Genomic DNA, 56,524 nt, shown 5'->3' with positions numbered 1-56,524 from the left:
TATGTACCCAGGCTCAGACGCAGTCGCGGCGTGCGAGTTCCACCGAGTTTTCCCGGCGCCTCAGCCGGGGCGGGCGGCGGCGAGGAGTTCCGGCGTATTCAGGTTGGCCAGGCGCGCATCGTCGAGCGGGCAGTCCAGCGGCGTCGGTGCGAGGCCGTCGAGCCAACGCTGCGGGCTGCGCTGGCCGGCCTGCCAGGCGCGTTCCAGATCGTCGCGCAACGCGGTCGGCAGCAGGCAGAACAACGGCTGCCAGTACTGCCCCTGGCGCACCACCGCCGGTTTGCTACCGGCGCGTTCGAGCAAGGCGTCGAGCAGCGGGCGATCCACCAGCGGCGCGTCGCAGGGCAGGATCAGCAGTTGCGTATGACGGGCCACCGCCAGGCCCGCGCGAATGCCGGCCAGCGGTCCCTGGAAGTCGCTGTCCTGGTCGCTCACCAGGCGGTCGGCATAGGGCGCGTAGCGCTCGGCGTTGCGGTTGCAGGAAACGATCAGGTCGTCGCTCAAGGGGCGTACCAGCTCGTGCAGCCAGGCGATCAGCGGCCGCCCGCGCCACTCCAGCAGGCCCTTGTCGCGCCCGCCCATGCGTTGGCCGCGGCCGCCGGCAAGCAGCAGTACGGAGCAGGGCGGTGGGGCGTTGGATGCGGGCATGCTGGCGTCTCCGGTGGCGGGTGGTGTGATATAACTCCGGCCATTCTCTCGCAATTGGAAGCCTGCCATGAACCATAAGGCCGAGGCGCTGTTCGTGCCGCTGCAGATCGCCGTGCTCACCGTCAGCGACACCCGCACCCTGGAAACCGATACCTCCGGACAACTGTTCGTCGATCGCCTGCAGGAGGCCGGTCACCATTTGGCCGCGCGCGTCCTGCTCAAGGACGACCTCTACAAGATCCGCGCCCAGGTCGCCGGCTGGATCGCCGACGACGGCGTACAGGTGGTGCTGATCACCGGCGGTACCGGTTTCACCGGGCGCGACAGCACGCCGGAAGCGGTTGCCTGTCTGCTGGACAAGCAGGTGGACGGTTTCGGCGAATTGTTCCGGCAGATCTCGGTGGCCGATATCGGCACCTCCACCATTCAGTCGCGTGCCCTGGCCGGTCTGGCCAACGGCACCCTGGTGTGCTGCCTGCCGGGTTCGACCAACGCCTGCCGCACCGCCTGGGACGGCATCCTCGGCGAGCAGCTCGATGCCCGCCATCGTCCCTGCAATTTCGTCCCCCACCTGAAGCAGGTGGCCGCCTGCGAGAGCCGCGGATGAGCGGTTGCGAGCAACCCGGCCTGCTACCCATGGAGGCGGCGCTGGCGCGCCTGCTGGCGCTGGCCGAGGCCGCGCCCATCGCGCAGCAGGAATCGGTCGCGCTGGCCGATGCCGATGGCCGGGTGCTGGCCGAGCCGCTGCTTGCCGCCCTCGACCTGCCGCCCTGGGACAACAGCGCCATGGACGGTTACGCCCTGCGCCTGGCCGATTGGCAGGGCGAGGCGCTGCCGGTCAGCCAGCGCATCCAGGCCGGCACGGCGCCCTTGCCGCTGCAGCCGGGTAGCTGCGCGCGCATCTTTACCGGTGCGCCGCTGCCGGCCGGCGCCGACAGCGTGGAAATGCAGGAAAACGTGGAGCTGGATGACGCCGGCCGAGTGCGCTTTCGCCAGCCGCTCAGGCTTGGCCAGAACGTCCGCGCCCGCGGCCAGGAAACCCGTGTCGGCGATTGCGTGCTGCCGGCCGGTACGCGCCTGGGGCCGATCGAACTGGGCCTGGCCGCCTCTCTCGGCGCGGCCGAACTGCGCGTGCGGCGGCGGCCGCGGGTCGCCGTGCTGTCGACCGGCGACGAGCTGGTCGAGCCCGGCCAGGCGCTCGGCCCGGGGCAGATCTACAACAGCAACCGGCGCCTGCTCAGCGCCTGGCTGCAGCGCCTGGGCTGCGCCGTGGTCGACGCCGGCATCCTGCCGGACGACCTGGTGCTAACCCGCGAGGCCCTCGGCAGGCTCGGCGACGTCGACCTGATCCTGTCCACCGGCGGGGTCTCGGTGGGCGAGGCGGATTATCTCGGCCTGGCCCTGCGCGAGGCCGGCGAGCTGGCGCTGTGGAAGCTGGCGATCAAGCCGGGCAAGCCTTTGACCTTCGGCCATTACCAGGGCGTGCCGGTGATCGGCCTGCCGGGCAACCCGGCCTCGACCCTGGTCACCTTCGGCCTGTTGGCGCGCCCCTACCTGCTGCGTCGTCTCGGCGTGCCGCGCGTCGAGCCGCTGGGTTTCGCCGTGCCGGCCGGGTTCGTCTGGCGCAAGCCGGGCATGCGCCGCGAGTACCTGCGTGCGCGCCTGGAACACGGCCGCGCAGTGCCCTACGCCAACCAGAGCTCCGGCGTGCTGCGCAGCGCCGCCTGGGCCGAAGGGCTGGCCGAGGTGCTCGAGGGGGCAACGCTGGAGGAGGGCGACAGCCTGCGGTTTATCCCCCTCAGCGAGATCCTCGGTTAAGGCCATGGACGAGGCGCTGCGGCGAGTCGCGCGGGCCATCGAGCAGGCCGAGCGCATCCTGGTCATTACCGGCGCGGGGCTGTCGGCCGACTCCGGCCTGCCCACCTACCGCGGCCTCGGCGGCCTGTACAACGGCCATACCGCCGAAGGCCTGCCGATCGAGGCGGCGCTGTCCGGGCCAATGCTGCGCCGCGACCCGGCATTGTGCTGGAAGTACCTGGCCGAGCTGGGCAAGGCCTGTCTCGGCGCGGCGCCGAATGCCGGTCACCTGGCCATCGCCGAGCTGCAGCGGCGCAAGCCCGCTTGCTGGGTGCTGACGCAGAACATCGACGGTTATCACCGCGCCGCCGGCAGTCCCGGCGAGCGCCTGATCGAGATTCACGGCGAGCTGGCGCCGCTCTATTGCCAGTCCTGCGGTGGTGAGGACGGCGAACTGGCCGAGCACCTGCAGCGGCCGCTGCCGCCGCGCTGTCGGCAGTGCGGCGGGGTGTTGCGCCCACCCGTGGTGCTGTTCGAGGAAATGCTCCCGGAGGCGGCCATCGACAGCCTCTACGCCGAGCTGCGCAAGGGTTTTGACCTGGTGCTCAGCGTCGGCACCAGCGCCAGCTTCCCCTACATAGTCGAGCCGGTGCTGCGTACCCGCCAGGCCGGAGGCCTGAGCGTGGAGATCAACCCCACGCTGACCGACCTCAGCGCCGTGGTGGATGTACGGCTGGCTGGGCGGGCCTTAGATGTGTTGCCGAAACTACTGGGTCACATTTCGAGCGATAGAATTTGCAAATAGACGGCATAGAGGGCATAGTCGCGCACTTGTAAATTGAACCGACACGGTCGTGCCCATGCGCAAACGCTTCGCACCCCTCGTGCCTTTTGCACTCATCGCCTTTCTCGCCGCCTGCGCCGGCCACGCGCCGCAGCCGCAGCTCGACGAGCCCGCGGTCAAGCCCGTCGCTCAGCAGGTCGAACCTGCCGAGGACGAGATGGCCGCGCTGATCGACGACAAACCCTACGAAATGCCGCAGCTGGCCGACAGCCTGCTCGATCTCGGGCGTTCGCTGGTCGGCACCCGCTATCGCTACGGTGGCACTTCGGTGCAGTCCGGTTTCGACTGCAGCGGCTTCGTTGGCTATCTGTTCCGCAAGGAAGTCGGCCTGGAACTGCCGCGCTCGACCCGCGAGTTGATCAAGCTGGATGCGCCCAAGGTGGCCCGCGCCGACCTGGAGCCGGGCGATCTGATCCTGTTCAACGACCGCGGCCGCGGCCGCGTCAGCCACGCCGGCATCTACCTCGGCGACGATCAGTTCATCCATTCCAGCAGCCGCCGCAGCGGCGGCGTGCGCATCGACAGCCTGGACGACAGCTACTGGAATCGCAGCTACCTGCAGGCCAAGCGCGTCCTCGCCCTGGCCCCGGTGGACGACGAGCAGGCCGCCCAGCGTCATCCCTGAGAGCAAGCTCTGAGCGCCCTTCGGCGCGGCCCCAGGGTTGCGCCGTTCGCCCCGAGCCGGCAGAGTAGGGCGCATCCAGGCTCAGGATCGCCTCGCTCATGCCCGTCACGACCCGTGTTGCCCTGCTCGTTCTCGCCCTGCTGCTGAGTGCCTGTAGCAGTCGCGCCCCCACCCCACAGCCCAGCTATCCACCAGCCACCGGCCAGTTCCAGGGCGGCGCCGACGACGTGCTGTTCCGCGCCCTCGGCCTGGTCGGCACGCCCTATCGCTACGGTGGCAATACCCCGGACGGCGGTTTCGACTGCAGCGGCCTGATCGGCTACGTCTACCGCGACGCCGCCGGCATCAGCCTGCCACGTTCGACCCGCGAGCTGAGCGCCATGCGCAGCCCCAATGTGCGCCGCGACGCCCTGCAGAGCGGTGACCTGGTGTTCTTCGCCACCAACGGCGGGCGCGGCGTCAGTCATGCCGGCATCTATGTCGGCGAGGGACGTTTCGTCCACGCGCCGTCTTCGGGCGGTACGGTGCGCCTGGACAGTCTGGACAACAGCTACTGGCAGCGCGCCTATCTGGACGCCAAGCGCGTGCTCGCCCCCGAACTGGCGCGCAATCCGTGACCCAGCGCAGCCTGCAACTCGACGACGCGCTCTACCAGTACCTGCTGGACGTCTCCCTGCGCGAGTCGCCGCTGCTCGCCCGCCTGCGTGCGGAAACCGCGCAGCTGAGCCAGGCACGTTGGCAGATCGCCCCGGAGCAGGGCCAGTTCATGGCCCTGCTGGTGCGCCTGCTCGGCGCCCGGCGGATCGTCGAGGTCGGCACCTTCACCGGCTACAGCGCCATTTGCCTGGCCGATGCCATGGGGTCGCAGGGCCAGCTGATCTGCTGCGACCTGCCCGGCGACTACAACGCCACCGCCCGCCGCTACTTCGCCGAGGCCGGGCTGACCGAGCGTATCCAGTGGCGTCTGGGCCCGGCGCTGGACAGCCTGGCGGCGCTGGAGGGCGAAGGGCAGGGCGACTTCGACCTGATCTTCGTCGACGCCGACAAGGCCAACTACCCGGCCTACCTGGAACAGGCGCTACGCCTGTTGCGCCAGGGCGGCCTGCTGCTGTTCGACAACACCCTGTGGAGCGGCCGGGTGTTACAGGCGCAGCCGGACAGTGCCGACACCCGCGCCATTCAGGCGCTGAACCGGGCGCTCAGGGACGATGCGCGCGTCGAGCTGTCGCTGCTGCCATTGGGTGACGGCCTGACCCTGTGCCGCAAGCGCTGAGCCGCCGTGGCGTTGACGCCCAACCCTCCCAGCCTCTACCCTGCGCGCCTTGCTTCAGGTGCCCGACGCCACGCGCGTACGAGGTGAAACAGGGAAGCCGGTTCAAATTCCGGCGCTGCCCCCGCAACGGTAGGTGAGTCAAACGCCGCTCTATTGCCACTGTGCTTCGTGCATGGGAAGGCGCGGCGCTAGCCCGCGAGGCTCGCTCACAAGCCCGGAGACCGGCCTGCTGCAGTCCACGGCATCGCGGAGGGCGTTGTCTGGCGTGCGGGCTCGCCTTCCCGGTGGCCCGCGCGCGCCGTTCTCCGCCTGCCTTGTCCAGCCCAGTGTGTTCGGGAGCGCAACGATGCCGCCATGCCAGCTTGCCAGTCGTGCACGGCGGCCTGCGCCCGGATGCCCGCAGACCAGGAAACCTCGATGAGCGAATCGACCGAACGCGACAGCGAATCGATCCCGCGCGACAGCGCATTGACCGAACGCGACGCCCGGCACCAGGCGCGCATGGCGCGCAAGAAGGCGCTGATCGACGCGAAGATCGCCCAGGCCCAGGACCAGTACGGCCTGCTGCTGGTGCACAGCGGCAATGGCAAGGGCAAGAGCAGCAGCGCCTTCGGCATGGTCGCCCGCGCCCTCGGCCACGGCATCAGGGTTGGCGTGGTGCAATTTATCAAGGGCGCCGCCAGCACCGGCGAGGAAACCTTCTTTCGCCGTTTCCCCGAGGAAGTCAGCTACCACGTGATGGGCGAGGGCTTCACCTGGGAGACCCAGGATCGCCAGCGCGATATCGCCAAGGCGGGCGAGGCCTGGGCCGTTGCGCAGCGCCTGCTGAACGACGAGGGCGTCGGCCTGGTGGTGCTGGACGAGCTGAATATCGCCCTCAAGCACGGTTATCTGCAGCTCGATGCGGTGCTCGCCGATATCCAGGCACGGCCGCTCCTGCAGCACGTGGTGGTGACCGGGCGCGGCGCCTTGCCGGGGATGATCGAGGCGGCCGATACGGTGACCGAGATGAGCCTGGTCAAGCATGCCTTCAAGGCCGGGGTGAAGGCGCAGAAGGGGGTCGAGTTTTGACTTCGCGCCAGTGCCCGGCGCTGCTGATCGCCGCGCCCGCCTCAGGGCAGGGCAAGACCACCGTCACCGCCGCCCTGGCGCGCCTGCACAGCCGCCAGGGACGGCGGGTACGGGTGTTCAAGTGCGGCCCGGACTTTCTCGACCCGATGATCCTCGCCCGCGCCAGCGGCGCGCCGGTGTACCAGCTCGACCTGGCGATGGTCGGCGAGGCCGAAAGCCGCCGCCTGCTCTGGCAGGCGGCGGGCGAGGCCGAGCTGATCCTGATCGAAGGGGTGATGGGCCTGTTCGACGGCCAGCCCTCGGCGGCCGACCTGGCGCGGCAGTTCGGCGTGCCGGTGCTGGGGGTGATCGACGGTTCGGCCATGGCCCAGACCTTCGGCGCCCTGGCCCATGGGCTGGCGACCTTCCAGGCCGACCTGCCGTTCGCCGGGGTGCTCGGCAACCGGGTGGCCAGCGCGCGCCATGGCGAGATTCTGCGCGCTGCGTTGCCGAGCACCATTCGTTGGTACGGCGCCTTGCCGCGCAATGCTGCGGTGGAGCTGCCCAGCCGTCACCTGGGGCTGGTGCAGGCGCAGGAACTGGCCGACCTCGACACGCGCCTGGACGCCGCCGCCGATGCCCTGGCCGCCAGCGCCGAGGTGGCCTTGCCGGCGCCAGTGCGCTTCGCCGCGCCACCACCGCGGGCGGTCGAGCCGCTGCTGGCCGGCGTGCGCATCGGCGTGGCGCGCGACGGCGCCTTCGCCTTTCTCTATCAGGCCAACCTCGATCTGCTGTGCGAGCTGGGCGCCGAAATTGAATTCTTCTCGCCGCTGGCGGGCGACGGCCTGCCGCAGGTGGACAGCCTCTACCTGCCCGGCGGCTATCCCGAATTGCATCTCGCTGAACTGGAAGGCAACCAGGCCATGGCCGCGGCGATTCGTGCCCATCACCGGGCCGGCAAGCCGATCCTCGCCGAATGCGGCGGCATGCTCTACCTGCTCGACGAACTGGCCGACAAGCAGGGCGCCAGCGGTCGCATGCTCGGCCTGCTGGCCGGCCGCGCCGCGCTGCAACCACGGCTGACCGCCCTGGCTTTGCAGGAAGTGGAGTTGCCGGAGGGCGAGCTGCGCGGCCACAGCTACCACCATTCGCGCCTGGACAGCCCGCTGGCGCCGCTGGCCCTGGGTCGTTGCCCGAACGGCAAGGCGGTGGCCGAGGCGGTCTATCGCCTGGGCCGGTTGACGGCCTCCTATATCCACTTCTACCTGCCGTCCAACCCCCTGGCGGCCGCGGCGCTGTTGCGCCCATGAGCGAGCAGGCCTTCAGCGCCGTCGAGCGCGCCGCGGTCTACCGCGCCATCGCCGAACGCCGCGACATGCGCCACTTCAGTGGCGGCGAGGTGCCGGCCGAGGTGCTGGCACGCCTGCTGGAGGCGGCGCACCGCGCACCCAGCGTCGGCCTGATGCAGCCCTGGCGCTTTCTGCGCATCAGCGACCCGCAATTGCGCGAAGCCGTCCACGCGCTGGTGGAGGCCGAACGGCTGCGCACCGCCGAGGCGCTGGGCGAGCGCTCCGACGAATTCATGCGGCTCAAGGTCGAGGGCATTCGCGAGTGTGCCGAGCTGCTGGCGGTAGCGCTGATGGACGGGCGCGAGACTCATGTCTTCGGCCGCCGCACCCTGCCGGAAATGGATATGGCGTCGGTGGCCTGCGCCATTCAGAATCTCTGGCTGGCCGCCCGCGCCGAGGGCCTGGGCCTGGGTTGGGTGTCGCTGTTCGAGCCCGAGGCGCTGGCTGCGCTGCTGGGCATGCCGGCCGGCAGCAAACCGGTGGCGCTGCTGTGCCTGGGGCCGGTCGCGGCCTTCTATGACCAGCCGATGCTGGTGGAGGAGGGCTGGGCCAGGCCGCGGCCGCTCGCCGAGCTGCTGTTCGAGAATCGATGGGGAGAACGCGTTGACTGACCTATCCACTGGCAACGGGCTATGGCGATGAGCCTGGCGCTCAGCACCCTGGCCGGGGTGGCGCTGGACGCCGCGCTCGGCGAGCCGAAGCAGGGCCACCCGCTGGTGGCCTTCGGCCGCCTGGCGAATCGTCTGGAGCAGCGCTTCAACCCCGCCGGCGGCGGCTGGCGCAGCCATGGGGTGAGCGCCTGGTGTCTGGCGGTGCTGCCGCTGACCCTGCTGACCTGGCTGCTGGCGCAGGTCTCGGCCTTCGGCTGGGCGGTGGAGATCGCCGCGCTGTACTGCGCCCTCGGCCTGCGCAGCCTCGTCGAGCACGCGCGGCCGGTGGCGCAGGCGCTGCGCCTGGGCGATCTGGCGCTGGCGCGCGAGCGCGTCGGCTGGATGGTCAGCCGCAACACCGCCGCGCTGGACGCCGGCGGCGTGGCCCGCGCCGGCACCGAGTCGGTGCTGGAAAACGGCTCGGATGCGGTGTTCGCCGCGCTGTTCTGGTTCGTCGTCGCCGGCGCGCCGGGTGTGGTGCTGTACCGCCTGAGCAATACCCTGGATGCCATGTGGGGTTACCGCAACGAGCGCTTCGAACGCTTCGGCTGGGCCGCGGCGAAGATCGACGATGTACTCAATTACGTCCCTGCGCGCCTGGTGGCGCTGAGCTACGCGTTGCTTGGCCACAGCGCCCTGGCGCTGCGCTGCTGGCGTCGCCAGGCGCCGCAGTGGGACAGCCCCAACGCCGGCCCGGTGATGGCCGCCGGCGCCGGTAGCCTGGGGGTGAGCCTGGGCGGCGCGGCCGAATATCACGGCCAGCTGCATGTGCGCCCGCAACTGGGCGAGGGGCCGCCGCCGCGGGCGCGCGATATCGAGCGCGCGCTGAATCTGGTGTGGGGCGGCGTGCTGCTGTGGCTGGCGCTGCTGGGACTCTGGGAGGTGCTGGGTGCTTGAGCATGGAGGCCGCCTGCGTGCGGCGGCGCGGCAATACGGCATCGCCCTGGAGGACTGGCTGGACCTGTCCACCGGCATCGCCCCCTACGGCTGGCCGTTGCCGGCTATTGCGGCCGAGGCCTGGACTCGCCTGCCGGAGCCGGACGATGGCCTGGAAGCCGTCGCCCGCGACTACTACGGCGCGGCCAGCCTGCTGCCGGTGGCCGGTTCGCAGGCGGCGATCCAGGCCTTGCCGCGCCTGCGCAAGGGCTGCACGGTGGGCATCCTCTCGCCGACCTACGCCGAGCATGCCGCCGCCTGGCGCCGCGAGGGGCACCGGGTGATGCAGCTCAGCGAGGGCGCCATCGACCGCGCCCTGCCGCGCCTCGACGTGCTGCTGCTGGTCAACCCGAACAATCCCACCGGCCGGCGTATCGAGACGCCGCGCCTGCTCGCCTGGCACGCGCAACTGGCCGAGCGCGGCGGCTGGCTGCTGGTGGACGAGGCTTTCATGGACTGCACGCCCGAGCACAGCCTGGCCGCTCACGGCGCGCGGCCGGGGCTGATCCTGCTGCGTTCGTTCGGCAAGTTCTTCGGCCTGGCCGGCCTGCGCCTGGGCTTCGTCCTCGCCGAGCAGGGCCTGCTCGACGAGCTGGCCGAACTGCTCGGGCCCTGGGCGGTGAGCGGTCCGGCGCGGCAGCTGGCGCGCCAGCTGCTGGCCGACGGCGCCGGCCAGGCGCGGCAACGCCAGCGCCTGCAGGTCGACGGCGAGCGCCTGGCGGCGCTGCTGCGCGATGGCGGCCTGCCGCCCACCGGCGGCTGCGCGCTGTTCCAGCTCTGCTGCCCGCCGCGGGCCGGCGACTGGCACGCGGCGCTGGCGCGGCGCGGCATCCTGGTGCGGCTGTTGCCCTTTATGGACAGCCTGCGCTTCGGTCTGCCGCCGCACGAGGCGGGCTGGCAGCGCCTGCAGCAGGCCCTGCGCGAGTGCGCCGAGGAGCTGGGGCAATGATCGGCACCACCCTGATGGTGCAGGGCACCACCTCCGACGCCGGCAAGAGCACCCTGGTGACCGCCCTGTGCCGTTGGGCACGGCGTCAGGGCGTGGCGGTGGCGCCGTTCAAACCGCAGAACATGGCGCTGAACTCTGCGGTCACCGCCGACGGCGGCGAGATCGGCCGCGCCCAGGCGGTGCAGGCCCAGGCCGCGGGCCTGGCGCCGCACACCGATATGAACCCGGTGCTGCTCAAGCCCAACAGCGACACCGGCGCGCAGGTGATCATCCACGGCCGTGCGGTGGGCAATATGCAGGCGCTGGCCTATCACGGCTACAAGCAGGTGGCCATGGCCGCGGTGCTCGAGTCCCACCAGCGTCTACGCCAGCAGTACCCGCTGGTGCTGGTAGAGGGTGCCGGCTCGCCGGCGGAGATCAACCTGCGCGCCGGCGATATCGCCAACATGGGCTTCGCCGAGGCGGTGGACTGCCCGGTGATCCTTATCGCCGATATCGACAAGGGCGGGGTGTTCGCCCACCTGGTCGGCACCCTGGAACTGCTCAGCCCATCCGAGCAGGCGCGCATCAAGGGTTTCGTGATCAACCGTTTTCGCGGTGACATCGCCCTGCTGCAACCGGGGCTGGACTGGCTGGAGCAGCGCACCGGCAGGCCGGTGCTCGGCGTGCTGCCCTACCTGATGGATTTCCACCTGGAGGCCGAGGACGCCGTCGATACTCGCCAGCAGGCCAAGACCACGGACGCGTTGCGGGTGGTGGTGCCGGTGCTGCCGCGCATCAGCAACCACACCGATTTCGACCCGCTGCGCCTGCACCCGCAGGTGCAACTAAGTTTCGTCGGGCCCGGCCAGACCATCCCGCCGGCCGACCTGATCGTCCTGCCCGGCTCCAAGAGCGTGCGCGCCGACCTGGCGCGCCTGCGCGAGCAGGGTTGGGATGCCGCCATCGCCCGTCATCTGCGCTATGGCGGCAAGCTGCTGGGCATCTGCGGCGGCCTGCAGATGCTCGGCCGGCACATCCACGATCCGCACGGCCTGGAAGGTGCCGCCGGCAGCAGCGAGGGCCTCGGCCTGCTGGATTTCGAGACGCGGCTGGAGCCGCACAAGCAGTTGCGCAACGTGCGTGGCCGCCTGTGCCTGGAGCAGGCCGAGGTCAGCGGCTACGAGATTCATGCCGGGGTCAGCACTGGCGCCGGCCTCAATGGTGCGGTGAGCCTGGACGACGGCCGCCGTGACGGTAGCCTGAGTGGCGACGGCCAGGTGCTCGGCACCTACCTGCACGGCCTGTTCGAGCTTCCTCAGGCCTGCGCCGCGCTGCTGCGCTGGGCCGGGCTGCGCGAGGTGCAGGCGGTGGACTACCAGGCCCTGCGCGAGCGCGATATCGAGCGCCTGGCCGATCTGGTGGAAGAACACCTGGATACCGACAAACTCAAGGCGCTCTGTGGGCTGGCGTAGGGTGGACGACGCTTTTTTCGTCCACTGCTGTGATCGCTGGGCATCTGCCAATGGTGGATCGGTAGAGCGTGATCCACCCTACGGTTTTGATTTGCCAACGGTGCGCACGGCCTAGGCGGCCCCACGACACCCAACGGAGTGCAAATGCTTGAACTGATCCTCGGTGGCGCCCGTTCCGGCAAGAGCCGGCTGGCGGAGAAGCTGGCGGCCGAGTCCGGCCTGGAAGTGGTGTATATCGCCACCAGCCAGGCGCTGGACGGCGAGATGAGCGCGCGCGTCGCCCAGCACCGCGCGCGCCGCCCGGCGCATTGGGCGCTGGTGGAGGAACCCGTGGCGCTGGCCCGCGTGCTGCGCGAGCAGGCGCGCGAGGGGCGCTGTCTGCTGGTGGACTGCCTGACCCTGTGGCTGACCAACCTGCTGCTATTGGACGACGAGGCGCGCCTGGCCGCCGAGCGCGACGCGCTGCTCGATACGCTGGCCGAGCTGCCGGGGCGCATCCTGCTGGTCAGCAACGAAACCGGCCTGGGCGTGGTGCCCATGGGCGAGCTGACCCGCCGTTACGTCGACGAGGCCGGCTGGCTGCACCAGGCCCTGGCCGAACGCAGCCGGCGCGTGCTGTTCTGCGTCGCCGGGCTACCCATGGTGCTCAAAGGAGATGCGTTATGAGCCTGCACTGGTGGCAGGGCCCCTGCCAGCCGCTCGATCATGTGGCGCGGGCCAAGGCCGAGGCGCGCCAGCAACAGCTGACCAAGCCGGCCGGCTCGCTCGGCCGGCTGGAGGCGCTGGCGATCCAGCTGGCGGCGCTGCAGGGCAGCGAGCGGCCGAAGCTGGACAGGCTGTGGATCGCCATTTTCGCCGGCGATCACGGCGTGGTGGCCGAGGGCGTGTCGGCCTACCCGCAGGCGGTGACCGGGCAGATGCTGAGCAACTTCGTTCACGGCGGCGCGGCCATCGGCGTGCTGGCCGGCGAACTGGACGCCGCGCTGGAGGTGATCGACCTGGGCACCGCCGTGCCGCTCGAGCCGCTGCCCGGCGTGCGCCACCTGTATGTGGGCGCCGGCACGCAGAACTTCGTCCAGGCGCCGGCGATGACCCTGGCCCAGGCGCTGATCTGCCTGCAGGCCGGCTGCGACAGCCTGCTGCGCGCCCGCGCGGTGGGCTGCGAGCTGTTTATCGGCGGTGAAATGGGCATCGGCAACACCAGCGCCGCCGCCGCGCTGGCCTGCTGGGCGCTCGATTGCCCGCCGGCCGAGCTGGCCGGCCCCGGTACCGGGCTGGACGCCGCCGGGGTGGCGCACAAGGTGCGGGTGATCGAAGCGGCGCTGGCCCTGCACCGGCCGCACATCGCCGAGCCGCTGCAGGCACTGGTGCACCTGGGCGGCTTCGAGATCGCCGCGCTGGTCGGCGCGTACCTGGCGGCGGCGCAGCAGGGCGTGGCGGTGCTAGTGGACGGCTTTATCTGCAGCGTCGCCGCGTTGCTGGCGGTGCGCCTGAACCCCGGCTGCCGCGACTGGCTGCTGTTCGCCCACCGCGGCGCCGAGCCCGGGCATGCCCGGGTGCTGCAGGCGCTGGACGCCGAGCCGCTGCTGGAGCTGGGCCTGCGTCTGGGCGAGGGTAGCGGTGCGGCGCTGGCTGTGCCGCTGCTGCGCCTGGCCTGTGCGCTGCACGGGCAGATGGCGACTTTCGCCGAGGCAGCGGTGGCGGATCGCCCGGCATGAGCCTGCACCTGGAACTGCTGCGCCACGGCGAAACCGAGCAGGGCGGCGGCCTGCGCGGCAGCCTCGACGACGCCCTGACCGCGACCGGCTGGGCGCAACTGCGCGCCGCGGTGGCCGGCGCCGGGCCCTGGGACGCGCTGGTCAGCTCGCCGCTGCAGCGCTGCGCGCGCTTCGCCGAGGAACTGGCGGCGCAGCACGCGCTGCCGCTGGCCTTCGACGCCGACCTGCAGGAGCTGCACTTCGGCGCCTGGGAGGGGCGCAGCACCGCCGAACTGATGCAGACCGATGCCGAGGCGCTCGGCCGCTTCTGGGCCGACCCCTTTGCCTTTACCCCGCCGGACGGCGAGCCGCTGCTGCGCTTCGAGGCGCGCATTCTCGCCGCGCTGCAGCGGCTGTACCAGGCGCACCGCGGCCGGCACCTGCTGCTGATTACCCACGGCGGGGTGATGCGTCTGCTGCTGGCGCGCGCCCGCGGCCTGCCGCGCCACGAGCTGCTGCAGGTCAATGTCGGTTACGCCCAGCGCGTGCGTCTGCAGCTGGACGGGCAGGGCACCCTGAGGGAGCTGGCATGAGCCCGGCGCTGATCGCCCTGCAGTTTCTCACCCGCCTGCCGGTCAGCCTGCCGGGTATGCCGACGCCCGAGCAGCTCGGCCGTTCTCTGCTCTGGTATCCGGCCGTGGGCTTGTTGCTCGGCCTGCTGCTGTGGGGGGCGCACTGGCTGCTGGGCGCGGCCCCGGTGTTGCTGCAGGCGGCGATCATCCTGGCGCTGTGGGTGGCCTTGAGCGGCGGCCTGCACCTGGACGGCCTGGCCGACAGCGCCGACGCCTGGGTCGGCGGCTTCGGCGACCGCGAGCGGACCCTGGCGATCATGAAGGACCCGCGCAGCGGACCGATGGCGGTGACGGTGCTGGTACTGCTGTTACTGCTCAAGTTCGCCGCCCTGGTCGGCCTGTTGCAGGCCGGGCAGGGGGGCTTGCTGGTGCTGCTGCCCTGGCTGGCGCGTGGTCTGTTGCCGCTGCTGCTGTGGACCACGCCTTACGTACGCGCCGGCGGCCTGGGCCAGGTGCTGGCCGAGCAGCTGCCACGGCGCCAGTTGCCCTGGCTGCTGACCGGCCACGGCCTGGCCATCTGCCTGCTGTTCGGTTGGAGCGGCGTGCTGGCGCTGGGGGTCGCCGCGCTGCTGTTGTTCTGGCTGCGGCGGCTGATGTGCCAGCGCCTGGGCGGCACCACCGGCGATACCGCCGGCGCCCTGGTCGAGCTGGCCGAATGCGCCGTCGCCCTGGCGCTGGCCTTGCTGGTCTGAGGGCAGATCCTGCAGCCTCGCCTAGGCTTCAGGCATAACCACAAACATTGCCTGCCTTTATGCCTCTTCTGCGCTGGATGCTCGTGCTGCTGTGCCTGCTGCTGCTCGGCGTGCGCGGCGAAACCCTGACCTGGGGCGTGCTGCCGCTGCCCGGGGTGTTCAACGTGCGCGACGGCGAGTTGGTCGACGGCGTGCTCTACGAGGCCATGCAACTGCTCGACGCACAGCTGGCGGAGCTGCACATTCGCTACGAGGTGCTGCCGTTCGCTCGCCTGGAGCAGCGCCTGCTGGCTGGCGAGCCGCTGTGCACCAGCGGCCAGTTGCAGAGCGCCGAGCGCGACCGTCTGGGCCACTTCGTCGCTTTTCTACAGTCGCCGCCGATCCATGTGCTGGTGCGGCGCCAGACCTATGCCCAGTTGGCCCTGGACGACGGCCGGGTCAGCCTCGCCTGGCTGCTGGCCAATCCCTACCTGCGTGGCGCGCTGACCCGCGGCCGGGTCTACCCGTCGGCCATTCGCGAACCCCTGCAGCGGGCGTTGGACGCTCGCCGCCTGCTCGAACTGGCGGCCGGCACGGGCGATAACCTGCTGCTGATGGTCAGCCACCGGCGCATCGACTACGCCTTCGAGTACCCCATGGTCTACACCGAGGTGGCGCGCAGCTTCAGCCTCGGCGACAGCCTGGTCAGCGTGCCCTTGCTGGAGGGCGATGCGCTGGTGCCGGTGGGGTTCTACTGCCCGCGCACGGCCTGGGGCGCGCGCATGGCCGCGCGCCTGGAGCGCGCCGTGGTCGAACTGCTGGCGCAGCCGCAAGGCCTGCTGCAGGTGCAGCGGCGCTGGCTGCCGGACGAGGTCTACGCGCGCTTCGCCGCGGATCTTCGCCGCTACTACCGGCAGCGCGCCGTCGGGCGCTAGCGGCAGCGCCCGGCGCACTGTTATGCCGACAAAGCGGGCAACTGTGCCTGTGTCTCGGTGCAAAGCGGGTATATACCTGCACCCCATGTTGCCGACCACCTGCCTCTGCACCCAATTGCGCCGCGCCAGCCGCGGGGTGACCCGACGTTACGACGATGCGCTCGCCGCGGTCGGGTTCGGCGCCGCCCAGTTTTCCCTGCTGCGTCATGTGCAGCGGCTGGGGCAGCCGAGCATTTCCGCGCTGGCCGAGGCCATGGGCCTGGATCGCAGCACCCTGGGGCGCAACCTGCGGGTGTTGCAGGAGCAGGGCTTGCTGCAGCTCGGCGAAGGCCGCGATCAGCGCAGCCGCCAGGTGTTGATCAGCGCCGCCGGTGTGCAGCGTCTGCAGCAGGCGCTGCCGCTTTGGCAACAGGTGCAGGACGAACTCAACGCACGCCTCGGCGAGGAGCGCCGCGCCGAACTGATGCAACTGCTGGAACAACTGGCCTGATCTTGTATCGGCGCTTACTTATCGCCTTCACGGCCACAACCGGCCGTCCCCGGGAGACACCGTAATGACCACCGCATGGCGCTCGACCACCTGGCTGCTGCTGGGCGCGTCACTGATCCTGGCCCTGTCGCTGGGCATCCGCCACGGCTTCGGCCTGTTCCTGCCGCCGATGAGCGCCGAATTCGGCTGGGGGCGCGAGGTGTACGCCTTCGCCATCGCCCTGCAGAACCTGATCTGGGGCCTGGCGCAGCCGTTCACCGGGGCCCTGGCCGACCGCTTCGGCGCGCGCCGCACCATAGTCGTCGGCGGCCTGCTGTATGCCGTCGGCCTGCTGCTGATGGGCCTGGCCGACTCGCCGCTGTCGCTGTCGCTGAGCGCCGGCCTGCTGATCGGCATCGGCCTGTCCGGTACCTCGTTCTCGGTGATCCTCGGCGTGGTCGGCCGCGCCGTTCCGGTGGAAAAACGCAGCATGGCCATGGGCATCGCCGCGGCGGCCGGCTCCTTCGGCCAGTTCGCCATGCTGCCCGGCACCCTGGGCCTGATCGGCTGGCTCGGCTGGTCGGCGGCGCTGCTCGCCCTCGGCCTGCTGGTGGCGCTGATCCTGCCGCTGGCGGCGATGATCAAGGAGCAGCCGATGCCGCTACCGAGCGGGCCCCAGCAGACCCTGGTCGAGGCGCTACGCGAGGCGGCCGGCCACTCCGGCTTCTGGTTGCTAGCGCTGGGCTTCTTCGTCTGCGGCTTCCAGGTGGTGTTCGTCGCCGTGCACCTGCCGGCCTACTTGGTCGACCATCACCTGCCGGCGCTGACCGGCACCACGGTGCTGGCCCTGGTGGGGCTGTTCAACATCTTCGGCACCTATATCGCCGGCTGGCTCGGCGGGCGCATGTCCAAGCCGCGCCTGCTCAGCGCGCTGTACCTGGCGCGCGGGGTGGTGATCACCCTGTTCCTGGTGGCGCCGCTGACGCAGTGGAGCGCCTACCTGTTCGGCATCGCCATGGGCCTGCTGTGGCTGTCGACGGTGCCGCTGACCAACGGCACCGTGGCGACCCTGTTCGGCGTGCGCAACCTGTCCATGCTCGGTGGCATCGTCTTCCTGTTCCACCAGCTCGGCTCCTTCCTCGGCGGTTGGCTGGGCGGCTACCTGTACGACCACACCGGCAGCTACGACCTGGTCTGGCAGATCGCCGTCCTCCTCAGCCTGCTGGCCGCGGTGCTCAACTGGCCGGTGCGCGAGGTGCCGGTGGCGCGCCTGCAGGAGGCCGGCGCGTGAGCACGCGGCCGCTGCTGCTCGGCGCCGCGCTGCTGGCGGCGGGGCTGCTGCTGGCGCTGGCCTGGTGGGGCTGGCGGCAGGGCGGCCTGGGGTTGCTGCAGTTGGGCGTCGGTATCTGCTAGCGCCGGGCAGCGCTGCGCACGGCGCACCTGCGTTGCTCTGGAAGGGCGGGGCGAGTAGCGTGGGTGCATCGTTCAGAATCTCCAGGATCATCCTTATGTCGCTGCGCCGCTTCGCCTGTACCCTCCTGCTGTCCGGCCTGGCCGTGCCGGCGCTGGCCGCCGACTGTCCGGCCCTGCTGCAGGGCGAGCTGCCGCGCCTGCGGGCCAAGGACAGCATCGACCTGTGCCAGTTCGCCGGCAAACCGCTGCTGGTGGTCAACACCGCCAGCTTCTGCGGCTTCACCCCGCAGTTCAAAGGCCTCGAGGCGCTTTACCAGCGTTACAAGGGCCAGGGTCTGGAGGTGCTCGGCGTGCCCTCCGACGACTTCCGCCAGGAAGCCGACGACAGCGAGGAGACCGCCACCGTGTGCTACGTCAACTATGGCGTGACCTTCACCATGAGCGAGGCCCAGGTGGTCACCGGCGCCGAGGCCATTCCGCTGTTCAAGGGCCTGGCCGAGCAGAGCAAGGCGCCGCGCTGGAACTTCTCCAAGTACGTGGTCGACCGCCAGGGCAAGGTGCTCGCCAGCTTCTCCAGCCTGACCAAGCCGGACGATCCGCGGCTGATTGAGGCGCTCGAGCGGGCCATCGCCTCGCAGCCCTGAGCCCGCGGCAGGTGCGTCGCCTGCCGTCTTAGCAAACGAGACCCGCTGCACAGCCCTTCACCCATCTGGGCGATGGGCTGTGCCCGGCTGCCTGCCTAGACTGGCGCGGCGCCGGACGCAGTTCCCCGGCGTGCCCACAAGAACAATAACGGAGGCACCCATGCGTCGCGTCTATACCACCGTCCTTGCCACTCTGGCCCTGCTCGGCGCCGTCCAGGCCCAGGCCAACTACACCAAGACCAAGCACCCGATCGTGCTGGTGCACGGCATCACCGGCTTCGACACCATCGGCGGGCTGGTCAACTACTTCCACACCATCCCCTGGAACCTCGAACGCGACGGCGCCAGGGTGCATATCGCCAGCGTCGCCGCGTTCAACGACAGCGAACAGCGCGGCGCCGAGTTGGCCCGGCAGATCGTACCCTGGGCCGCCGCAGGTGGCGGCAAGGTCAACCTGATCGGCCACAGCCAGGGCTCGCCCACCTCGCGGGTGGCGGCCTCGCTGCGCCCCGATCTGGTGGCCTCGGTGACCTCGATCAACGGCGTCAACAAGGGCTCCAAGGTGGCCGACGTGGTGCGCGGGGTGATTCCGCCGGGCGGCGCCATCGAAGGCGGCGCCAACGCTATCGCCAATGCGCTCGGCGCGCTGATCAACTTGCTGTCCGGCGCCAGCAACCCGCAGAGCGGCCTCGATGCCCTGGCCACCCTGACCACCCCCGGCACCACCGCGCTCAACGGCCGCCATCCCTGGGGCGTGAACAACAGCAGCTACTGCGCCAAGTCCACGGAAGTGCATAACGTGCGCGGGCACAGCATCCGCTACTACTCCTGGACCGGCAACGCCGCCTACACCAACGTCTTCGATGCCGCCGATCCCTTCCTGGCCTTCACCGGCCTGGTCTTCGGCGGCGAGAAGAACGACGGTCTGGTCGGCGTCTGCGCCACCTACCTGGGCCAGGTGCTGGGCGACGGCTACAACATGAACCACGTCGATGCGGTCAACCACCTGTTCGGCATCCGCGGCTGGACCGAGCCGGTGGCGCTGTATCGCCAGCACGCCAACCGCCTGAAGAACAAAGGCATCTGACCCCCACCCGCGGCGGGCCCGCCGGTCCGCCGCAGCGAGTTGCCCATGTCCCGATCCCTGAGCCTTTGCCTGGCCGCGGCGCTGCTCGCCGGTGGCCTCACCCTGTATTGGCGCTGGCCGGCTGCCGAGGTCGTGCCGGCAGCCTCCGTCGCTCCCGTCGGCGCCAGCGTCGAGCAGCCGGTGCCAGCGCCGGTGCCGCGTGCGGCCGCGCCGACGCCCACCGCCACGCCACTGGCGCCAAGCGCGGCGCCGCTGCCGAGCCTGGCCGGCACCGAGGTCGATGGTCGTCTGCAGACCGATGCCGCCGGCAACCTGCTGCTGGAGTTGGCGCTGCGCGATTACTTCGATTATTTCCTCAGCGCCGTCGATCACTCCGGCCTCGACGCCTCGATCGCGGCGCTGCTGGCCGATGCCGGCGCGCGTCTGCAGGAGCCGGCGCTGGGCCAGCTGACCAGCCTGCTCGGCGACTATCTCGACTACAAGCGCGCCAGCCTGGCGCTGCTGCAGCAGCCGCTGGACGCCCGCCAGCAGGTCGAGCCGCAGGCCCAGCTGCAGGTGCTGCAGCAGGCCTTCGAGCGTCTGGATGCGCTGCGCCGCACGCATTTCTCGGCCGCCGCGCAGGAGGCGCTGTTCGGCGCCGAACAGGCCTACGCCCGCTACACCCTCGACAGCCTGGCGCTGCAGCAGCGCGACGACCTCGACGAGGCGCAGCGCGCGCAGTTGCACGAACAGCTGCGCCAGCAGTTGCCGGAGGCGCTGCGCGCCAGCGAACAGCGTCAGCAGCAGGCCCAGGAGCAGCTGGCGCGCAGCGAACAGCTGTGGCGCGAGGGCGCGGACGAGCAGCAGGTGCGCGAGTTCCTGGCGATGACCTATGATCCGCCCACCGTGCAGCGCCTGCTGGCCGAGCAGCGCCGCGAGCGCGACTGGCAGCAGCGCTACCAGGCCTATCGCGTCGAGCTGGCCGGGTTGCAGGGCCAGGGGCTGAGCGCGGCGGATGGCGCGCAGGCGCAGCAACGGCTGCGCGAACGGCTGTTCGCCAGCGAAGATCGACACCGGGTGGAGACCTATGACGCCATCGCCGCCAAGCAGCCGCAGACGCCGATCCAGCCCTGAGCGGCTTCGCCCATGAGCCTCGAGCAGCAGGAGCGCCTGCTGCTGGCCCAGCAGCGCCGCGGTCACGCGCGGCTGCGCTTTATGCCGGCCCTGGAGCAGGCGTTCGCCGAGCATCGGGTGCAACGCATTCGCCGCCGCTTGCCGCTGATCGTCAGCACCGCGGTGCTGTTCCAGCTGGTCTATGCGCTGCTGGATTTTCTCGCCATGCCGCTGGCCGTGAGCCTGTCGGCCTTGCCGCTGCGCCTGCTGGCGCTGAGTTCGCTGTTGCTGGCCTTCGTTTACTGTCGGCGACCCAGCGCGCCGCCGCGCAGGCTGTCCACGGCCTATGCCGGCGCCTACCTGTGCAACGGCATCTGTGTCGCGGTGATCGTCCACCTGTGCTGGCAGCAGGGCGTGGCGATGCCCTACGACGGTCTGTTTCTCGTCCTGCTGTTCGGCTACGCGCTGCTCGGCCTGTCGTTGCGGGCGATTAGTCTGTGCAGCTGGGCCTTCTGCCTGCTGTTCGTCGGGCTCGGCCTGGGCCTCGGCGAGGCGGGCAATGAGCTGGCCTATCAGGGCCTGTTCCTGTTCTGCGCCAACCTGATCGGCACGGTCGGCGCCTATATGCAGGAGCACGGCCAGCGCGGCGCCTGGCTCAACCTGCGCCTGCTCGACCTGGCGCGCCAGCGCGCCGAGGCCGACGACGCGCGCAAGCTGCGCCTGCTGGCGGCGGCCAGCCACGACCTGCGCCAGCCGCTGAACGCCATGGGCCTGTACGCCCAGCATCTGGTGGAGCAGGGCGGCGATGCTCAGACCCGGCGCATCAGTGCGCGCCTGGCCGCCTCGGTGGAACAGCTCGGTCGCCTGCTGCAGTCGCTGCTGGACTACAGCAGGCTGACCCTGCCGGGCGGCGTGCAGGCCAGCCCGCATGCCTTCGCCCTGCGCCCGCTGCTCGAACGCCTGCTTGGCGAGCTGGCCCCGGAGGCGCAGCAGCAGGGCGTGGCGCTGCGCCTGGCGTGCGCCGACTGTGGCGTGCGTAGCGACCCCCTGCTGCTGGAGCGGCTGCTGCGCAACCTGCTGAGCAACGCCCTGCAGCACGCCGGGGCGCGGCAACTGCGCCTGAGTGCGCGCGTGCAAGGCGGCGCGCTGCTGCTGGAGGTGAGCGACGACGGCCGCGGCCTGAGCGAGGCGGAGCAGGCGCTGGTGTTCGAGGAGTTTCGTCAGCTGGACAATCCCGGGCGCAATGTCGAGCGCGGTCTGGGCCTCGGCTTGGCCATAGTGCGGCAGCTGGCCGCGGTGCTCGAGCATCCGCTGCAGCTGCATTCGCAACCCGGCGCCGGGGCGCATTTCCTCCTGCGTCTGCCGCTGGCCGAGGTGCCGGCGTCGGCGCTAGCGGCAGGCGACGGTGTGCGGCTGCTGCGCGGACGCATCCTGCTGCTGGAGGACGACGCCACCGGGCGCGAGGCGCTGGCCGGGCTGCTGCGCCGCTGGGGCTTGGAGGTACAGGCCTGTGCCGACCTGGCCGGCGCCCTGGCTTCCTTGCGCCGCGAGCCGCCGCAGCTGCTGATCAGCGATTACCGCCTGGCCGAGTCGGGCGACGGGCTGCAGGCCATCGAGTGCCTGCGCGAGGCCGCCGGACAGATGCTGCCGGCGCTGCTGATCAGCGCCGATCTGAGCCCCGAGCTGCAAGAGCGCTGTCTGCCGGCGCACGTCATGCCGCTGGGCAAGCCGCTGCTGCCGGCGCGCCTGCGCCAGGTGCTGGGCAGCCTGCTGCCGCGCAGCGTGGAGCAGGAAACGGCCTGACGCCGCTTACAACCAGCCGCGCTGGCGTGCGGCGCTGACGCAGGCGGTGCGGGTGTGCACGGCGAACACCTCGAACAGCGCCTTGAGATGGGTTTTCACCGTGTCCTCGGCCAGGCCCAGCTGGCGGCTGATGGCCTTGTTCGGCAGGCCTTCGGCCAGCAGCTGGAGGATTTCCAGTTGGCGCGGGGTCAGCGGCGAGGCGCTGGCCGGGGCCGGCAGGGTTTCGCCGAGCAGCACGCGGGTGACTGCCTGGCGCAGGGCGTTGCCGTCGGCGCTCTTGGGGATGAAGCCGAGCGCACCGGCGGCCAGCGCGGCCTGGGCGTCCAGGCTCGAGTCGCTGGCGCTGAGGATCGCCACCGGAGTGGCGTCGCCGCGCGCCAGCCAGCGCTGCAGCAGCTCCAGGCCGGGTTCGTCGGGCAGGCGCAGGTCGAGCAGGATCAGGTCGTAGGCATGCTGGCGCAGGCGCTGTTCGGCTTCCGCGGCGCTGTGCGCGGTGTGCACCTGCAGGTCGCGGGCGAGTGGCGCCAGGGCCAGGGCCAGGCCATCGAGGAAGATCCGGTGGTCGTCCACCAGCAGCAGGCGCAGGCGGTCGGGCAGGGTGGTGCAGAGGGCAGTCATGATGTTCTCACGCGGCTTTTCTTGTTGTTCTGCCGCGCGAGTGTAGCCAATCTCCGGCGCCGATTAGTAGCGGTAGGTCACCTGGGCGCCAAGACCGTGGGCGCTGTTCCTGTAGGTGGCGCGGTAGGAGCCCTTGAGCGGCTCGTCGAGGTCGATCTTGGCGTCTTCTTCCATCAGGTAGGAGTAGGCCAGGTCGAGGGTCAGGTCGTCGTTGGGGCTCCAGCCGGCACCGACGCTGAAGATGGTGCGGTCGCCGGTGGGGATGCGCGGCGAGCGGTGGCGGTTGTTGGTCGGCGACTGGTCGACGGCCACGCCGGCACGCAGCACCCACTGCTTGTTGAGCTGGTAGGCGGCGCCCACGGCATGCGCCCAGGTGTCGTGCCAGCCCTGTTCTTCGGTGATGGTGGTAAGTATCGGGTTGAGTGGGCCTGTGATGCCCTTGCTCTGTACGGTGATCTCCTGCAGGCGGCTCCAGCGGGTCCAGGTGCTGCCGGCATAGAGGGTCCAGCGGTCGTTCAGGGCGTGGGTCACCGAGAAATCCACCGACTCGGGCGTCTGCAGTTCCAGGCTGGCATCGTACTTGCCGGCGGCACTGCTCATCAGATTGTCGCTCTCGATGCGGGTGTCGCCCTTGAGCTTGTAGTCCACCTTGGAGTGATAGGTCAGGCCGAAGCGGGTGGCGGCGTTCAGTTCGAACAGCACGCCGGCGTTGAAGCCCATGGCGAAGTCGTCGCCCTTGACCTTTACCTGGCCGGCTGCATCGCTGGGCACGAAGGGGTCGGGAATGGTCGAGGTCAGCTGGCCCTCGACATGGTTGAAGGTGGGGCCGAAGCCGACCGACCACTGCTCGTTGAAGCGGTAGCTGAGGGTCGGCTGCAGGGTGATCACCCGCACTTCGCTGAGGTTGGCGTAGCCGCGGCCCTGGAAGTTGCGCTCGTAGTCGGTGACCAGGCCGAAGGGCACGTAAAGGCCGAAGCCGAAGCGCCACTGCTCGTCCAGCGGCTTGACGTAATAGCCCATGGGCGCGGCGACGAACGGCACCATATCGCCGTCGTTGCTGCCGGGGATATGGCTCTCGGCGTCATCGATATCGCTCTTGGCGATGATCGCCGCCAGGCCGCCGCTGACCTGTTCGCGCTCGAGGCGGGCCATGCCGGCCGGGTTGCCGAAGACGGTGGTGGCGTCGTCGGCGGCCGAGGAGCGCCCGGCGAAGGCGGTGCCCATGGCGCTAACGCTCTGTTCGTTGATGGCGAAGCCACTGGCCAGGCCGTGGCTCGAGGTGGCGGCGATGGCCATGGCCAGGCCGGTCTGGAGAAGGCGTTTGCTCACTTGAGAACTCCTGTGGGTGAGGCGGGGGCGCACGCTACAGTTTTTCCCGACCCCTGCCAAGCCACATAAGTTCAGTGAAATTGAAGCGATTGTCGGACAAAGTTGCTAATTGTCAGACATTTCTACAATCGCTCCGTGTGTTCGTTCGGAGCGCTAGGCGACCCGACTAAACTGACCGACCCAGCGCTGCCAGGCGTCGATGAAGTCGCACAGCCGTCCCTGCGGCTGGAACACCTGGCGCCACACGCGGGCCAGGCCGAGCAGGTCGTCGGCGTCCGGCAGCTCGGCCTGCTCGGCTTCTATAAGCAGCCAGGCGATGGCGGTGGCGTAGCGCAGGTTGACCGTCAGTTCCAGGTGCGGCGCGGCGAGAAAGGCGTGCTGGCTGGCCAGGCCACGCACCCGGCTGGCCAGCTCCGGGTCGCGCGCCAGGTGCTGGTCCCACAGCTGCAGGTGGCGCTGTTCGGCGATGCGGTACAGGCCATGGCCGCGGCGGTCGTCCAGGGCGCTGCCGAGCGCCGACTGGCTGGCCGCGGTGCCGAGCAGCAGGGCCTCGGCGACGGCGGAGTGACGCCCCAGGTAGAGCAGGGTAGGGCGGATGACGTGCTGGCTGAGATCGCAGGCGGCTATTCCCATGGCATCCTCGCGAAGGGTGCCGGTGGGGCCGGGCGCTTGGCAGCCTTGTTCGTCGTTCTGATAAAGGCCCCACCGGAAGCGGGGTTAGCCGCTCATCCTCAAGTCTAGTGCGACCTTTTCACTGTAAAGAGCTGTTTTTAAATTGTTTTCGGCTTTCGGTTATTTGCCATATTCCCGCTGGTACTTAAGCCGGTTCAGTCGCCGCTGGCGATGGGGCGCCGCGGATCGGTGATCCATTCGCTCCAGGAGCCGGCGTAGAGCGGCGCCAGCGGATAGCCGGCGAGGCTCAGGGCGAACAGGTTGTGGCAGGCGGTGACCCCTGAGCCGCAATAGGCCACCAGGCCCTGCGCCGGGCGCGTGCCGCGCAGGGCGTCGAAACGCGCGCGCAGCCGTTCGGCGGGGAGGAAATAGCCGTCGGCGTCGAGGTTGTCGGTGAACGCCGCGCACTGGGCGCCGGGGATATGCCCGGCGACCGCATCGAGCGGCTCCACTTCGCCGCGAAAACGCGGCAGGGCGCGGGCGTCGAGCAGGCACAGATCGGCCGAACCCAGGCGCCGGGCCAGTTGCTCGGCGTCCAGCAGCAGGCTGGCGTCCGCCTGGCCGGCGAAGTCGCCGGGGGTGGGCGTCGGCTGTCGCCGGTCGAGCGCCAGGCCGGCCTCGCGCCAGGCTTTCAGGCCGCCGTCGAGCAGGTACAGGCCGTCGCGCTTGCCCAGCCACAACAGCAACCACCAGGCGTGCGCGGCGAAGGCGCCGGGGCCGTCGTCGTAGAACACCACCTGGCTGCCCGCGCGTAGGCCCCAGTCGCGCAGGCGCTGATTCAGTCGCGCCGGGTCGGGCAGCGGGTGACGGCCGGTGACGCCTTTGACGACTGGCCCGGACAGGTCCTCTTCGAGGTCGGCGAAGCAGGCGCCGGGAATATGCCCTTCCAGATAGCTGCGCCGGCCGTAGGCCGGGTCGTCGAGGGCGAAGCGGCAATCGAGCAGGACCAGCTCGGCTTGCCCCAGACGTTGTTGCAGCTGGGCGGGGGTGAGCAGTTGCGCGAGCGGCATGGTGGCTCCTGTGTCGTGGCGGCGATGCCGGCATCATAACGCCAAGATGCAAACCTTGGTTTCTTCGACCCCGCCGGCAGATTGGACGACAGACAACGATGACCGCGAGGCACTGGCGCGTCGGATGTTCGATAGCCGCACAGCTTTATGGCATCAATCCAGCTTGTGTGCTCGAAAAGCGAACGCGGTTGTGAGTCGATCTGGTGCGATATTCTGCTGGATATTCCGAGTTCGGCTTTTTTAAAAGGTTTTTCGCGGTAGTTTCTATGCACTAAATAGTTTCATAAAGGCGACATATTGATCTGTTTTGGTGCCTTGGCTGCTGATAGAGTGCCGCGCATTCTGTCTGCCTGGCGTCGAGGTGCCGCATGTCGTTGTCCGTTGAAAGCTTCCTGTCGCGCCTGAAGCAGCGCGATCCCGATCAGCCGGAATTCCACCAGGCGGTGGAGGAAGTGGTGCGCAGCCTGTGGCCTTTCCTCGAGGCCAATCCGCGTTATCGCGAGGCGGGCATCCTCGAGCGCATGGTCGAGCCGGAGCGGGCCATCCTGTTCCGCGTACCCTGGGTCGACGATCGCGGTCAGGTGCAGGTCAACCGCGGCTACCGCATCCAGATGAGCAGCGCCATCGGCCCGTACAAGGGCGGCCTGCGCTTCCACCCCTCGGTGAACCTGGGCGTGCTCAAGTTCCTCGCCTTCGAACAGGTGTTCAAGAACTCGCTGACCTCGCTGCCCATGGGCGGCGGCAAGGGCGGCGCTGACTTCGATCCCAAGGGCAAGAGCGAAGGCGAGGTGATGCGCTTCTGTCAGTCGTTCATGAGCGAACTGTATCGCCACATCGGCTCCGATCTGGACGTGCCGGCCGGCGATATCGGCGTCGGCGCCCGCGAGATCGGCTACCTGTTCGGCCAGTACAAGCGCCTGTCCAATCAGTTCACCTCGGTGCTTACCGGCAAGGGTTTGAGCTACGGCGGCAGCCTGATCCGCCCCGAGGCCACCGGCTACGGCTGCGTGTACTTCGCCCAGGAGATGCTCAAGCGCGTGGGCCAGGGCTTCGAGGGCCAGCGCGTGGCCATCTCCGGCTCCGGCAACGTCGCCCAGTACGCGGCGCAGAAGGTCATGGAGCTGGGCGGGCGGGTGATCTCGCTGTCCGACTCCGAGGGCACCCTGTACGCCGAGGGCGGGCTGAACCACGAGCAGTGGCAGTACCTGATGGAGCTGAAGAACCAGCGCCGCGGTCGCCTGCACGAGATGGCCGAGCACTTCGGTCTGCAGTTTCTTGCCGGCCAGCGGCCCTGGCGCCTGGCCTGCGATATCGCGCTGCCCTGCGCGACGCAGAACGAGCTGGACGGCGAGGACGCCCGCGCGCTGCTGAACAATGGCTGCCTCTGCGTGGCCGAAGGCGCCAACATGCCCTCGACCCTGGAAGCGGTGGATCTGTTCGTCGAGGCCGGCATCTGCTACGCGCCGGGCAAGGCCTCCAACGCCGGCGGCGTGGCCACCAGCGGCCTGGAGATGAGCCAGAACGCCATGCGCCTGCACTGGAGCGCCGGCGAGGTGGACGAGCGCCTGCACGGCATCATGCAGAACATCCACCATGCCTGCGTCTACCACGGCGAGGAGAACGGCCGGATCAACTACGTCAAGGGCGCCAATATTGCCGGCTTCGTCAAGGTCGCCGATGCCATGCTGGCGCAGGGCGTGGTCTGAGAACCTGCTCAAAGGCTGACTCTGAAAAGGCTCTGAAAGCAGCGTCGCTGTAGTCACGAGGCCTCGCGTGTCAACGCGGGGCCTCGTCGTTTCTGGAGGGGCTGTGCTGCTCGGCCGATTCAGGCATGCTGCCTGCCCTCACGCTCGCTGCACAGGTCTTCGCTCTGCATGAAACGTTTTGTCTTGCTCGACACCGCTCCGATCCCGGGTACCAATGGTGCGCTGAACCTGTTCGAGTATGGGGACGACTTCGTCATCAAGATCGCCGGCGGCGATGGCGGGCAGCTGATGAATACGCGTATGCACGGCTCGGAAGATGCCCTGGCGGCGATTCCCTGCAAACAGATCGCCAGTCGGCCACAGGTGCGGGTACTGATCGGCGGTCTGGGCATGGGCTTTACCCTGGCCTCGGCGCTACAGCACCTGGGGGCTGACGCCGAGGTGGCGGTGGCCGAGTTGGTGCCTGGAGTGGTCGAGTGGAACCGTGGCCCGCTCGGGGCGAAGTCCGGTTATCCGTTGAATGACCCGCGTGCGTTGATCATTCAGGAGGACGTCGCCAAGTTGCTGCAGGCCGCCGAGCAGTGCTACGACGCGATCATGCTGGACGTCGACAACGGTCCGGAGGGGCTGACTCAGAAGGGCAATGACTGGCTGTACAGCATGGATGGCCTGCGCCAGTGCGCCAAGGCGCTGCGGCCCAGGGGCATGCTGGCGGTGTGGTCGTCCAGCGCCGACCGCGCCTTTTCGGAGAAAGTGCGCAAGGCCGGCTTCAAGGGCGAGGCGGTGCAGGTTTATGCCCATGGCAACAGGGGCACGCGGCACACCATCTGGATTGCCCAGAAGGTCTGAGTCTGCAGCCTTTCGATTTGGCGGGCTGAAGCCCGCCCTACGGTAGGGTGGGCCGGGCGGCGATCCGCTTCAGCCCACCAGCTTGGCGCACCACCGCGAATGACCGCTTCGCCTTTTTACTGTTATTCGCCGGTGGAATCTCGTCTCAGTGAATCTGCAGTCGGCCGATACGGTCGTTGTCCAGGCTGCCGAAGTACAGATGGTCGCCTACCGGCTTCACCGAGGTGATCATGCGCAGGTGGGTGCCGCTGGTGTCGTGCAGGCTGCGCACGATCTCGCCCTGTTCGTTGAGGGCGATGGCGAAACCGTAAGGGATCGCCTTCGGCCACAGCGCGCGCGGCAGCTTGGCCAGTTGCGCCTTGAGCCAGGGGTGACGGTGGAGGAAGTCGGCGTCGGCCTTGCGCGGGGTGGGCAGGGCGACCCAGAAGGTGCCCTTGCGGTCGCCCTGCAGGTTGTCCGGCAGGCCGGGCAGGTTGTCGATGAACACCTCGTGCTGGCCGGCCTGGTCGCCCTTGAGCCAGTAGCGGGTGATGCGGTAGCGGTAGGTCTCGTTGACCAGCACGAAGTCCTCGTTCGCCGACAGCGCCACGCCGTTGGCGAAGTACAGGTCCTTGAGCAGCACGCGGGTCTGGCCTGTGGCCGGGTCATAGGCCAGCAGGCGGCCGTGCGGACGGGCCTCGAGCAGGTCGAGCAGGTAGTCCGGCTGCTGGAAACGCGAGGAGGCGTCGCTGAAGTAGATGGTGCCGTCGCTGGCGATATCCAGGTCGTCGGTGAAGGCGAAGGGCAGGCCCTCGGCCTCGGTAGTCAGTACCTTGACGTTACCTTGTGGGTCGATGCTCAGCAGGCCCTTGTAGGCGTCGGCGACGATCAGGTTGCCGCTGGCGTCGAAGTCCATGCCCAGCGGCCGGCCGCCGGTGTCGACGAAGGTCTCCACGCTGTCGTCTGCCAGCACGCGGACGATGCGCCCGTCGTGCAAGCCGGCATAGACCCGGCCTTCGGCGTCCACGGCGGTGTCTTCCGGACCATGCAGCTGGCCGCGGGCCAGCAGTTCGGCCTTCATCAGGGTGTCGTTGGGCTCCAGCACGCCGGTCATGGCCGGCGCGGCGGGCGCGTCCCAGCCCAGCGGGTCGATGGGGCTGGGGGTGATGGCCAGATAGCCGGCCGCGGCGGCCAGCAGCACGACGAGCAGGGCAAGCAGTTTCTTCATTGTTGTTCTTCCGTGTCGGGGGCAAGCGATGCGCGGCACAGGTTACACAGTTCGCCGGCGCAGTGGCAGGGCGCTGCCCCGTCCGGCGGCCGGGGCATATATACTGCGCGGCATTCTTCACGGGAGAGCCGCGTGGCTAACGATATTCACTGGATTCGCGACGACGCCAGCCTGGCCGAGCATTGCGCCGCCTGGCAGGCGTTGCCCTTCGTCGCGCTGGACACCGAGTTCATGCGCGTCGACACCTTCTACCCGATCGCCGGCCTGCTGCAGGTCAGCGAGGGCGCGCGGGCCTACCTGATCGATCCGCTGTGCATCGGCGACTGGGCGCCCTTCGCCGCGCTGCTGCAGGCGCCGCAGGTGGTCAAGGTGCTGCATTCGTGCAGCGAGGACCTGGAAGTCTTCCTGCGCCTGACCGGCAGCCTGCCGACGCCGCTGTTCGATACCCAGCTGGCCGCCGGCTACCTCAACCTCGGTTTCTCCATGGGCTACTCGCGCCTGGTGCAGGCGCTGCTGGGCATCGAACTGCCCAAGGGCGAGACCCGCTCCGACTGGCTGCAGCGGCCGCTGTCGCAGACCCAGGTGAGCTACGCCGCCGAGGACGTGCTGCACCTGGCGGAGGTGTACCAGGCGCTGACCGCCCGCCTGTCGCCGGAGAAGTATGCCTGGGTGCTGGAGGATGGCGCCGAACTGGTCGCCGGCCTCGGCCGCGAGGTCGACCCGGAGCAGGCCTGGCGCGAGGCCAAGCTGGCCTGGAAGCTGTCGCGTCAGCAACTCGCCGTGCTGCGCGCGCTGTGCGCCTGGCGCGAGCGCGAGGCGCGGGCGCGCAACCAGCCGCGCAACCGCATCCTGCGCGAGCATTCGCTGTGGCCGCTGGCGCGCACCCAGCCGGACAACCTGGTGGCCCTGGCGCGCATCGAGGACATGCACCCGAAGACCGTGCGCCAGGACGGTGAGACCCTGCTGGCGCTGATCCGCGAGGCCGCCGCGCTGCCACCCACCGAGTGGCCCGAGGCGCTGCCCGAGCCGCTGCCGGTGGAGGCCTCGGCGCTGCTGAAGAAACTGCGCGCCATCGGCCAGCGCGAGGGCGAGCGGCTGGAGATCGTGCCCGAGCTGATGCTGCGCAAGAAGACCCTGGAAGCCCTGCTGAAGAGCGGCTATCCCCATGGTCCCTACCAATTGCCCGAGTCCCTGCGCGGCTGGCGCCGGGAGCTGATGGGCCAGGCACTGCTCGACTGCCTGGCCGCCGAAGGAGAATCCGCGTGAAACGCATCTGTTCCATCTACAAGAGCCCACGCAAGAACGAGATGTACCTCTACGTGCTCAAGGCCGACGCCCTGAGCCGGGTACCGGAGGGCCTGCTGAGCGTGTTCGGCCCGCCGGCGCACGCCTTCGACCTGGTGCTCAGCCCCGAGCGGCAACTGGCCCGCGAGGACATCGCCCAGGTGCTGGAGAACCTGGACAAGCAGGGCTACCACCTGCAGATGCCGCCGCCGGAGGAGGAATACATCGAGCACCTGCCGGACGAACTGCTGCGTCGCAACGACCCGGTCTGAGCCATGCGCCTGCTGATCGCCGAGCACGACCACGGGCGCTACGCCGAGCTGATTCGCGCCGCGCGCCCCGAACTGGAGCTGGCGGCCAGCGCCGACCCCGTCGAGCTGGCCGCGGCGGCCGGCGACTGCCCGTTGTGGCTGGGCCAGCCGGACCTGCTCGCGCCGCTGCTGCGCCAGGGCCTGCGCCCGCAGTGGCTGCAGTCGACCTGGGCGGGGATCACCCCGCTGCTGGCGCCCGATCTGCGGCGCGACTATCGCCTGAGCCGCGCCGTGGGCATCTTCGGCCAGGTGATGGCCGAATATGTGCTCGGCCATCTGCTGGCCCATGAGCGGCGCCTGTTCGCCCGGTGGGCGGCGCAGGTCGAGCAGCGCTGGGATAACAGCCTGCCGCGCAGCCTGGCCGGGCGGCGGGCGCTGATCGTCGGCTGCGGCGATATCGGTCAGGCCGTGGCGCAGTTTCTCGCCCCCTTCGGCCTGCAGCTGCGCGGCGTGGCCAGCGCGCCGCGCGAGCAGCCGCCCTTCGTCGAGGTCGCCGGCCTGGATCAGCTGCCGCGTCTGGCCACCTGGGCCGACTATCTGATCAACCTGCTGCCCGATACCCCGGCCACTCGCGATCTGTACGACGCCGCGCTGCTGGCCCAGCTAAGCCCCGAGGCGCTGCTGATCAATGCCGGGCGCGGCGCCGCGGTGGTCGATGCCGACCTGGTGGCGGCGCTGGAGCAGGGCCAACTGGCGGGCGCGGTGATCGACGTCTGCCGCGAGGAGCCGCTGCCGCCCGGTCATCCATTCTGGACCGCGCCGCGCCTGCTGCTCACCGGGCACAGCGCCGCGCCCACCGAGCCGGCGCTGATGGCCGCGCTGTTCGTGGGCAACCTGGCGCGTTGGCAGGCCGGGCAGACGCTGCGTGGCGAGGTGGAGTTCGCCCGCGGCTATTGAGGGACGATCGTGGCCGGGGTTGAGCGAGCCGGCGATGCTCTCGTAGGGTGCGCTGTGCGCACCAGCTCTTCGCCCGGTCAAGCGGTGCGCACGGCGCACCCTACAAAGAAGCGGCGTGGGGCGCCGCATGCACCACCTCACGGCGCTGCCGTTCGGCATCCGCCGCTTGGCCGTGACCGGCGCTCGGGCTAGACTGCCGCGCTTTTCTCCACCGAGCTTCTGCCTGTCGCCATGGCCGCCAAAGTCGAACCCTTCTGGAAACGCAAGACCCTCGCCCAGCTCGATCAGGACGAGTGGGAGTCGTTGTGCGACGGCTGCGGCCTGTGCTGCCTGCAGAAGCTCGAGGACGAGGACGACGGCGCCGTCTACTACACGCGCATCGCCTGCAAGTTGCTCGATCTGAAGACCTGCCGCTGCAGCGACTACGCCAACCGCGCCAAGCAGGTGCCCGATTGCATCCAGCTCACCCCGGCGCAGGCCGACCAGTTCCAGTGGCTGCCGCCGACCTGCGCCTACCGCCTGGTCAGCGAGGGCAAGGACCTGCCGCTGTGGCACCACCTGGTCTGCGGCGATCCGGAGGCGGTGCATATCGAGCGCATCTCGCAGTCCGGGCGCATGCTCAGCGAGAACAGCGTGGCCGAAGACGACTGGGAAGAGCACCTGATCTTTCGCGCGGGTTGATCGGCGCCGGGCTTCGTGGCAATTCTGTGCGCCCAGCCATGGAATTGCCCGAGGGCGTCGCGGTCATATCGGATCGCCGCGTCCCACCGCATCAGGAGCCTTGCGCGATGTCCGCCCGTTACCCCTTGTTGTCCCTGCTGTTGCTGAGTCTGAGCCTGCCGACCTGGGCGGCCACGCATAAGGTCGATTTGGATTATCGCGTGCGCTTTCTGCCTGAAACCAACCAGGCCGAAGTCAGCCTGACCCTGGAGCAGGGCGAGCGCGTGCTCAGCCTGGACTTCGACCTGGGCGAGGAGGGTCGCTACAGCGGCTTTTCCGCCGACGGCCAGTGGCAGCAGGAGCAGCCCGAGCGCGGCACCTGGCAGCCGGCCGCCGGCAAGAGCCGCCTGAGCTACAAGGTACGCATCGATCATGAGCGCCAGCCGGGGCGCTTCGATGCGCGGATGACCGAGGACTGGGTGTTGCTGCGTGGCGACGACCTGGTGCCCAGCGCCGTGCTGCGTCAGCAGGACAAGACCGAACTGGTGGCGCGCCTGCAGTTCGAGCTGCCCAAGGGCTGGAAAAGCGTGGAAACCGGCTGGCCGCGCATCGGCAAGAATCGCTTTCGCATCGACAACCCGCTGCGCAAGTTCGACCGCCCCACCGGCTGGATGGTCGCCGGCAAACTCGGTACCCGCAGAACCCGCCTGGGCGAGACCGATATCGCCATCGCCGCGCCGGTCGGCGAGGGCATGCGGCGCATGGACATCATGACCCTGCTGACCTTCGTCTGGCCCGAGATGCAGGCGGTGTTCCCGCGCGATCCGGCCAAGCTGCTGATCGTCGGCGCCGGCGACCCGATGTGGCGCGGCGGCCTGTCGGCGGCCAATTCCTACTACATGCACGCGGACCGGCCGCTGGTCAGCGAGAACGGCACCAGCTCGCTGATCCACGAGCTGGTCCACGTGTTCAGCCGCATCCAGTCGCGCGAGCGTAGCGACTGGATCACCGAGGGCCTGGCCGAGTACTACGCCATCGAACTGATGCGCCGCGCCGGCGGTATCGGCGAAGACCGCTACCAGAAGATGCGCGAGCAGCTGACGCGCTGGAGCAAGCCGGTGAAGAGCCTGCGCACCGCACGCTCCACCGGCCCGGTCACCGCGCGCGCGGTGCTGCTGCTGCAGGAACTGGACCGAGAAATCCGCCAGAAGACCAAGGGCAATACGCAGCCCCGTTCGCTGGACGACGTGACCCGTGGCCTGATGCGCCTGGACAAGGCCAGCACCCAGGATTTCATCGAGATTACCGAGAACGTCATGGGCGGGCCGTCGCGGGTGCTGGATACGCGGCTGTTGCGCTAATACGAGGTTCCTGGTGCGCATGGCGCACCCTACAGGCATTCCACGGCGTAGGGTGCGCCGTGCGCACCCGCTCCTCCATCCGATCTAACGCTTGAGCAGCGCCTCCAGACCTGCCAGCGCCTTGTGCGTGACCTTGCTGCCGGAACCGGCGCTGGCGGCTTCTTCCTTCTGGTAGTGCAGGTCGACCTGGCGCTGGTGCTCGTTGTCGTGGCAGTACAGGCACAACAGTTCCCAGTTGGAGCCGTCTTCCGGGTTGTTGTCGTGGTTGTGGTCGCGGTGGTGCACGGTCAGCTCGCTCAGACGCTTGCCGCTGAACTCGCGGCCGCAGCGGCCGCAGATATGCGGGTACATCTTCAGGGCTTTTTCGCGGTAGCTGGTTTCGCGGCGCCGCTGCGCCTCGGCGAGGATCTGGTCCAGTTTGCTGGTGCTGCTCATGGCGTGGCTCGTGCTCGGGTGGCGAACGTTGGCGTTCAACTGCTGCCAGAATAGAACGAAAGCTCGCCGATCAGGAGCCCCATCATGCGTCGCACTATCCTTGCCGCCTCGATCCTGGCCTGCGCCGCCGGCGCGCTGGCCCAGACCCCGCAAGCGCCGCGTATGCCGGCGACGCCCGCCGCGGGCGCCCCGGGCACCGCCACGCCGCAACCCTATGGCCAGCCGCAAAGCGCGCCGATTCAGCGCCAGGGGCCGGGGACGGCGCCCTTGCTGCCCCCGCCGCAGGGACAGAGCCTGCCGCGGCTGGCGCCGCAAGCGCCCAAGGATCAGGCCATCCCGCTGCTGGAACAGCAGCTGCAGCGCAATCGTCAACCGGTCGAGCCGGGGCAGAAGCGGGATTAGACCTGGTTGACCAGCTGGCCATCGGCCATGCGCAGGCGCTTCGACATGCCCACGGCGATGGCGCGAATGACCTGGGCGGCGGCCCTCGGCGCTTCCTGCAGCATCTTGTCCAGGGCGTCCTTGCCCAGGGTCAGCAGCACGCTGTCGCTGGCCGCCACGCAGGTGGCCGAGCGCCGTTCGCCGTCGAGCACGGCCATTTCGCCGAAGGCGCGGCCCTTGCGCAGGCAGGTGATCTCCACCTCCTCGCCGCTGACGTTGGTCTTGCGCACCGAGACGGCGCCCTGCTGGAGGATGCACATGAAGGTGCCGGCATCGCCCTCGCGGAAGATCAGCGTGCCTTCGTCGATCTTGCTCAGGCTGAAATAGCCGGCGGCGGTGAGGACGTCGCCGGCCGGCAGTTGGTCGAACAGGCCGCAGTCCAGCAGCATGTCGCGGATGGCGTCGATCAGGTGGGAAGTGTCGGGCATGGTCGGGCGGTATGGCGAGAGCGGTGAGGCGACCTTAGCCGCAACGGCAGGCGTTGCCAATCGCTGTTGGTCACTTGCCGCGGCGTTTCTCGAGGCCGTTCACGCTCTCGCCTGCACGAACGCTCAGAAGCTGAAGCGGCGCATCACCCCCTGCAGGCGCTCCGACATGCCCTGCAGCGCGCGGATGGCCTGGACGATGCTGCCCTGCGCCGCGGAGTTCTCCTCGACTATCTGCGCCACCTGTTCGACGTTCTGCGCCACCTGCTCGCTGGCGGCGCGCTGTTGCTGCAGGGCGGTGGCGATGATGCCGACCGACTGCAGCGATTCGTTCAGCGCCTGGCGGATCTCGCCCATCGCCGCGGCGCTGCGTTCGACCAGCTGCAGGCCGTTGTCGACGCCCGCGCAGGTCGCCGCCATGCTGTCGTGGGCCTGGCGCACGCCGCCGTGGATGGCCTCGACCAGGGCGACGATCTCGGTGGTGGATTGCGCGGTGCGCCCGGCCAGGCTGCGCACCTCGTCGGCGACCACAGCGAAACCGCGGCCCTGCTCGCCGGCGCGCGCCGCCTCGATGGCGGCGTTCAGCGCGAGCAGGTTGGTCTGCTCGGCAATGCTGCGAATCACGTCGACTATGGCGCCGATATTGCCCGATTGTGCCGCCAACTCTTGGATATCCGCCGAGCACTGCGCGACCAGGGCGGCGACCCGACGGATTTCCTCGATGGCCTGGGCGGTCACCGCCAGACCGCTGTCGGTCAGCTCGCCGGCCTGCTGCGCGCGGTCGTGGGTGTGCTGGGCGTTTTCGGCGATATGGTTGATGCTCACCGCCAGCTGCTCCATGGTCGCGGCCATCGCCGCGGCGGTGTCGCTCTGGATATTGGCGCTGTTGAGTACCTGCTCGGAGGAGGCGGCCAGCTGCAGGGTGGCGCACTCGATCTGCTCGGAGGCCTCGCCGATATTGCCGATTACGTCGTGCAGGCCATGGCGCATGGCCTGCACCGACCTCATCACCCCGCTGCTGGCGCGGCCGTCCGCCGGCGCGCCATCCAGGCGACCGGCGGCGATGCGCGCGCTGATCGCCTCCAGCTCGCCGGGTTCGGCGCCCAGCTGGTGGCCGAGGCGGCGGCTGAAATACAGCGCATGGGCGCTGCCCAGCAGCATGGCGAGCAACAGCAGGGCCAGGCTGAGGCGCAGATTGGCGGCGTACTCCGCCTCGCCCAGCTGGAACTAGTGCTTGGCCTCCACCAGCTGCACCTCGATCAGCTCGGCGAACTTGGCCGACAGCGGGTCGATCAGCGGGTACAGCTCGCTGCGGGCGAAACGCTCCAGCGCCACCTGATCGCCGCGGGCGAGCAGGCTCTGCAACTGCTCCAGCGGCGGCCCGGCGCGCTCCATCAGCGGGGCGATCTGCTCGATCAGGCGGCGTTCCTCGGCGATCAGCTCGGTGGTCAGGTAGGCCTGCCAGGTCTGCGCGATGCGCTGCTGGGCCTGTTCGATCAGCTGCTGCGCGGCGTGGCCGGTCAGTTCGCCGCTGCGCGCCTTGTGCGTGGCGTCGACTATGTTCACCGCGTAGAGATCGGCGATCAGCTTGAGGTCGCGCAGCGGCACCACGCGATCCAGGTAGACGGTCTGCAGCCCGCCGACGGTGGCTTTCAGCCCATGCAGGCCGAGCAGGCCGACGGCCAGCAGGGCGCTGAGCAGAGCGCCGGCGAGCAGCAACAGGTGGGTGCGAATCTTCCAACTCTTCATGGCGGATCTTCCTTGGCGGCAGGCAGGAAAAGGGCGCTTATGGCCTATCGCCATGAGCATGCCTTCAGCCTAGATCAGATTCCGTGACCGGCGAGTGAAAGTTGATTGCTCGGTCAGCCTTCGGCGAGGCCCAGCACCTTGAACAGGAAGGCGTATTCCAGGGCCACGTCGCGGATGCCCTGGTAGCGCCCGCTCATGCCGCCGTGGCCGGCGTCGAGGTCGGTCTTGAGCAGCAGCAGGTTGGCGTCGGTCTTGCTCTCGCGCAGGCGCGCCACCCACTTGGCCGCTTCCCAGTACTGCACGCGGCTGTCGTTGTAGCCGGCCACGGCGAGGATCGCCGGGTAGGCCTGCGCGCGCACGTTCTCGTAGGGCGCGTAGGCCTGGATCCGCGCGAACACCTCGGGCTGGCTCGGGTCGCCCCATTCGTCGTACTCGGTGACGGTCAGCGGCAGCTCCGGGTTGAGCATGGTGTTGAGCACATCGACGAAGGGCACTTCGGCGATGGCCGCGGCGAACAGCTGCGGGCGCTGGTTGAGCACCGCGCCGATCAGCAGGCCGCCGGCGCTGCCGCCGCTGATGGCCAGCTGCGCCGGGGTGGTCAGGCCGGCGTCGATCAGGTGTTCGGCGCAGGCGATAAAGTCGCCGAAGGTGTTCGGCTTGTGCTCCAGCTTGCCGGCGCGGTACCAGGCCTCGCCCATCTCGCCGCCGCCGCGCACGTGGGCGATGGCGAAGACGAAACCGCGCTCCAGCAGGCTCAGGCGGGCATGCGAGAACCAGGGGTCGAGGCTCTCGCCGTAGGCGCCGTAGCCATAGAGGTAGAGTGGCGCCGGCGTGCCGGCGGCGAGCACCTCGCGGCGCGCCACCAGGCTGATCGGCACCTGCGTGCCGTCGGCCGCGGTGGCCCACAGCCGGCGGCTCTCGTAGGCCTCGGCATCGAAGGGGCCTTCCACCGGGGTTTGCTTGAGCACCTGCTGGGCACCCGTGGCCAGCTCCAGCTGGCGGATCTGCGCCGGGCGGCCGAGGGCCTCGTAGCGCAGGCGGATCACTGCGCTGTGGAACTCCAGGCCGTCCTGCACGTGCAGGCTGTAGGCGGCGTCCGGCAGTTGCACGCGGTAGGCGGCCGCGCCCTGCGGCTGCACCTCCAGCACCGGCAGGCCGCCCTCGCGCAGGCTCAGCACCAGGGCGTCGCGGTTGGGGGTGACGCCTTCGAGCATCACCGCCGGGTCCTGGGCGCGGATTTCACGCCAGTGCGGGCGCTGTGGCGCGGCTTCGTCGGCGGCGTAGAGGGCGAAGTTGATGCCGCTCTGGTTGCTGCGGATCAGCCAGCTCCAGGCGCCGTCCTGCAGACCGTGGTCGACATCGTACTCGTGGCCTTCCTCGCGTGGCGCCAGGCAGGCGAAGGCGTCCTGCGGCCGTTCGGCATCCAGTACCCACACCTCGCTGGTGGTCTTGCTGCCGAGCTGGAGGATCAGCTGGCGCTCGGAGCTGGAGCGGTAGCAGTGCAGGAAGAAGCGCCCGTCGCCCTCCTCGAACACCGCTTCGGCGCCGTCCGTACCGAGGCGGTGGCGGTACAGCTTGTAGGGGCGGTGGGTGTCGTCCAGTTCGGTGAAGAACAGCGTCTGGCTGTCGCCCGCCCAGGTCATGCTGCCGTCGCAGTCGTCGAAGGGCAGCTCCTGGATCTGCCCGCTGTCCAGTTCCTTGACGAACAGGCGGTAGATCTCGTCGCCGCTGCGATCCAGGCTGTAGGCCAGACGGCGTTGGTCCGGGCTGATGCTGAAGGCGCCGAGCGCCAGGTAGCCGCCGCCGGCCAGGGCGTTGGGGTCGAGCAACAGCTGCTCGCTGGCGGCGTCGAGGCTCAGCGAACCGTCCGCCGGTTTGCGGCAGCGATAGTGGCGCGGGTACTCGTCGCCGGCGGTGGTGCGCTGGAAGTAGAGGTAGTCGCCCCAGGGCACTGGCAGCGACAGGTCGGTTTCGCGGATGCGTCCCTTGATCTCCTCGAACAGCCGCTCGCGCAGCGCCTGCTGCGGTGCCAGCTCGGCCTCCAGGTAGGCGTTCTCGGCGCGCAGGTGGTCGAGCACCTCGTCGCTGTCGCGATGCTCCAGCCAGCGATAGGGATCGGCGCCGGATTCTTGGCGGGCGATGGGGGCTGCGGTCATGCGGAGGCTCCAGGGCGGCGCGGCCGACGGCAGGGGCGCCGGGCCGGGGAAAAGCCGTTATCATAAGCGCCCCTCCGCCAGCCCCGCCAACTTCGAGGCCAGGAACGCCGCTTTATGATGAACGAGAACGACTATCTGCTCGCCTGGGCCGCCTATGGCGTCGCCGCCCTCGGCTGCCTGCTGGTGTGGCTGCGCATGACCGGCTGGATGTGGCGCTACCTGCGCGAGCCGCTGCGGGTGCTGGTGGCGGTGCTGCTGTTCAGCCCGACCATAGTCGACCCGGCGCGCGAGTTGTTCGCCCCGGCCATCGCGGTAACCGCCATGGACCTGCTGCTCAAGGTGGGCAACAACGCCTGGCGGGCGGTGGCCGACCTGACCCTCTACAGCCTGATCGCCTTCGCCCTGTACCTGCTGTTCGTCGCCGTGCGCTGGCCCATCGAGCGCTGGTGGCAGGGGCGCCAGGCGCAGGACGCGGTGGAAGACGAAGACCCGCGCACCCTGCGCGAGCTGATGGAACAGGACGACGAGCGCCTGGAGCACCCCTACGAGCGCGGCGGCCGGCTGGAACCGCGCCTCTGACCCCTTGCACCTGGCCGGTTAGCCGGTCAGCATGATGGCCATTGTGGATGGGAGGCCTCATGGATTGTGTATTCTGCGCCATCGCCGCCGGCCGTTTGCCGGCGCATCAGCTGTACCGGGACGAGGATTTCATCGTCCTGCTGGATATCTTTCCCATGCGCCCGGCGCACGTGCTGATCGTTAGCCGCGCCCATGCCCCTTTTTTAGAAGATCTGCCGGCGGCGGTGCGCGACCGTCTGCTGGCCCTGGCCGACAGGATGGCGGCGGCGCTGCGCGCGGCGGGCTACGGCCGCGAGGGGATCAATCTGTTGATCAACGACGGCCCCGATTCCAACCAGCACGTGCCGCACCTGCATCTGCACCTGATCCCGCGCCGCCGCGGCGATCTGCCGGCGCTGCTCTGGCGCCTGCTGGTGCGTTTCCTGCCCCTGGGCCGCCGGCGTTTGCAGGCGCGCCTGCAGGCCGAGGCCGAGCAACTGCGCCGCGCGCTCGGCGAGGAGAACTGACGCGATGTGCGAATTGCTCGGCATGAGCGCCAACGTGCCCACCGATATCGTCTTCAGCTTCACCGGGCTGATGCAGCGCGGCGGGCGTACCGGGCCGCACCGCGACGGCTGGGGCATCGGCTTCTACGAGGGCCGTGGCCTGCGCCTGTTCCAGGACCCGCGGGCGAGCAGCGAGTCGGAGGTGGCGCAGCTGGTGCAGCGCTACCCGATCAAGAGCGAGGTGGTGATCGGCCATATCCGCCAGGCCAACGTCGGCCAGGTGTGCCTGGCCAATACCCATCCCTTCGTCCGCGAGCTGTGGGGGCGCAACTGGTGTTTCGCCCATAACGGCCAACTGGCCGGCCTGGTCGGCGCTACCAGCTTCTACCGGCCGGTGGGCGACACCGACAGCGAGGCGGCCTTCTGCGACCTGCTCAACCGGGTGCGCCGCGCCTTTCCCGAGCCGGTGTCGGTGGAGATGCTGCTGCCGGTGCTGGTGGCGGCGTGCGCCAGCTACCGCCAGCTCGGCGTGTTCAACTGCCTGCTCAGCGACGGCGACTGGCTGTTCAGCTTCTGTTCGAGCAAGCTGGCGCATATCACCCGGCGCGCGCCCTTCGGCCCGGCGCAGCTCAAGGACGCCGACCTCAAGGTGGATTTCCAGGCCGAAACCACGCCGAACGACGTGGTCACGGTGATCGCCACCGAGCCTTTGACCGACAACGAACAATGGACGCTGTACCAGCCGGGCGAGTGGCGGCTGTGGCGCCGTGGCGAGTGCCTCGCCGACGGCAAGGCCTGAGCAGGAGAAGGAAGGATGTTGCGAAGCTACCTGCGCCTGGCGCTGTTCGCCTGCGGTCTGCTGCTCGGCGTGCAGGTGCCGGGCTTCGTCGACGACTACGGCAAGCGCGTCGAGGCCCATCGCCTGGAGTCGCAGCAGAGCCTCAAGGGCTTTCAGGACACCGCGCGGCGCTTTTTCAAGGGCGACCTGGATGCGCTGGTCGCGCACTACCGGGTCAGCGACGATGCGGTGATGCGCAGCGACGCGCAGAGCCTGGCCCATCTGGTGCAGCGCGCGGCCTTGCTGGAGCGCGAGTGGCAGGCCATGCAGGGGCCCTGGTACGCCCAGGCCTGGCACCTGGCCACGGCGGCCGACGGCGAACTGTTCGAGGAAACCCTCGAGGCCTACCGCTACCAGGTGCTGCTGACCCCCGAGGCGATGCTCTGGGGCCTGAGCTGCGCCTTGCTGCTGGCCTGGCTGGCGGAGTCGCTGGTGCTGCTGCTCGCCTGGATGCTCGGCGCCGGACGGGGTCGTAGGTTGGGCTGAGCGCAGCGAAGCCCAACAGCGGATGACGAAGCAGCGCCATAGCTGTGGCCTGGCGCGTTGGGCTTCGTCGCCGGCTCCTCAACCCAACCTACGGGACTGGCGCTGGGCTGGATGTTCGGCGCTGGGCGTACCCAGTAGCGTCACTGGCCCTGAGAACCTAGTCAATAACCGATCGCCAGCTCCGGACCCAGGTAGGCATTGGCCTGGAGGATATCGTCCTCGCCCAGCAGGCCGACCGCTTCGGCCAGTTGCAGACGGGCCAGCAGGTAGCGCAGCTTGGCTTCGAGCAGGTCGCGACGGGCGATGAACACCTGCTCCTCGGCGTTGAGGATGTCGACGTTGGTGCTGGAGCCGGCGAGAAAGCCCTTGCGTGCCGAGTCCTGCGCCCGTTCGCTGGAGGCGACCGCCCGTTCCAGGGCGCGGATGCGCGCCTGGCCGCTCTGCACGCCGCGAAATTCGCGGGTGGTGGCGGAGAGCACTTCCTCACGCGCGGCGTTGACCTCCTCGCCGGCCTGTTCGCGGCTGGCGGTGGCCTGGCGCACCCGGGCACTGACGCCGCCGCCGGAATACAACGGCATGTTGAACTCCAGGCCGATGGAGTTGTAGCGGTTGGTCTGGTCGATGGTGGAGATCGAGTCGCTTTCGCTGTCGGTATAGCCCAGCACCAGGTCCAGGGTCGGCCAGTGGCCGCTGCTGGCGCGTCTGACTTCTTCTTCGGCGAGGCCATGGTTGACCTGCCGCGCGCGTAGCGTGGGGTTGTTCTGTTGCGCCTTGTGCAGCCAGTCCTGCAGGTTGTTCGGCTGCAGCGGCGGGGTGGGAAAGTCCGGGTGCAGGGAGGCGAGTTGCCGCGGAACGTCACCGAGCAGCTCTTGCAGTAGACGCAAGGCGACCAACAGATTGTCTTCGGCTTCGATCAACTGTGCCTGGGCCAGGTCGCGGCGTGAGATGGCCAGGTCGACGTCGGTGATGGTGCCGTCGCCCAGGTCGAAGCGGCGCTGCGCGGCGGCCACCTGCTGCTCGAGGGCCTTGAGCTTGGCGCGCGACAGATCGATGGTCTCGCGTGTCAGCAGCACGTCGAAGTAGCGACTGGCCAGGCGCACGGCGACGTTCTGCGTCTTGGCGTCGAACACCGCCTCGCTGTAGCTGGCGCGCTGTTTGCCCTGGCGGTACTCGACCATCTTCTGGCGGTTGTACAGCGGCTGGCGCAGTTGCAGGCTGAGGTTCTGCGAGTCGTAGTCCAGGTCGTTTTCGATGTTCTGGCCGAGCAGGTTTTCCTGCTCCTGGGTGCCGTCGACTCGGCTCTTGCTGGCCCGCGCGGTGATCTGTGGCAGCAGCCCGGCCTTACCTATGGCGCGGTTCTCCAGGCCGGCGGCGCGTTCGTGAACCGCCGCGCGGTAGGTCGGGCCCTGCAGTTGCAGCAGTTCCCAGGCTTGCAGCAGGTCGAGGGCGTGGGCGGGCAGGCTGGCCAGGCAACAGAGGCCGAGCAGGGTTTGACGCACGAGCATGTCATTGCTCCTTGAAGGCTCCATCTATACGGTCTAGCAGAGGTTTCATCAGATAACTCATCAGGTTGCGTTCGCCAGTCTTGATCGTCACGGTGGCCGGCATGCCGGGGCGGATGCGGTTGCTGCCGAGCTTGTCCATGCCCTCGGCGGTCACCTCGACCTGGGCCAGGTAGTAGGGCTGCTTGTTGGCCTCGTCGATCAGGCGGTCGGCGGAGATGGTCAGCACGCGCCCGGGGATGCTCGGCGTCTGCGCGTGGTTGAAGGCGGGGAAGGCGATGTCCACCGGCAGGCCGGGTTGCATCTTGTCGATGGCCTGCACCGGCACCATGGCGTCCACCTGCAGCGGCTCGTTGGCCGGCACCACGTCCATGATCCGCGAGCCGGCCTGGATCACCCCGCCGATGGTGGAGGCGGACAGCCCCAGCACCACGCCGTCGATGGGCGAGCGGATCACCGTGTTGGTCACCTCGTAGTCCAGTGCGCGCAGGCGGTCGGCGAGGGCGGCGGTCTCTTTCTGCGCCTCGGTCAGTTGCGATTGCACTTCTTTCTGGAAGTCCTGCTCCAGTTGCAGGATGCGCAGCTTGAGTTCGGCGATCTGGTTGCGCGTGCGTCCGCTATCGGCGACGTTCTGCGCGAGCGAGGCGCTCAGCTCGGCGGCGTTGCGCTCCAGTTCGAGCATGCGGTTGCGCGCCACGTAGCCTTCGGCGGCCAGGCTGCGCACACCATCGAGTTCCTGGTTGAGCAGCTTGATCTGTGAATGGCGCGAGTACTGCACCTGGCGCAGGCCCTTGAGCTGTTCCTCGGCGCCGCGGATGTTCTCGCGGAGAATCTCCGCCTCGCCGCTCAGCGCCGCGCGGCGGGTGGCGAACAGGCGCTGCTGCAGGGCGACAGCGGCATCCAGGCGCGGGTCGCCGGCGAAACGGCTGAGCAGTTCGGGATCGAACTGCACCTGCGCGGCGCCGTCGCGCTCGGCCTGCAGACGGCTTTTCACCGTGCTGACCACTATGTACTGGGCGCTGACCATGCCCTGCTCGGCGATGGCGCGGGTGGCATCCAGCTCGATCAGCGGCTGGTTGCGTGCGACCAGGTCGCCCTCGCGCACCAGGATGGCGCCGACCGAGCCGCCGGTCAGGTGCTGGATGGTCTTGCGGTTGTCGGTGACGTTGACCGTGGCGTTGGCCACCACCCCGGCATCCAGCGGCGCGAGCAGGGCCCAGAGGATGAATCCGCCGAAGCCGGCGAACACCAGCGACAGGCCCCAGCGGCTGGGCTTGCGGTCGTCCATGTCGATTTCGCAGGGGCTGTCCGCCAACTGCAGGCTCTTGCTCTCGAACTGTAGGTCGGACATGGCATGTCACTCCTTGCCCCGCACCGAGGCCAGGGTCGGCGCCCCTTTGCCGGTGGGGATCACGTTGGCCTGACGCAGGGCGGCGAACACCTCGTCGCGGGTGCCGAACATCTGCACCGCGCCATCGCGCAGCACCAGCACCTTGTCCACCATGCTCAGCACGGTGGGGCGGTGGGAGATCAGCACCAGGGTCTTGCCGCGCTGCTTGAGCTCGACCAGCGCCTGCAGCAGCGCTGCTTCGCCGACGTCGTCGAGGCTGGCGTTGGGCTCGTCGAGGACGATCAGCGACGGCTCGCCGTACAGCGCGCGGGCCAGGCCGATGCGCTGCTTCTGCCCGCCGGACAGCGAGCCGCCGTCGGCGCTCAGGCGGCTGTCGTAGCCCTGCGGCAGGTGCAGGATCATGTCGTGCACGCCGGCCTGCTTGGCGGCGAGGATCACCGCGTCGCTGTCGATCTCGCCGAAGCGGGCGATGTTCTCGGCCACGCTGCCCTCGAACAGCTCGACGTCCTGCGGCAGGTAGCCGAGCCAGGGGCCCAGTTCGGCCTTGTTCCACTGATAGATGTCGGCGCCGTCCAGGCGCACCTTGCCGCCTTGCGCCGGCCATACGCCGACCAGCAGGCGCGCCAGGGTGGATTTGCCGGAGGCCGAAGGGCCGATGATGCCCAGTGCCTCGCCAGGCGAGAGGGCGAAGCTGATGCCGCGCAGGATCGGCGTGGGCGAGCCCGGCGCACTGGCGAAGGCGTTCTCCACGTGGAGCATGCCCAGCGGCTTGGGCAGCGGCATGGACGGCTTGTGTGCGGGGAAATCGCCCAGCAGCTCGCCCAGCCTGGCCCAGGCGGCGCGGCTGGAGAGCAGCTGCTTCCAGGTCGAGATCACCTGTTCCACCGGCGCCAGGGCGCGGCCGGAGAGGATCGAGCAGGCGATCATCATGCCCGGGGTGATCTTGCCCTGGATCGCCAGCAGGGCACCGGTGCCGAGGATCAGCGACTGCAGGGTGACGCGCACGAAGCGGCTGCCGCCGGCGATATAGGCGGCGCGGTCGGAGGCCAGGGTCTGCAGCTCGAGGATCTTCAGGTGATTGCCGAACCAGCGCTGGCGGATCGCCGGCAGCATGCCCATGGCTTCGATCACCTCGGCGTTGCGCAGGTTGTTGTTGGCGAAGCTGCCGGACACCAGCGACGCCTGGTTGGCCTCGGCCAGCGGCTTGCGCGTGCTGACCTCGGTGAGCCAGGCCAGGGCCACCAGCAGCAACGAACCGATCAGGGTGATCAGGCCGAGCAACGGATGCACCAGGTAGATCACCAGCAGGTAGATCGGCGTCCAGGGTGCGTCGAAGAAGGCGAACAGGCCGTTGCCGGTGAGGAACTGGCGCACCTGCGACAGATCCTGCAGGGCCTGCGCCGGGTTGCCGCCGGCGCGGCGCAGGTTGCGCTCGAAGGCGGCACCGAAGATGCGCTTGTTGAGCATCATGTCGAGGCGGTTGCCGACGCGGATCAGCACGCTGGAGCGCACCACCTCCAGCAGTGCCATCAGCACGTAGAGGCCGACCACCAGCAGGGTGAGCATGAGCAAGGTGGTGACGTTGCTGCTGACCAGGGCGCGGTCGTAGACCTGCAGCATATAAACGGCCGGGGTCAGCATCAGCAGGTTGATCACCCCGCTGAAGGCCGCGAGCGCATAGAAGGTGCGGCGCAGGCGAAACAGAACCTCGGCCAACTCGGAACGCGGGGACTGCGGGGCGTTCATAGAACCCTCCGGCACGGCATGTTAGCTGAGCATCCTGCTGGGGTGACGGCGTTCCGGCGCTCTGTGGGCCGGTGTGCCTGCTGGGAGACATTTTCCCGTCTCCTCGAATGTCGCCCCCTAGGTATAGATGGGACTTTCGTCGGGGCGCAAGGCGGTTTGGCGGCTTATTTTTTTCATGTTTCCTTTTGTTTCTTAGAGAAAATCTTTATGCAGTAAAGATTTATGGCGCAATGCCGTATTTTGATGAGCTGATCGACGGTATCTTGACAAGGCCAAGGGCTGGGACTTAAGTCTAATCGTGTAATTGCTGGAAAAGGCCAAGAAACCGTCACGGTTTCCACCAGACCAGCAGCAATACCGAGAAAGACCATGACCAGAGTCTTGCTTGACCAGGCGCCTGAGGCGTCTCCGCTAGGGCACTTCGCCGACCCGCAGTTTCACGGGCCTCCTTCTGCCTGATTTTTGACGCCAGGCTTTGAGCCGGCATCAGCATAGGGACATACCAAATACCGATTGGACGTCGACGATCCCAGCATGTCGGCGCGGCGGCGTTTGGCCTCTATCCCGGGAACACTCTGACGAACGCGTGACGCGCGCCTGGAGAGGGTGAGCTGCGTCTGCGCCAGGGATTCCTTTGGCTTTGACTTTGCGAATTCAGCTGCTGGGCATCAGAGGTGGAAGGAAATGGCCAATTTCATCAAGTCCGATCTCGAGTTCATCCTCCAGCAGATTTTTATCGCCGAGGCGCATGCCGCGGGACAGAGCCTGGACGAACTGCTGCCCAACTCCCAGGTGCCCTGGGGTTTGCGCACCGTGGATGGCAGCTACAACAACCTGGTGGAGGGCCGTACCTTCTGGGGCGCCGCCGACCAGGAGTTCCTGTTGCTGCTGGATCAGCAGTTCCGCAATGAAAACGATGAAGCGATGTTCAACGGCACCAACAATACCGACTACGCGGCCGGCGGCAATGTGGTGGACTCCGACCCGCGCATCATTTCCAACCTGATCGTCGATCAGACCATCAATAACCCCGCTGCGGTGCAGGCGTTCGTCGATGCAGGGTTAGGCACTCGGGTAGTCAATGCGCTTGGTGAGCAGGTCTACAATGCAGACGGCACCCCGATTATCCTAGACCTAGACGGCGTTCCAATCTCCGCCACCCAGCCGCTGTTTATCCCCAATACCGCACCGGACGAAGGTCTGTCCGCCGGCTTCAACACCTGGTTCACCTTCTTCGGCCAGTTCTTCGACCATGGTCTGGACCTGGTCAACAAGGGTGGCAACGGCTTTATCTTCATTCCGCTGCAAGAAGACGACCCGCTGTACAGTGCGGCTACGCCGCAGACCAACTTTATGGTGGTGACCCGCGCCAGCGTCGATGAGAATGGCCAGCAGACCAACCAGACCACGCCGTTCGTCGACCAGAACCAGACCTACAGTTCGCATGCCTCGCACCAGGTGTTTTTGCGCGAGTACGCCTTCAGTGTCGACAGCAACAACGACGGTATTCTTGACAGCCACCCGATGGCCACCGGCAGGCTGCTGACCAATACGGCACTCGACCCAGAAGGTCAGCCGATTGGCGGCATGGCCACCTGGGCCATGCTCAAGGCCCAGGCCCGCGATGTGCTGGGCATAGAGCTGGACGATTACGATGTCGGTCGGGTGCCGCTGCTGGCCACCGATCAGTACGGCAACTTCATCCCGGGTGCCAATGGCCTGCCGCAGCTGGTCACCGCTATCGGCGGCCTGGGCCTGCTCGAGGGCAACCTGCTCGCACCGGTGGACGCCTCTCTGGCGTTGACCACCGGCCATGGTTTTCTCGACGATATCGCTCACTCGGCCAGCCCCTTCAATAGCCAGACCGGCGCACCGCTGGTGCCCGGCAGCTATGACGGTGAGCTGCTCGACGCTCACTTCATCGCCGGCGACGGCCGGGTCAACGAGAACATTGCACTAACTGCCGTGCACCATGTGTTCCACGCCGAGCACAATCGCCTGGTCGAGCACACCAAGGATGTGGTGGTGGCCTCCAACGACTTGAGCTTCGTCAATCAATGGTTGCTTGCTGGTGCCGCGAATCAAATCACGCAGCAACAGCTCAACGACATCAATGCGATAATCGATCCAATCGCCAAGGCCGCGGCCATCGATGCTCTGGCCTGGAACGGCGAGCGGTTGTTCCAGGCCGCCAAGTTCGGCACCGAGATGCAGTACCAGCACCTGGTGTTCGAGGAGTTCGCCCGCAAGGTGCAGCCGCTGGTGGACGAGTTCCTTATCCCCAACGGTTACGACGCCACCATCAACCCGGCGATCATGGCCGAGTTCGCCCATACCGTGTACCGCTTCGGCCACTCGATGCTGACCGAGACGGTCGACCGGCTCGATCCGAGCTTCCAGAACGACAGCAGCCTGGGGCTGATCGAGGCCTTCCTCAACCCGCTGGCGTTCAACGAAAACGGCACACTGTCGCCCGAAGAGGCCGCCGGCGCCATCGTTCGCGGGCTGACCCGGCAACTGGGCAACGAGATCGACGAGTTCGTCACCAGCGCCCTGCGCAACAGCCTGCTCGGCTTGCCGCTGGACCTGGCGGCGATCAATATCGCCCGCGGCCGCGACACCGGCGTGCCGTCGCTGAACGAGGCACGTGCCGAGTTCTATGCCATGACCGGCGACAGTCAGCTGCGTCCCTACACCAGCTGGCTGGATTTCGCCCTGCACCTCAAGCATCCGGAATCGCTGATCAACTTCATCGCCGCCTACGGCACCCACGCCAGTATTACCAGTGCTGCGACTCTGGCGGCCAAGCGCGCCGCAGCCATGGATATCGTGCTCGGTGGCGGGGCGATCGGCGACGATGACCGAATGGCCTTCCTCAACGGCACCCGTCTTAACGAAACCGTCGACTATTCCGTGAACAAGGGCGGGCTGGATCTGGTGGACTTCTGGATCGGCGGCCTGGCCGAGAAGATCATGCCCTTTGGCGGCATGCTCGGCTCGAGCTTCAACTTCGTCTTCGAGACGCAGATGGAGGCGCTGCAGAACGGCGACCGCTTCTACTACCTGGCCCGCCTGGACGGCCTCAACTTCCTCACCGAGATGGAGAACAACTCCTTCGCCAAACTGGTGATGCGCCATACCGATGCGGTGCACCTGCCGGCGGATATCTTCTCCACCCCGGGGCTGATTCTCGAGGTGGATCAGAGTGAGCAATACAATCCTGACATCGTATCGGCCGGCGCCGATGGAGTATTCGGTGATGACCCGGAAACTCCAGATGATGAAAGTGCAGATGATGTACTCGCCGGGGATGACCCGGTAGGCGACAACCGGCTGATCCCGCTGGTGATCCGCGACAACCCGGAGACTCCGGGGGGCGACACCAACTACCTGCGCTACACCGGCGACGAGCACGTGGTGCTCGGCGGTACCGCCGGCGACGACGTGATGATCAGCAGCCTGGGCGACGACACCCTATGGGGCGATGGCGGCAACGACCGCCTGGAAGGCGGCGACGGCAACGACGTGATCGAAGGTGGCGCTGGCGACGACATCATCACCGACAAGGGCGGCGACGATGTGCTCAAGGGTGGCGACGGCAACGACGTGATCCACGGCGGCAATGGCTTCAACCTGATTCTCGGCGGCCATGGCAACGACTTCATCATCACCGGCGAGGACGTCTCGGAGGTCTTTGCCGGCACCGGCAACGACTTCATCCTCGGCGCCAAGGGCAACCTGCAGACCGCCGGTAACGAGGGCGATGACTGGATCGAGATCGGCACCCAGGACGGCGCTCCCGGCGACAACCTTGAGCCGTTCTCCACCGATACCGTGAACGGCCATGACGTATTCATCGGCGGCCCCGGCTTCGACGAGGTGATAGGCGAGGGCGGCGACGACATCATGGTCGGCTCCGAAGGCGCCGACCACTTCGACGGCAACTCCGGCTTCGACTGGGCGGTGTACAAGGACGATCCGTTCGGCGTGAAGGTCGACCTGATCGTCGACGACTTCGTCGAGCCGCCGGTGGCGCCGTCCAATGCCGGCATCCTCGACCGCTTCGCCGAGGTGGAAGGCCTGTCCGGTTCTGTCCACGGCGACATCCTGCGCGGCGACAACGCCGACGCGGCGCTGATCGCCCAGGCCGGCGCCCAGGGCAGCCTGCTGACCGCCGAGGGCATCGCTCGCATCGCCAACCTGCAGGGGATGCTCACCGAGTTCTTCGGTGCGCCGCAGAGCTCCTTCGGCAGCGGCAATATCATCCTCGGCGGCGGCGGCAGCGACGTGCTGGAAGGCCGCGGCGGCGACGACCTGCTCGATGGCGACCGCTGGCTCAATGTGCGCATCCGCGTGCTTGGCCGAGATGAGAATGGTCAGCTGACCAATGAGGAAGTCGCCTCCTTCAATAGCATGAAGGACATGATGCATCTGATGCTCGATGGCACCTACGACCCCGGTCAGTTGGTGATCGTGCGTGAAATCCTCGATAGCAACGACGATGGCATCGGCGACGACGACGGCACCGATGGCGGCTTCGACACCGCGCTGTTCTCGGGGCGGCGTGCCGACTATCAGGTCGTCACCAATGGCGATGTCACCAGCGTCAGCCACCTGATCGTCGACGAAGACGGCGATGTTACCCCCGGCATCGATGGCATCGATCGGGTGATGAATATCGAACGCCTGCAGTTCGCCGATGGTGCCATGGTGCTGGTGAACGGCGTGTTCGTCGACGAGGAGGACACCACCAGCGCAGATACTGGTAACAACGCGCCGACTGGTGCACTGGAGATTCTCGGCACCCCGGCCGTAGGGCAACTATTGCGGGTTTCCGCAGAGAATGTCGGCGATGCCGATAACGCCAACGGCCTGATCACCGGCCGCCCGGTCAGCTATATCTGGCAGTACGAGGCGGTGCCCGATTCGGGCATCTTCCAGGACATCATCGAGGAGGGCGGAGCGCGTCCGTCTACCCAGGATGGTGTGTCTTATCGCGTCACGCCTAACCTGGACGGCCTGGCGATCCGCGTGATCGCCATCTACCAGGACGATAACGGCGTGATGGAGCGGGTGGCGTCGGCCCCCACCGATCCGGTAGCGGGGGGCTCGGTGCCCTTGCCGCCGCCACCGCTACCGACGGAAAGCGAGGTGGAAAGCCCCGGCAATGGCCTGCGGATGATCCGCTCCGACCTGCAGTTCATTCTCGACCAGATCATCATCGCCGAGCGCCATGCCGCCGGCGAGGATCTGATGGATATCATCCCCAACTCGCGCCTGCCCTGGGGCCTGCGCACAGTGGATGGCTCGTTCAACAACCTGGTGCCGGGGCAGCAGTACTTCGGCGCGGCGGATCAGCCGTTCCCGACAGCGGTGGATCAACAGTTCCGCGATGAACAGGATGAAGAACCGTTCTTCGGCATCACCAATACAGACTACGGCTCTGGACCTGCGCTTGACGAGAATGACGAGCCGATACTCGATGAGGATGGCAACCCCGTCTATACGGTCTTCGATGTGGTCGATAGCGACCCGCGGATTATCTCCAACCTGATCGTCGACCAGACCATCACCAACCCGGCGGCGGTGCAGGCCTATGTCGATGCCGGCCTGGGTACCCTGGACGCCAACGGCGTGCTGCTGGATCTCAACGGTGTGCCGATTCCGGAAGGTATGCCGCTGTTTATCCCCAACAGCGCGCCGGACGAAGGGCTGTCGGCCGGTTTCAACTCCTGGTTCACCCTGTTCGGCCAGTTCTTCGACCATGGCCTGGATCTGGTCAACAAGGGCGGTAACGGCACGGTCTATATCCCGTTGCAGGACGACGATCCCCTGGTGTTGGGGGCCGACGGCATTGCCGGCACCGAGGACGATCTGCCGGCCGCACAGCGTTTTATGGTGCTGACCCGGGCCAGCGTCGCGGTGCAGGCCGGTGAAGATGAAACCTTGGGAACTGCCGACGACGTGCACCTACATGTCAACCAGACCACGCCGTTCGTCGACCAGAACCAGACCTATACCTCGCATGCTTCGCACCAGGTGTTCCTGCGCGAATACGCCTTGAACGAAGATGGCGATCCGGTCGCGACCGGACGCCTGCTCAATGGCTCCGACGGCGGCCTGCCGACCTGGGCCGAGGTCAAGGCCCAGGCGCTCGACATGCTGGGTATCATTCTGACCGATGCCGATGTGGTGAACGTGCCGATGCTGGCCACCGACCCGTACGGCAAATTCCTGCTCGGGCCCAACGGCTATCCGCAGTTCGTTACTGGCACCGGTCTGGTTTCCGCCGGGCCGGGCGGGGTGGCGGTGCCCGAAAATGTGATTCGCACCGGGCATGCCTTCCTCGACGATATCGCCCATGCCGCCAACCCCTTCAATAGCCAGACTGGCGCATTGAAGACCGCCGATGGCGACGATGCGGTGGGGCTGACCCTCGGCGGCGGGCAGAACAGTGGCAACACCTATGACGATGAGCTGCTCGATGCCCACTTCATCACCGGCGACGGCCGCGGCAACGAGAATATCGGTCTGACCGCCATCCACCATGTGTTCCACGCCGAGCACAACCGCGTGGTGACACATACCAAGGACGTGGTGCTGGCCTCCAACGACGCGAGCTTCGTCAATCAATGGTTGCTTGCTGGTGCCGCCAATCAAATCACGCAGCAACAGCTCAACGACATCAATGCGATAACCGATCCAATCGCCAAGGCCGCGGCCATCAATGCCCTGGACTGGAACGGCGAGCGGCTGTTCCAGGCCGCGCGCTTCGCCACCGAGATGCAGTACCAGCACCTGGTGTTCGAGGAGTTCGCGCGCAAGGTGCAGCCGCAGGTGGACGTGTTCTTCAACGCCACCCAGGTCTACGACAGCACGCTGAACCCGGCGATCATGGCTGAGTTCGCCCACGTGGTGTACCGCTTCGGTCACTCGATGTTGACCGAGACAGTGGATCGCCTGAACCCGGACTTCGTCTCCAGCGAGCTGGGGCTGATCGAGGCCTTCCTCAACCCGCTGATGTTCAATCAGTTGCGCAATCCGCTTAGCGATCCAGACAATCCGGATTTCGATCCGAACGCTCCTGAGTACATCACCGTCTCGGCGGAAGAGGCCGCCGGTGCCCTGGCGCGCGGCATGACCCGGCAGCTCGGCAACGAGATCGACGAGTTCGTCACCGAGGCCCTGCGCAATAACCTGCTCGGCCTGCCGCTGGACCTGGCCACCATCAACCTGGCCCGCGGTCGCGAGACCGGGGTGCCGTCGCTCAACGCGGCGCGCCAAGAGTTCTACAACATGACCGGCGATAGCCAGCTGAAGCCATACACCAGCTGGGTCGATTTCGCCATGAACCTCAAGCACCAGACCTCGCTGGTCAACTTTATCGCCGCCTACGGTACCCATGCCACGATCCTGGCTGCCGATACCTTGGTAGACAAGCGTACCGCGGCCATGAACCTGGTGTTCGGCGATGCCAGCCTCACCGATCTGGATGCCATCGCGGCCTTCAACGCCGAGCGCATGGCCTTCCTCTATGGCCCGGCGGCTACCACCGGGGTCAACGCCATCGACTTCTGGATCGGTGGCCTGGCCGAGAAGATCATGCCCTTCGGCGGCATGCTCGGTTCCACCTTCAACTTCGTCTTCGAGACGCAGATGGAGGCCCTGCAGGATGCTGACCGCTTCTACTACCTGGAGCGCCTGGCCGGCCTGAACATGCTTACTGAGATGGAGAACAACTTCTTCTCGCGCATGGTCATGGCCAATACCGATGCCACCCACCTGCCGGGGGATATCTTCTCCACCCCGGGGCTGATCCTCGAGGTGGATCAGAGTCAGCAATACAATCCTGACATCGTATCGGCCGGCGCCGATGGAGTATTCGGTGATGACCCGGAAACTCAGGATGTTGATGAAAGTGCAGATGATGTACTCGCCGGGGATGACCCGGTAGGCGACAACCCGCTGCTGCCGGATGTGATGCGCGGGCCGAACTTCCTGCAGTACAACGGCGACGAGCACGTGGTACTGGGTGGTACCGAGGTTAACGACACCCTGATCGGCAGTATCGGCGACGACACCCTGTGGGGCGATGCCGGCAACGACCGCCTGGAGGGCGGTTTCGGCAACGACTTCATCATGGGCGGGGCCGGCGACGACATCATCACCGACATGGGTGGCGACGATGTAATCCGTGCCGGCGAAGGCAACGACGTGGTCCATACGGGCAACGGCTTCGATCTGGTGATGGCCGGTCATGGCAAGGACTTCGTCATCTCCGGCGAGGACGGCACCGAGATCTTCGGCGGGCCGGGCGACGACTTCATCCTCGGCACCCGCGGCAACGAGGCGCAGTTCGGTAACGAAGGCAACGACTGGCTGGAGCTGGGCGGTCCCGACGGCAACGGCGGCGACAACTTCAACGAGTTCGGCCTGGACGATGTGATCGGCCACGACGTGTTCATCGGCGAGTTCGGCATCATCGACCGTATGGACGGCGAGGGTGGCGACGACATCATGTTCGGCAACGGCGGCGAGGGCGACCGCTACGTCGGCGGCTCCGGCTTCGACTGGGCGGGCTTCCGCGACGATCCGTTCGGGGTCAACGTGGACTTCCGTCTGCGTGCCTTCGACGAAACGCCGGTGGCGCCGTCCGATGTGTCGGTGCTGGCGCGCTTCGAGTTCATGGAGGGGCTGTCCGGCTCGCACCATGCCGACATCCTCAACGGCGACGACCGCGATGCCAACGCCATTGCCATGTCCGGTGCCTACGGTAGCGTGCTGAGCGACGACTATATCGACATGGTCGACGGCTTGCGGGCGTTCCTGGAGGAGTTGCTTGGCAGCGCATTTACTGCGGGGCTGGACGGCATACTGGAAGACGACCCCGACACGCAGGATGTTGATGAGTCTGCCGACAACAACCAGTTCGGTGCCGGCAATATCATCCTCGGCGGCAGCGGCAGCGACCTGATCGCCGGTAACGGCGGCGACGACCTGATCGACGGCGATATGTGGCTCAACGTGCGCATCAGCGTGCGTGAGAACAACGACGGTACCGGCGCAGAGATCGGCAGCTATAACAGCATGGTGCCGATGATCCCGCTGATGCTTAACGGCGAGATCAAACCTGGGCAACTGGTTATCGTCCGCGAGTTGAAGCCTGGCACGACCGACCCGAACAACCTCGGGCAGTCCTTCGATACGGCGGTCTACTCGGGGCTGAGCTCCGAGTATGAAGTGGTGCAGTTGTGGGATCTTGGCGAAAATGTCTACAGCGTGCGTCATGTAGGCGTGGATGGCGTGGATGGTGATGGCGACGGCTTCCTCGATGTGGTCGGTGCCGATGGCGAGGACATCATTCGCAATATCGAGCGTATCCAGTTCAACGACTTGGCCGAGGTGCTGGTGGACGGTATCAATGCCGAGCCGGAGGGGCTGCTGCGCATCAGCGACGGTTCGCCCAGCGTCGGCCAGTTGCTGCGAGTACAGGCCGACCTGCTGCGCGATGGCGACAATGCCAATGGCAATGTCACCGGCCCGATCAGCTATTACTGGCAGGTCGATCTGCTCGGTAACGGCGTATTCACCGATATCGTCACCGAGAACATCGGCGGCGAGGCGGCCCGCGCCACCGGCCCGACCTTTATGGTCACGCCCGAATATGACGGCCTGGCGCTGCGCGTCAAGGGCATCTACAAGGACGACCATGGCGTGCTGGAGACGGTGTTCTCTACGCCGACCAGCCTGGTCGAGGCCGGCGACCCGAACGACTTACCGGTGGGCAGCGTGCTGATCAGCAATATGGCACCGTCGCTGGGTGACGAACTCACGGCGACCAATGCCTTTACCGATGCCGATGGGCTGGCCGGCGTGGCGTTCAACTACCAATGGCAGGCCGGCACGGGCAGCAACTTCGCCGATATCGCTGGTGCCACAGGCCCAAGCTTTACCCCGACCGTGGCCCAGGCCGGACAGCAGATTCGGGTGGTGGTCAGCTACACCGACAATGGCAATACCCTGGAGTCGCTGACTTCGGCGGCCACTGCAGTGCTGGCGGGCATCATGGTCATGACGACGTTCGGCGGAACCCTGACGGGAACCGCGGGTAGCGAAATCATGCTGGGTAGCGATGGGGACGACAGGCTCCTTGGCATGGGTGGGGACGATACGCTGGAGGGAGGAGTCGGTAATGATGTGCTGATCGGCGGCACGGGCAACGACATCATGCGTGGCGGTGCCGGCAACGACACCTACGAGGTGACCGAAGCGGGCGACCAGGTGATCGAGCTGGGCGGAGAGGGTGTCGACACGGTATGGACCTCGCTGGCGAGCTACACGCTGGGGGCTAACGTCGAGAACCTGTATTACGGCCCGAGCAGCGGCAACTTCGCCGGCACTGGCAACGC

General features: G+C 68.0%; 51 protein-coding genes and 1 riboswitch. Of the genes, 37 read left to right on the top strand and 14 right to left on the bottom strand.

The window, feature by feature from the left end; genetic code table 11:
* Positions 1-60: 60 nt before the first annotated feature.
* The gene (mobA, locus tag ACIGKL_RS22190) at positions 61-648 is read right to left on the bottom strand and encodes a molybdenum cofactor guanylyltransferase MobA (RefSeq protein WP_397488594.1); all 588 of its coding nucleotides are present in this window, start codon (positions 646-648) and stop codon (positions 61-63) included.
* A 67-nt stretch (positions 649-715) separates the two neighbouring features.
* Here mobA and moaB point away from each other — a divergent pair, with 67 nt between their 5' ends.
* The 24 genes from moaB (at position 716) to ACIGKL_RS22070 (ending at position 22,018) form a co-directional block, all read left to right on the top strand.
* Positions 716-1,255, top strand: a complete 540-nt coding sequence (moaB, locus tag ACIGKL_RS22185) for a molybdenum cofactor biosynthesis protein B (RefSeq protein WP_397488593.1) — start codon at positions 716-718, stop codon at positions 1,253-1,255.
* The gene (gene glp, locus ACIGKL_RS22180; protein ID WP_397488592.1) at positions 1,252-2,466 is read left to right on the top strand and encodes a gephyrin-like molybdotransferase Glp; all 1,215 of its coding nucleotides are present in this window, start codon (positions 1,252-1,254) and stop codon (positions 2,464-2,466) included. Before moaB ends, glp begins: the two co-directional genes overlap by 4 nt.
* 4 nt (positions 2,467-2,470) lie before the next feature.
* Positions 2,471-3,250, top strand: a complete 780-nt coding sequence (locus tag ACIGKL_RS22175) for an NAD-dependent deacylase (RefSeq protein WP_397488591.1) — start codon at positions 2,471-2,473, stop codon at positions 3,248-3,250.
* Between the two features lie 55 nt (positions 3,251-3,305).
* Positions 3,306-3,914: a C40 family peptidase gene (locus tag ACIGKL_RS22170; protein ID WP_397488590.1), complete on the top strand. Its 609-nt coding sequence runs from the start codon at positions 3,306-3,308 to the stop codon at positions 3,912-3,914.
* A gap of 98 nt (positions 3,915-4,012) precedes the next feature.
* The gene (locus ACIGKL_RS22165) at positions 4,013-4,531 is read left to right on the top strand and encodes a C40 family peptidase (protein ID WP_397488589.1); all 519 of its coding nucleotides are present in this window, start codon (positions 4,013-4,015) and stop codon (positions 4,529-4,531) included.
* A complete protein-coding gene (locus ACIGKL_RS22160; protein WP_397488588.1) occupies positions 4,528-5,187 on the top strand; it encodes an O-methyltransferase in 660 nt (219 codons plus the stop codon). The genes ACIGKL_RS22165 and ACIGKL_RS22160 overlap by 4 nt, the downstream gene beginning before the upstream one ends.
* A gap of 39 nt (positions 5,188-5,226) precedes the next feature.
* A riboswitch (cobalamin riboswitch) is annotated at positions 5,227-5,432 on the top strand.
* Positions 5,433-5,604: 172 nt separating this feature from the next.
* On the top strand, positions 5,605-6,258 hold the full coding sequence (cobO, locus tag ACIGKL_RS22155; RefSeq protein ID WP_397488587.1) for a cob(I)yrinic acid a,c-diamide adenosyltransferase: 654 nt from the start codon (positions 5,605-5,607) through the stop codon (positions 6,256-6,258).
* Positions 6,255-7,547 (top strand): cobyrinate a,c-diamide synthase, encoded by a 1,293-nt coding sequence (locus ACIGKL_RS22150; protein WP_397488586.1) that lies wholly within the window; start codon positions 6,255-6,257, stop codon positions 7,545-7,547. Before cobO ends, ACIGKL_RS22150 begins: the two co-directional genes overlap by 4 nt.
* The gene (gene bluB / locus ACIGKL_RS22145) at positions 7,544-8,197 is read left to right on the top strand and encodes a 5,6-dimethylbenzimidazole synthase (protein ID WP_397488585.1); all 654 of its coding nucleotides are present in this window, start codon (positions 7,544-7,546) and stop codon (positions 8,195-8,197) included. Before ACIGKL_RS22150 ends, bluB begins: the two co-directional genes overlap by 4 nt.
* A gap of 27 nt (positions 8,198-8,224) precedes the next feature.
* The gene (gene cbiB, locus ACIGKL_RS22140) at positions 8,225-9,133 is read left to right on the top strand and encodes an adenosylcobinamide-phosphate synthase CbiB (RefSeq protein WP_397488584.1); all 909 of its coding nucleotides are present in this window, start codon (positions 8,225-8,227) and stop codon (positions 9,131-9,133) included.
* Positions 9,126-10,121 carry a threonine-phosphate decarboxylase CobD gene (gene cobD, locus ACIGKL_RS22135; RefSeq protein ID WP_397488583.1) on the top strand — a complete coding sequence of 332 codons (996 nt, stop codon included), beginning with the start codon at positions 9,126-9,128 and terminating at the stop codon, positions 10,119-10,121. Before cbiB ends, cobD begins: the two co-directional genes overlap by 8 nt.
* A complete protein-coding gene (locus ACIGKL_RS22130; protein WP_397488582.1) occupies positions 10,118-11,575 on the top strand; it encodes a cobyric acid synthase in 1,458 nt (485 codons plus the stop codon). Before cobD ends, ACIGKL_RS22130 begins: the two co-directional genes overlap by 4 nt.
* 144 nt (positions 11,576-11,719) lie before the next feature.
* Complete coding sequence (gene cobU, locus ACIGKL_RS22125; RefSeq protein WP_397488581.1) at positions 11,720-12,241, top strand: bifunctional adenosylcobinamide kinase/adenosylcobinamide-phosphate guanylyltransferase; 522 nt, start codon at positions 11,720-11,722, stop codon at positions 12,239-12,241.
* The gene (cobT, locus tag ACIGKL_RS22120; protein ID WP_397488580.1) at positions 12,238-13,293 is read left to right on the top strand and encodes a nicotinate-nucleotide--dimethylbenzimidazole phosphoribosyltransferase; all 1,056 of its coding nucleotides are present in this window, start codon (positions 12,238-12,240) and stop codon (positions 13,291-13,293) included. Before cobU ends, cobT begins: the two co-directional genes overlap by 4 nt.
* Positions 13,290-13,865, top strand: coding sequence for an alpha-ribazole phosphatase family protein (gene cobC / locus ACIGKL_RS22115; protein WP_397488579.1), 576 nt, complete (start codon positions 13,290-13,292; stop codon positions 13,863-13,865). Before cobT ends, cobC begins: the two co-directional genes overlap by 4 nt.
* Positions 13,862-14,596: an adenosylcobinamide-GDP ribazoletransferase gene (locus tag ACIGKL_RS22110; RefSeq protein ID WP_397488578.1), complete on the top strand. Its 735-nt coding sequence runs from the start codon at positions 13,862-13,864 to the stop codon at positions 14,594-14,596. Before cobC ends, ACIGKL_RS22110 begins: the two co-directional genes overlap by 4 nt.
* A gap of 59 nt (positions 14,597-14,655) precedes the next feature.
* The gene (locus ACIGKL_RS22105; protein ID WP_397488577.1) at positions 14,656-15,510 is read left to right on the top strand and encodes a hypothetical protein; all 855 of its coding nucleotides are present in this window, start codon (positions 14,656-14,658) and stop codon (positions 15,508-15,510) included.
* 85 nt (positions 15,511-15,595) lie between these two features.
* Positions 15,596-16,000 (top strand): MarR family winged helix-turn-helix transcriptional regulator, encoded by a 405-nt coding sequence (locus ACIGKL_RS22100; RefSeq protein ID WP_397488576.1) that lies wholly within the window; start codon positions 15,596-15,598, stop codon positions 15,998-16,000.
* A 64-nt stretch (positions 16,001-16,064) separates the two neighbouring features.
* Positions 16,065-17,270 (top strand): MFS transporter, encoded by a 1,206-nt coding sequence (locus tag ACIGKL_RS22095; protein WP_397488575.1) that lies wholly within the window; start codon positions 16,065-16,067, stop codon positions 17,268-17,270.
* Positions 17,267-17,392: a hypothetical protein gene (locus tag ACIGKL_RS22090; RefSeq protein ID WP_397488574.1), complete on the top strand. Its 126-nt coding sequence runs from the start codon at positions 17,267-17,269 to the stop codon at positions 17,390-17,392. The genes ACIGKL_RS22095 and ACIGKL_RS22090 overlap by 4 nt, the downstream gene beginning before the upstream one ends.
* Positions 17,393-17,487: 95 nt before the next feature.
* Complete coding sequence (locus ACIGKL_RS22085) at positions 17,488-18,036, top strand: glutathione peroxidase (protein ID WP_397488573.1); 549 nt, start codon at positions 17,488-17,490, stop codon at positions 18,034-18,036.
* Positions 18,037-18,196: 160 nt separating this feature from the next.
* Positions 18,197-19,123 (top strand): esterase/lipase family protein, encoded by a 927-nt coding sequence (locus ACIGKL_RS22080; RefSeq protein ID WP_397488572.1) that lies wholly within the window; start codon positions 18,197-18,199, stop codon positions 19,121-19,123.
* 45 nt (positions 19,124-19,168) lie between these two features.
* A complete protein-coding gene (locus ACIGKL_RS22075) occupies positions 19,169-20,236 on the top strand; it encodes a lipase secretion chaperone (protein ID WP_397488571.1) in 1,068 nt (355 codons plus the stop codon).
* Between the two features lie 12 nt (positions 20,237-20,248).
* Positions 20,249-22,018: a hybrid sensor histidine kinase/response regulator gene (locus ACIGKL_RS22070; RefSeq protein ID WP_397488570.1), complete on the top strand. Its 1,770-nt coding sequence runs from the start codon at positions 20,249-20,251 to the stop codon at positions 22,016-22,018.
* Positions 22,019-22,024: 6 nt separating this feature from the next.
* On the opposite strand, the gene ACIGKL_RS22065 is transcribed toward ACIGKL_RS22070, so the two are convergent.
* The 4 genes from ACIGKL_RS22065 to ACIGKL_RS22050 form a co-directional block, all read right to left on the bottom strand.
* The gene (locus ACIGKL_RS22065; protein WP_397488569.1) at positions 22,025-22,636 is read right to left on the bottom strand and encodes a response regulator; all 612 of its coding nucleotides are present in this window, start codon (positions 22,634-22,636) and stop codon (positions 22,025-22,027) included.
* Between the two features lie 63 nt (positions 22,637-22,699).
* On the bottom strand, positions 22,700-23,965 hold the full coding sequence (locus ACIGKL_RS22060; RefSeq protein WP_397488568.1) for an OmpP1/FadL family transporter: 1,266 nt from the start codon (positions 23,963-23,965) through the stop codon (positions 22,700-22,702).
* Between the two features lie 153 nt (positions 23,966-24,118).
* Positions 24,119-24,598 (bottom strand): hypothetical protein, encoded by a 480-nt coding sequence (locus ACIGKL_RS22055; RefSeq protein WP_021442621.1) that lies wholly within the window; start codon positions 24,596-24,598, stop codon positions 24,119-24,121.
* A gap of 194 nt (positions 24,599-24,792) precedes the next feature.
* Positions 24,793-25,647 carry a sulfurtransferase gene (locus ACIGKL_RS22050; RefSeq protein WP_397488567.1) on the bottom strand — a complete coding sequence of 285 codons (855 nt, stop codon included), beginning with the start codon at positions 25,645-25,647 and terminating at the stop codon, positions 24,793-24,795.
* Between the two features lie 368 nt (positions 25,648-26,015).
* Between ACIGKL_RS22050 and gdhA the strand changes: the two genes are divergently transcribed.
* Both gdhA and ACIGKL_RS22040 read left to right on the top strand, forming a co-directional pair.
* Complete coding sequence (gene gdhA, locus ACIGKL_RS22045) at positions 26,016-27,353, top strand: NADP-specific glutamate dehydrogenase (RefSeq protein ID WP_397488566.1); 1,338 nt, start codon at positions 26,016-26,018, stop codon at positions 27,351-27,353.
* 168 nt (positions 27,354-27,521) lie between these two features.
* The gene (locus tag ACIGKL_RS22040) at positions 27,522-28,202 is read left to right on the top strand and encodes a spermidine synthase (RefSeq protein ID WP_397488565.1); all 681 of its coding nucleotides are present in this window, start codon (positions 27,522-27,524) and stop codon (positions 28,200-28,202) included.
* 145 nt (positions 28,203-28,347) lie between these two features.
* Here the strand turns inward: ACIGKL_RS22040 and ACIGKL_RS22035 are convergent, their stop codons facing one another.
* Positions 28,348-29,409 carry an SMP-30/gluconolactonase/LRE family protein gene (locus tag ACIGKL_RS22035; RefSeq protein WP_397488564.1) on the bottom strand — a complete coding sequence of 354 codons (1,062 nt, stop codon included), beginning with the start codon at positions 29,407-29,409 and terminating at the stop codon, positions 28,348-28,350.
* 132 nt (positions 29,410-29,541) lie between these two features.
* On the opposite strand from ACIGKL_RS22035, the gene rnd reads away from it, so the two are divergent.
* The 5 genes from rnd (at position 29,542) to ACIGKL_RS22010 (ending at position 33,922) form a co-directional block, all read left to right on the top strand.
* Positions 29,542-30,675: a ribonuclease D gene (gene rnd / locus ACIGKL_RS22030; protein ID WP_397488563.1), complete on the top strand. Its 1,134-nt coding sequence runs from the start codon at positions 29,542-29,544 to the stop codon at positions 30,673-30,675.
* Positions 30,672-30,965: a YcgL domain-containing protein gene (locus ACIGKL_RS22025; protein WP_397488562.1), complete on the top strand. Its 294-nt coding sequence runs from the start codon at positions 30,672-30,674 to the stop codon at positions 30,963-30,965. Before rnd ends, ACIGKL_RS22025 begins: the two co-directional genes overlap by 4 nt.
* Before the next feature lie 3 nt (positions 30,966-30,968).
* Positions 30,969-31,901 carry a D-2-hydroxyacid dehydrogenase gene (locus ACIGKL_RS22020; RefSeq protein WP_397488561.1) on the top strand — a complete coding sequence of 311 codons (933 nt, stop codon included), beginning with the start codon at positions 30,969-30,971 and terminating at the stop codon, positions 31,899-31,901.
* Positions 31,902-32,132: 231 nt separating this feature from the next.
* The gene (locus ACIGKL_RS22015) at positions 32,133-32,582 is read left to right on the top strand and encodes a YcgN family cysteine cluster protein (RefSeq protein WP_397488560.1); all 450 of its coding nucleotides are present in this window, start codon (positions 32,133-32,135) and stop codon (positions 32,580-32,582) included.
* A 107-nt stretch (positions 32,583-32,689) separates the two neighbouring features.
* Positions 32,690-33,922, top strand: coding sequence for a hypothetical protein (locus ACIGKL_RS22010; protein ID WP_397488559.1), 1,233 nt, complete (start codon positions 32,690-32,692; stop codon positions 33,920-33,922).
* Positions 33,923-34,006: 84 nt separating this feature from the next.
* Here ACIGKL_RS22010 and ACIGKL_RS22005 read toward each other — a convergent pair whose 3' ends face one another.
* On the bottom strand, positions 34,007-34,357 hold the full coding sequence (locus tag ACIGKL_RS22005; RefSeq protein WP_397488558.1) for a YajD family HNH nuclease: 351 nt from the start codon (positions 34,355-34,357) through the stop codon (positions 34,007-34,009).
* Positions 34,358-34,441: 84 nt separating this feature from the next.
* Here ACIGKL_RS22005 and ACIGKL_RS22000 point away from each other — a divergent pair, with 84 nt between their 5' ends.
* On the top strand, positions 34,442-34,759 hold the full coding sequence (locus ACIGKL_RS22000) for a hypothetical protein (protein WP_397488557.1): 318 nt from the start codon (positions 34,442-34,444) through the stop codon (positions 34,757-34,759).
* Here ACIGKL_RS22000 and ACIGKL_RS21995 read toward each other — a convergent pair.
* From ACIGKL_RS21995 to ACIGKL_RS21980, 4 genes are all read right to left on the bottom strand, one after another.
* Complete coding sequence (locus ACIGKL_RS21995; protein ID WP_122108561.1) at positions 34,756-35,226, bottom strand: cyclic nucleotide-binding domain-containing protein; 471 nt, start codon at positions 35,224-35,226, stop codon at positions 34,756-34,758. The genes ACIGKL_RS22000 and ACIGKL_RS21995 overlap by 4 nt on opposite strands.
* Positions 35,227-35,349: 123 nt before the next feature.
* The gene (locus ACIGKL_RS21990) at positions 35,350-36,063 is read right to left on the bottom strand and encodes a methyl-accepting chemotaxis protein (RefSeq protein WP_397488684.1); all 714 of its coding nucleotides are present in this window, start codon (positions 36,061-36,063) and stop codon (positions 35,350-35,352) included.
* Between the two features lie 387 nt (positions 36,064-36,450).
* On the bottom strand, positions 36,451-36,972 hold the full coding sequence (locus ACIGKL_RS21985) for a Tar ligand binding domain-containing protein (RefSeq protein ID WP_397488556.1): 522 nt from the start codon (positions 36,970-36,972) through the stop codon (positions 36,451-36,453).
* A 113-nt stretch (positions 36,973-37,085) separates the two neighbouring features.
* Positions 37,086-39,128 (bottom strand): S9 family peptidase, encoded by a 2,043-nt coding sequence (locus tag ACIGKL_RS21980; RefSeq protein WP_397488555.1) that lies wholly within the window; start codon positions 39,126-39,128, stop codon positions 37,086-37,088.
* Between the two features lie 114 nt (positions 39,129-39,242).
* Here ACIGKL_RS21980 and ACIGKL_RS21975 point away from each other — a divergent pair, with 114 nt between their 5' ends.
* The 4 genes from ACIGKL_RS21975 to ACIGKL_RS21960 are packed head-to-tail and all read left to right on the top strand — an operon-like array spanning position 39,243 to position 41,516.
* Complete coding sequence (locus tag ACIGKL_RS21975) at positions 39,243-39,707, top strand: MFS transporter (protein ID WP_397488554.1); 465 nt, start codon at positions 39,243-39,245, stop codon at positions 39,705-39,707.
* Positions 39,708-39,766: 59 nt separating this feature from the next.
* Positions 39,767-40,213, top strand: a complete 447-nt coding sequence (locus ACIGKL_RS21970) for an HIT family protein (protein ID WP_397488553.1) — start codon at positions 39,767-39,769, stop codon at positions 40,211-40,213.
* A 4-nt stretch (positions 40,214-40,217) separates the two neighbouring features.
* The gene (locus ACIGKL_RS21965; RefSeq protein ID WP_397488552.1) at positions 40,218-40,991 is read left to right on the top strand and encodes a class II glutamine amidotransferase; all 774 of its coding nucleotides are present in this window, start codon (positions 40,218-40,220) and stop codon (positions 40,989-40,991) included.
* Positions 40,992-41,006: 15 nt separating this feature from the next.
* Complete coding sequence (locus ACIGKL_RS21960) at positions 41,007-41,516, top strand: DUF2937 family protein (protein WP_397488551.1); 510 nt, start codon at positions 41,007-41,009, stop codon at positions 41,514-41,516.
* Positions 41,517-41,677: 161 nt separating this feature from the next.
* Here ACIGKL_RS21960 and ACIGKL_RS21955 read toward each other — a convergent pair whose 3' ends face one another.
* Genes ACIGKL_RS21955 through ACIGKL_RS21945 form a run of 3 tightly spaced genes read right to left on the bottom strand, consistent with a single transcriptional unit; the run spans position 41,678 to position 46,115 of the window.
* Positions 41,678-43,021 (bottom strand): TolC family outer membrane protein, encoded by a 1,344-nt coding sequence (locus tag ACIGKL_RS21955; RefSeq protein ID WP_397488550.1) that lies wholly within the window; start codon positions 43,019-43,021, stop codon positions 41,678-41,680.
* 1 nt (position 43,022) lies between these two features.
* Positions 43,023-44,369: an HlyD family type I secretion periplasmic adaptor subunit gene (locus ACIGKL_RS21950; RefSeq protein ID WP_397488549.1), complete on the bottom strand. Its 1,347-nt coding sequence runs from the start codon at positions 44,367-44,369 to the stop codon at positions 43,023-43,025.
* Between the two features lie 6 nt (positions 44,370-44,375).
* On the bottom strand, positions 44,376-46,115 hold the full coding sequence (locus ACIGKL_RS21945; RefSeq protein ID WP_397488548.1) for a type I secretion system permease/ATPase: 1,740 nt from the start codon (positions 46,113-46,115) through the stop codon (positions 44,376-44,378).
* A 684-nt stretch (positions 46,116-46,799) separates the two neighbouring features.
* Between ACIGKL_RS21945 and ACIGKL_RS21940 the strand changes: the two genes are divergently transcribed.
* Positions 46,800-56,524 (top strand): peroxidase family protein (locus tag ACIGKL_RS21940; RefSeq protein WP_397488547.1); only part of this gene is annotated, 9,725 nt, incomplete at its 3' end.

The sequence above is a fragment of the Pseudomonas sp. NPDC077186 genome (assembly GCF_044543505.1).
Taxonomy (GTDB): Bacteria; Pseudomonadota; Gammaproteobacteria; order Pseudomonadales; family Pseudomonadaceae; genus Aquipseudomonas.
The sequence above is the reverse complement of the archived record's forward strand: the minus strand, read 5'-3'. Positions and strand labels throughout refer to the sequence as shown.

Coding starts and splice junctions, on each gene's coding strand:
- ACIGKL_RS22165 (WP_397488589.1), top strand. CDS start 4,013: ATGCCCGTCACGACCCGTGTTGCCCTGCTCGTTCTCGCCCTGCTGCTG.
- moaB (WP_397488593.1), top strand. CDS start 716: ATGAACCATAAGGCCGAGGCGCTGTTCGTGCCGCTGCAGATCGCCGTG.
- ACIGKL_RS22075 (WP_397488571.1), top strand. CDS start 19,169: ATGTCCCGATCCCTGAGCCTTTGCCTGGCCGCGGCGCTGCTCGCCGGT.
- ACIGKL_RS21995 (WP_122108561.1), bottom strand. CDS start 35,226: ATGCCCGACACTTCCCACCTGATCGACGCCATCCGCGACATGCTGCTG.
- ACIGKL_RS21965 (WP_397488552.1), top strand. CDS start 40,218: ATGTGCGAATTGCTCGGCATGAGCGCCAACGTGCCCACCGATATCGTC.
- ACIGKL_RS22170 (WP_397488590.1), top strand. CDS start 3,306: ATGCGCAAACGCTTCGCACCCCTCGTGCCTTTTGCACTCATCGCCTTT.
- ACIGKL_RS22015 (WP_397488560.1), top strand. CDS start 32,133: ATGGCCGCCAAAGTCGAACCCTTCTGGAAACGCAAGACCCTCGCCCAG.
- cobU (WP_397488581.1), top strand. CDS start 11,720: ATGCTTGAACTGATCCTCGGTGGCGCCCGTTCCGGCAAGAGCCGGCTG.
- ACIGKL_RS22100 (WP_397488576.1), top strand. CDS start 15,596: ATGTTGCCGACCACCTGCCTCTGCACCCAATTGCGCCGCGCCAGCCGC.
- ACIGKL_RS21975 (WP_397488554.1), top strand. CDS start 39,243: ATGATGAACGAGAACGACTATCTGCTCGCCTGGGCCGCCTATGGCGTC.
- ACIGKL_RS22040 (WP_397488565.1), top strand. CDS start 27,522: ATGAAACGTTTTGTCTTGCTCGACACCGCTCCGATCCCGGGTACCAAT.
- cbiB (WP_397488584.1), top strand. CDS start 8,225: ATGAGCCTGGCGCTCAGCACCCTGGCCGGGGTGGCGCTGGACGCCGCG.
- ACIGKL_RS22110 (WP_397488578.1), top strand. CDS start 13,862: ATGAGCCCGGCGCTGATCGCCCTGCAGTTTCTCACCCGCCTGCCGGTC.
- mobA (WP_397488594.1), bottom strand. CDS start 648: ATGCCCGCATCCAACGCCCCACCGCCCTGCTCCGTACTGCTGCTTGCC.
- ACIGKL_RS22035 (WP_397488564.1), bottom strand. CDS start 29,409: ATGAAGAAACTGCTTGCCCTGCTCGTCGTGCTGCTGGCCGCCGCGGCC.
- ACIGKL_RS21980 (WP_397488555.1), bottom strand. CDS start 39,128: ATGACCGCAGCCCCCATCGCCCGCCAAGAATCCGGCGCCGATCCCTAT.
- ACIGKL_RS21985 (WP_397488556.1), bottom strand. CDS start 36,972: ATGAAGAGTTGGAAGATTCGCACCCACCTGTTGCTGCTCGCCGGCGCT.
- ACIGKL_RS21945 (WP_397488548.1), bottom strand. CDS start 46,115: ATGAACGCCCCGCAGTCCCCGCGTTCCGAGTTGGCCGAGGTTCTGTTT.
- ACIGKL_RS21955 (WP_397488550.1), bottom strand. CDS start 43,021: ATGCTCGTGCGTCAAACCCTGCTCGGCCTCTGTTGCCTGGCCAGCCTG.
- ACIGKL_RS22130 (WP_397488582.1), top strand. CDS start 10,118: ATGATCGGCACCACCCTGATGGTGCAGGGCACCACCTCCGACGCCGGC.
- cobO (WP_397488587.1), top strand. CDS start 5,605: ATGAGCGAATCGACCGAACGCGACAGCGAATCGATCCCGCGCGACAGC.
- ACIGKL_RS21990 (WP_397488684.1), bottom strand. CDS start 36,063: ATGGAGCAGCTGGCGGTGAGCATCAACCATATCGCCGAAAACGCCCAG.
- ACIGKL_RS22055 (WP_021442621.1), bottom strand. CDS start 24,598: ATGGGAATAGCCGCCTGCGATCTCAGCCAGCACGTCATCCGCCCTACC.
- cobC (WP_397488579.1), top strand. CDS start 13,290: ATGAGCCTGCACCTGGAACTGCTGCGCCACGGCGAAACCGAGCAGGGC.
- bluB (WP_397488585.1), top strand. CDS start 7,544: ATGAGCGAGCAGGCCTTCAGCGCCGTCGAGCGCGCCGCGGTCTACCGC.
- ACIGKL_RS22095 (WP_397488575.1), top strand. CDS start 16,065: ATGACCACCGCATGGCGCTCGACCACCTGGCTGCTGCTGGGCGCGTCA.
- ACIGKL_RS21970 (WP_397488553.1), top strand. CDS start 39,767: ATGGATTGTGTATTCTGCGCCATCGCCGCCGGCCGTTTGCCGGCGCAT.
- ACIGKL_RS22065 (WP_397488569.1), bottom strand. CDS start 22,636: ATGACTGCCCTCTGCACCACCCTGCCCGACCGCCTGCGCCTGCTGCTG.
- ACIGKL_RS22085 (WP_397488573.1), top strand. CDS start 17,488: ATGTCGCTGCGCCGCTTCGCCTGTACCCTCCTGCTGTCCGGCCTGGCC.
- ACIGKL_RS22010 (WP_397488559.1), top strand. CDS start 32,690: ATGTCCGCCCGTTACCCCTTGTTGTCCCTGCTGTTGCTGAGTCTGAGC.
- ACIGKL_RS22050 (WP_397488567.1), bottom strand. CDS start 25,647: ATGCCGCTCGCGCAACTGCTCACCCCCGCCCAGCTGCAACAACGTCTG.
- ACIGKL_RS22080 (WP_397488572.1), top strand. CDS start 18,197: ATGCGTCGCGTCTATACCACCGTCCTTGCCACTCTGGCCCTGCTCGGC.
- cobT (WP_397488580.1), top strand. CDS start 12,238: ATGAGCCTGCACTGGTGGCAGGGCCCCTGCCAGCCGCTCGATCATGTG.
- ACIGKL_RS22000 (WP_397488557.1), top strand. CDS start 34,442: ATGCGTCGCACTATCCTTGCCGCCTCGATCCTGGCCTGCGCCGCCGGC.
- ACIGKL_RS22175 (WP_397488591.1), top strand. CDS start 2,471: ATGGACGAGGCGCTGCGGCGAGTCGCGCGGGCCATCGAGCAGGCCGAG.
- ACIGKL_RS22020 (WP_397488561.1), top strand. CDS start 30,969: ATGCGCCTGCTGATCGCCGAGCACGACCACGGGCGCTACGCCGAGCTG.
- ACIGKL_RS22105 (WP_397488577.1), top strand. CDS start 14,656: ATGCCTCTTCTGCGCTGGATGCTCGTGCTGCTGTGCCTGCTGCTGCTC.
- gdhA (WP_397488566.1), top strand. CDS start 26,016: ATGTCGTTGTCCGTTGAAAGCTTCCTGTCGCGCCTGAAGCAGCGCGAT.
- ACIGKL_RS21950 (WP_397488549.1), bottom strand. CDS start 44,369: ATGTCCGACCTACAGTTCGAGAGCAAGAGCCTGCAGTTGGCGGACAGC.
- glp (WP_397488592.1), top strand. CDS start 1,252: ATGAGCGGTTGCGAGCAACCCGGCCTGCTACCCATGGAGGCGGCGCTG.
- ACIGKL_RS22070 (WP_397488570.1), top strand. CDS start 20,249: ATGAGCCTCGAGCAGCAGGAGCGCCTGCTGCTGGCCCAGCAGCGCCGC.
- ACIGKL_RS21960 (WP_397488551.1), top strand. CDS start 41,007: ATGTTGCGAAGCTACCTGCGCCTGGCGCTGTTCGCCTGCGGTCTGCTG.
- ACIGKL_RS22005 (WP_397488558.1), bottom strand. CDS start 34,357: ATGAGCAGCACCAGCAAACTGGACCAGATCCTCGCCGAGGCGCAGCGG.